Annotated in this window: 50 protein-coding genes (1 of these 50 cut by a window edge); 25 read left to right on the top strand and 25 right to left on the bottom strand. The window is 69.6% G+C overall.

Going from position 1 to position 56,914, the window contains the following annotated elements:
- The 3 genes from C9I47_RS07285 to prmB form a co-directional block, all read right to left on the bottom strand.
- Positions 1-963, bottom strand: partial view of an aspartate-semialdehyde dehydrogenase gene (locus C9I47_RS07285; RefSeq protein ID WP_111266150.1) — the 5' portion only. The gene continues 51 nt to the left of window position 1, outside the view; only the first 963 of its 1,014 coding nucleotides appear in the window; the start codon lies at positions 961-963; the stop codon falls past the left edge of the window.
- A 145-nt stretch (positions 964-1,108) separates the two neighbouring features.
- On the bottom strand, positions 1,109-2,227 hold the full coding sequence (aroC, locus tag C9I47_RS07280; RefSeq protein WP_111266149.1) for a chorismate synthase: 1,119 nt from the start codon (positions 2,225-2,227) through the stop codon (positions 1,109-1,111).
- A gap of 6 nt (positions 2,228-2,233) precedes the next feature.
- Positions 2,234-3,205: a 50S ribosomal protein L3 N(5)-glutamine methyltransferase gene (gene prmB / locus C9I47_RS07275; protein WP_111266148.1), complete on the bottom strand. Its 972-nt coding sequence runs from the start codon at positions 3,203-3,205 to the stop codon at positions 2,234-2,236.
- 93 nt (positions 3,206-3,298) lie between these two features.
- Here prmB and C9I47_RS07270 point away from each other — a divergent pair, with 93 nt between their 5' ends.
- Together C9I47_RS07270 and asd are read left to right on the top strand one after the other, a co-directional pair.
- A complete protein-coding gene (locus C9I47_RS07270) occupies positions 3,299-3,946 on the top strand; it encodes an SCO family protein (protein ID WP_111266147.1) in 648 nt (215 codons plus the stop codon).
- Complete coding sequence (gene asd, locus C9I47_RS07265; RefSeq protein WP_111266146.1) at positions 3,943-4,797, top strand: archaetidylserine decarboxylase; 855 nt, start codon at positions 3,943-3,945, stop codon at positions 4,795-4,797. The genes C9I47_RS07270 and asd overlap by 4 nt, the downstream gene beginning before the upstream one ends.
- 12 nt (positions 4,798-4,809) lie before the next feature.
- On the opposite strand, the gene C9I47_RS07260 is transcribed toward asd, so the two are convergent.
- Both C9I47_RS07260 and C9I47_RS07255 read right to left on the bottom strand, forming a co-directional pair.
- A complete protein-coding gene (locus tag C9I47_RS07260) occupies positions 4,810-5,493 on the bottom strand; it encodes a lysoplasmalogenase (protein ID WP_223250319.1) in 684 nt (227 codons plus the stop codon).
- On the bottom strand, positions 5,490-7,055 hold the full coding sequence (locus tag C9I47_RS07255; protein ID WP_111266144.1) for a transglycosylase SLT domain-containing protein: 1,566 nt from the start codon (positions 7,053-7,055) through the stop codon (positions 5,490-5,492). The genes C9I47_RS07260 and C9I47_RS07255 overlap by 4 nt, the downstream gene beginning before the upstream one ends.
- A 130-nt stretch (positions 7,056-7,185) precedes the next feature.
- On the opposite strand from C9I47_RS07255, the gene C9I47_RS07250 reads away from it, so the two are divergent.
- The 3 genes from C9I47_RS07250 to greB all read left to right on the top strand — a co-directional run bounded on the left by C9I47_RS07250 (position 7,186) and on the right by greB (position 9,871).
- Positions 7,186-8,715 (top strand): helicase HerA-like domain-containing protein, encoded by a 1,530-nt coding sequence (locus C9I47_RS07250; RefSeq protein ID WP_111268020.1) that lies wholly within the window; start codon positions 7,186-7,188, stop codon positions 8,713-8,715.
- 115 nt (positions 8,716-8,830) lie between these two features.
- Complete coding sequence (locus C9I47_RS07245) at positions 8,831-9,346, top strand: copper resistance protein NlpE (RefSeq protein ID WP_111266143.1); 516 nt, start codon at positions 8,831-8,833, stop codon at positions 9,344-9,346.
- 9 nt (positions 9,347-9,355) lie between these two features.
- Complete coding sequence (gene greB, locus C9I47_RS07240) at positions 9,356-9,871, top strand: transcription elongation factor GreB (RefSeq protein ID WP_111266142.1); 516 nt, start codon at positions 9,356-9,358, stop codon at positions 9,869-9,871.
- 33 nt (positions 9,872-9,904) lie between these two features.
- Here the strand turns inward: greB and C9I47_RS07235 are convergent, their stop codons facing one another.
- Entirely contained in the window at positions 9,905-10,450 is a 546-nt protein-coding gene (locus tag C9I47_RS07235) for a hypothetical protein (protein ID WP_141482928.1), read from the bottom strand.
- A gap of 203 nt (positions 10,451-10,653) precedes the next feature.
- On the opposite strand from C9I47_RS07235, the gene C9I47_RS07230 reads away from it, so the two are divergent.
- Complete coding sequence (locus C9I47_RS07230) at positions 10,654-11,889, top strand: MgtC/SapB family protein (RefSeq protein WP_190238627.1); 1,236 nt, start codon at positions 10,654-10,656, stop codon at positions 11,887-11,889.
- 81 nt (positions 11,890-11,970) lie between these two features.
- Here the strand turns inward: C9I47_RS07230 and rimO are convergent, their stop codons facing one another.
- Positions 11,971-13,341, bottom strand: coding sequence for a 30S ribosomal protein S12 methylthiotransferase RimO (gene rimO / locus C9I47_RS07225; protein WP_111266139.1), 1,371 nt, complete (start codon positions 13,339-13,341; stop codon positions 11,971-11,973).
- 234 nt (positions 13,342-13,575) lie between these two features.
- Here rimO and C9I47_RS07220 point away from each other — a divergent pair, with 234 nt between their 5' ends.
- Genes C9I47_RS07220 through pcp form a run of 8 tightly spaced genes read left to right on the top strand, consistent with a single transcriptional unit; the run spans position 13,576 to position 19,552 of the window.
- A complete protein-coding gene (locus C9I47_RS07220; protein ID WP_111266138.1) occupies positions 13,576-14,238 on the top strand; it encodes a dienelactone hydrolase family protein in 663 nt (220 codons plus the stop codon).
- Positions 14,235-14,657, top strand: a complete 423-nt coding sequence (locus tag C9I47_RS07215) for an HIT domain-containing protein (protein ID WP_111266137.1) — start codon at positions 14,235-14,237, stop codon at positions 14,655-14,657. The genes C9I47_RS07220 and C9I47_RS07215 overlap by 4 nt, the downstream gene beginning before the upstream one ends.
- A gap of 11 nt (positions 14,658-14,668) precedes the next feature.
- A complete protein-coding gene (gene pxpB / locus C9I47_RS07210) occupies positions 14,669-15,379 on the top strand; it encodes a 5-oxoprolinase subunit PxpB (RefSeq protein WP_111268019.1) in 711 nt (236 codons plus the stop codon).
- Positions 15,380-15,389: 10 nt separating this feature from the next.
- Positions 15,390-16,367, top strand: coding sequence for a 5-oxoprolinase subunit C family protein (locus C9I47_RS07205; protein ID WP_111266136.1), 978 nt, complete (start codon positions 15,390-15,392; stop codon positions 16,365-16,367).
- A gap of 42 nt (positions 16,368-16,409) precedes the next feature.
- Positions 16,410-17,162, top strand: a complete 753-nt coding sequence (locus C9I47_RS07200) for a 5-oxoprolinase subunit PxpA (RefSeq protein ID WP_111266135.1) — start codon at positions 16,410-16,412, stop codon at positions 17,160-17,162.
- Between the two features lie 13 nt (positions 17,163-17,175).
- Positions 17,176-17,910, top strand: a complete 735-nt coding sequence (locus C9I47_RS07195; protein WP_223250318.1) for a DUF969 domain-containing protein — start codon at positions 17,176-17,178, stop codon at positions 17,908-17,910.
- Entirely contained in the window at positions 17,897-18,865 is a 969-nt protein-coding gene (locus C9I47_RS07190) for a DUF979 domain-containing protein (RefSeq protein WP_111266134.1), read from the top strand. Before C9I47_RS07195 ends, C9I47_RS07190 begins: the two co-directional genes overlap by 14 nt.
- A gap of 27 nt (positions 18,866-18,892) precedes the next feature.
- On the top strand, positions 18,893-19,552 hold the full coding sequence (gene pcp, locus C9I47_RS07185) for a pyroglutamyl-peptidase I (protein ID WP_223250317.1): 660 nt from the start codon (positions 18,893-18,895) through the stop codon (positions 19,550-19,552).
- A gap of 87 nt (positions 19,553-19,639) precedes the next feature.
- On the opposite strand, the gene C9I47_RS07180 is transcribed toward pcp, so the two are convergent.
- From C9I47_RS07180 to apbC, 4 genes are all read right to left on the bottom strand, one after another.
- The gene (locus C9I47_RS07180; protein ID WP_111266133.1) at positions 19,640-20,158 is read right to left on the bottom strand and encodes an RDD family protein; all 519 of its coding nucleotides are present in this window, start codon (positions 20,156-20,158) and stop codon (positions 19,640-19,642) included.
- Between the two features lie 48 nt (positions 20,159-20,206).
- Positions 20,207-20,773 (bottom strand): dCTP deaminase, encoded by a 567-nt coding sequence (dcd, locus tag C9I47_RS07175; protein WP_111266132.1) that lies wholly within the window; start codon positions 20,771-20,773, stop codon positions 20,207-20,209.
- A gap of 169 nt (positions 20,774-20,942) precedes the next feature.
- Positions 20,943-22,313, bottom strand: coding sequence for a S8 family peptidase (locus C9I47_RS07170; RefSeq protein WP_111266131.1), 1,371 nt, complete (start codon positions 22,311-22,313; stop codon positions 20,943-20,945).
- A 235-nt stretch (positions 22,314-22,548) separates the two neighbouring features.
- Positions 22,549-23,400, bottom strand: a complete 852-nt coding sequence (gene apbC, locus C9I47_RS07165; RefSeq protein WP_111266130.1) for an iron-sulfur cluster carrier protein ApbC — start codon at positions 23,398-23,400, stop codon at positions 22,549-22,551.
- A 531-nt stretch (positions 23,401-23,931) separates the two neighbouring features.
- Between apbC and C9I47_RS07160 the strand changes: the two genes are divergently transcribed.
- The 5 genes from C9I47_RS07160 to rnfB all read left to right on the top strand — a co-directional run bounded on the left by C9I47_RS07160 (position 23,932) and on the right by rnfB (position 32,425).
- Positions 23,932-25,830 (top strand): alpha/beta hydrolase family protein, encoded by a 1,899-nt coding sequence (locus C9I47_RS07160; protein WP_223250316.1) that lies wholly within the window; start codon positions 23,932-23,934, stop codon positions 25,828-25,830.
- Between the two features lie 316 nt (positions 25,831-26,146).
- The gene (locus C9I47_RS07155) at positions 26,147-29,077 is read left to right on the top strand and encodes a TonB-dependent receptor plug domain-containing protein (RefSeq protein WP_111266128.1); all 2,931 of its coding nucleotides are present in this window, start codon (positions 26,147-26,149) and stop codon (positions 29,075-29,077) included.
- Positions 29,078-29,254: 177 nt separating this feature from the next.
- Entirely contained in the window at positions 29,255-29,725 is a 471-nt protein-coding gene (locus tag C9I47_RS07150) for a DUF2147 domain-containing protein (RefSeq protein WP_111266127.1), read from the top strand.
- A 150-nt stretch (positions 29,726-29,875) separates the two neighbouring features.
- Positions 29,876-31,924 carry a methionine--tRNA ligase gene (gene metG, locus C9I47_RS07145; RefSeq protein ID WP_111266126.1) on the top strand — a complete coding sequence of 683 codons (2,049 nt, stop codon included), beginning with the start codon at positions 29,876-29,878 and terminating at the stop codon, positions 31,922-31,924.
- Positions 31,925-31,969: 45 nt separating this feature from the next.
- On the top strand, positions 31,970-32,425 hold the full coding sequence (gene rnfB, locus C9I47_RS07140; protein ID WP_111266125.1) for an Rnf electron transport complex subunit RnfB: 456 nt from the start codon (positions 31,970-31,972) through the stop codon (positions 32,423-32,425).
- A 34-nt stretch (positions 32,426-32,459) separates the two neighbouring features.
- On the opposite strand, the gene C9I47_RS07135 is transcribed toward rnfB, so the two are convergent.
- A complete protein-coding gene (locus tag C9I47_RS07135) occupies positions 32,460-35,402 on the bottom strand; it encodes an EAL domain-containing protein (RefSeq protein WP_223250315.1) in 2,943 nt (980 codons plus the stop codon).
- A 269-nt stretch (positions 35,403-35,671) separates the two neighbouring features.
- Here C9I47_RS07135 and C9I47_RS07130 point away from each other — a divergent pair, with 269 nt between their 5' ends.
- The 4 genes from C9I47_RS07130 (at position 35,672) to C9I47_RS07120 (ending at position 39,897) form a co-directional block, all read left to right on the top strand.
- Positions 35,672-36,250 carry an RNA polymerase sigma factor gene (locus C9I47_RS07130; RefSeq protein WP_111266123.1) on the top strand — a complete coding sequence of 193 codons (579 nt, stop codon included), beginning with the start codon at positions 35,672-35,674 and terminating at the stop codon, positions 36,248-36,250.
- Positions 36,247-37,434, top strand: coding sequence for a hypothetical protein (locus C9I47_RS17890; RefSeq protein WP_223250314.1), 1,188 nt, complete (start codon positions 36,247-36,249; stop codon positions 37,432-37,434). The genes C9I47_RS07130 and C9I47_RS17890 overlap by 4 nt, the downstream gene beginning before the upstream one ends.
- A 10-nt stretch (positions 37,435-37,444) precedes the next feature.
- The gene (locus C9I47_RS07125; RefSeq protein ID WP_141481869.1) at positions 37,445-38,032 is read left to right on the top strand and encodes an IMPACT family protein; all 588 of its coding nucleotides are present in this window, start codon (positions 37,445-37,447) and stop codon (positions 38,030-38,032) included.
- 107 nt (positions 38,033-38,139) lie between these two features.
- Complete coding sequence (locus C9I47_RS07120) at positions 38,140-39,897, top strand: ABC transporter transmembrane domain-containing protein (RefSeq protein WP_111266121.1); 1,758 nt, start codon at positions 38,140-38,142, stop codon at positions 39,895-39,897.
- Positions 39,898-40,793: 896 nt separating this feature from the next.
- On the opposite strand, the gene C9I47_RS07115 is transcribed toward C9I47_RS07120, so the two are convergent.
- Positions 40,794-41,921 (bottom strand): fatty acid desaturase family protein, encoded by a 1,128-nt coding sequence (locus C9I47_RS07115; protein WP_111266120.1) that lies wholly within the window; start codon positions 41,919-41,921, stop codon positions 40,794-40,796.
- A 17-nt stretch (positions 41,922-41,938) separates the two neighbouring features.
- Positions 41,939-43,042, bottom strand: coding sequence for a ferredoxin reductase (locus C9I47_RS07110; protein ID WP_111266119.1), 1,104 nt, complete (start codon positions 43,040-43,042; stop codon positions 41,939-41,941).
- 198 nt (positions 43,043-43,240) lie between these two features.
- On the opposite strand from C9I47_RS07110, the gene fabR reads away from it, so the two are divergent.
- Positions 43,241-43,831, top strand: a complete 591-nt coding sequence (gene fabR / locus C9I47_RS07105; protein ID WP_223250352.1) for an HTH-type transcriptional repressor FabR — start codon at positions 43,241-43,243, stop codon at positions 43,829-43,831.
- An 816-nt stretch (positions 43,832-44,647) separates the two neighbouring features.
- Here fabR and C9I47_RS07100 read toward each other — a convergent pair.
- The 9 genes from C9I47_RS07100 to C9I47_RS07060 form a co-directional block, all read right to left on the bottom strand.
- Positions 44,648-46,309: an acyl-CoA dehydrogenase family protein gene (locus tag C9I47_RS07100; protein ID WP_111266118.1), complete on the bottom strand. Its 1,662-nt coding sequence runs from the start codon at positions 46,307-46,309 to the stop codon at positions 44,648-44,650.
- Between the two features lie 164 nt (positions 46,310-46,473).
- A complete protein-coding gene (locus tag C9I47_RS07095; protein WP_111266117.1) occupies positions 46,474-46,686 on the bottom strand; it encodes a cold-shock protein in 213 nt (70 codons plus the stop codon).
- 268 nt (positions 46,687-46,954) lie between these two features.
- Positions 46,955-47,734, bottom strand: coding sequence for an S-methyl-5'-thioinosine phosphorylase (locus tag C9I47_RS07090; protein WP_190238626.1), 780 nt, complete (start codon positions 47,732-47,734; stop codon positions 46,955-46,957).
- A 2-nt stretch (positions 47,735-47,736) separates the two neighbouring features.
- A complete protein-coding gene (locus C9I47_RS07085) occupies positions 47,737-48,288 on the bottom strand; it encodes a hypoxanthine-guanine phosphoribosyltransferase (RefSeq protein ID WP_111266116.1) in 552 nt (183 codons plus the stop codon).
- Positions 48,288-49,298 carry a beta-N-acetylhexosaminidase gene (gene nagZ, locus C9I47_RS07080; protein WP_111266115.1) on the bottom strand — a complete coding sequence of 337 codons (1,011 nt, stop codon included), beginning with the start codon at positions 49,296-49,298 and terminating at the stop codon, positions 48,288-48,290. The genes C9I47_RS07085 and nagZ overlap by 1 nt, the downstream gene beginning before the upstream one ends.
- A gap of 13 nt (positions 49,299-49,311) precedes the next feature.
- On the bottom strand, positions 49,312-49,842 hold the full coding sequence (locus C9I47_RS07075) for a CYTH domain-containing protein (RefSeq protein ID WP_111266114.1): 531 nt from the start codon (positions 49,840-49,842) through the stop codon (positions 49,312-49,314).
- 123 nt (positions 49,843-49,965) lie between these two features.
- Positions 49,966-51,339 (bottom strand): 23S rRNA (uracil(1939)-C(5))-methyltransferase RlmD, encoded by a 1,374-nt coding sequence (gene rlmD, locus C9I47_RS07070; RefSeq protein ID WP_223250313.1) that lies wholly within the window; start codon positions 51,337-51,339, stop codon positions 49,966-49,968.
- A gap of 151 nt (positions 51,340-51,490) precedes the next feature.
- Complete coding sequence (locus C9I47_RS07065; protein ID WP_111266112.1) at positions 51,491-52,132, bottom strand: DUF1318 domain-containing protein; 642 nt, start codon at positions 52,130-52,132, stop codon at positions 51,491-51,493.
- A 68-nt stretch (positions 52,133-52,200) separates the two neighbouring features.
- On the bottom strand, positions 52,201-54,252 hold the full coding sequence (locus tag C9I47_RS07060; protein ID WP_145985444.1) for a translocation/assembly module TamB domain-containing protein: 2,052 nt from the start codon (positions 54,250-54,252) through the stop codon (positions 52,201-52,203).
- Between the two features lie 125 nt (positions 54,253-54,377).
- Here C9I47_RS07060 and C9I47_RS07055 point away from each other — a divergent pair, with 125 nt between their 5' ends.
- Positions 54,378-55,178 (top strand): response regulator, encoded by an 801-nt coding sequence (locus tag C9I47_RS07055; protein ID WP_111268014.1) that lies wholly within the window; start codon positions 54,378-54,380, stop codon positions 55,176-55,178.
- On the opposite strand, the gene recO is transcribed toward C9I47_RS07055, so the two are convergent.
- Positions 55,148-55,915 carry a DNA repair protein RecO gene (gene recO, locus C9I47_RS07050; protein WP_111266110.1) on the bottom strand — a complete coding sequence of 256 codons (768 nt, stop codon included), beginning with the start codon at positions 55,913-55,915 and terminating at the stop codon, positions 55,148-55,150. The genes C9I47_RS07055 and recO overlap by 31 nt on opposite strands.
- Positions 55,916-55,926: 11 nt before the next feature.
- Complete coding sequence (gene era / locus C9I47_RS07045; protein ID WP_111266109.1) at positions 55,927-56,850, bottom strand: GTPase Era; 924 nt, start codon at positions 56,848-56,850, stop codon at positions 55,927-55,929.
- Between the last annotated feature and the right edge of the window lie 64 nt (positions 56,851-56,914).

Below are 56,914 nucleotides of genomic sequence, written 5' to 3'. Positions count from 1 at the left end.
CTTGCGGATGTTGTCGGACACGATCCACAGATTGAGCCCGCGCGGATGCGACAGATCCTCGCGGATGCGGCCGACATAGACCGCGTCGTTGCCCGAGGCGTGGGTGACCGGGGTCGGATAGCCGCCGGGCTTGCGCTCATCGACGATCTCGATGCCCGGCGAGGCGGCCAGCAGCGCGCGCGCCTCGTCCGGCGTGACCGGGGTCGCGGTCTCGATCGCGACCGCCTCGGAGTGACCGTAGAACACCGGCACCCGCACCGCGGTCGGGTTCACCATGATCGAGTCGTCGCCGAGGATCTTGCGGGTCTCCCAGACCATCTTCATCTCTTCCTTGGTGAAACCGTTGTCCTGGAAGTCGTCGATGTGCGGGATCAGGTTGAACGCGATCTGGACCGGGAAGCGCTCGGGCTCGGGATCGCGGAAGTTCAGCAGCGCGCCGGTCTGGCGACCGAGCTCCTCCATCGCCGCACGGCCACCGCCGGACACCGACTGATAGGTGGCGACGTTGATGCGCTCGATCCTGTACTTGCGGTGGATCGGCGCCAACGCGACCAGCATCTGCATGGTCGAGCAGTTCGGGTTGGCGATGATGCCGCGCGGACGGTCGGCGATCGCCTCGGGATTGACCTCCGACACCACCAGCGGCACATCGTCGTCGTAACGGAAGGCCGAGGAGTTGTCGATCACCACCGCGCCGGCGGCGGCGAACTTCGGCGCGTACTCCTTGGACACGCTGCCACCGGCGGAGAACAGCGCGATGTCGACGCCGGCTGGATCGAACGCGGCCAGGTCCTGGACGATGTATTCCTCGCCGCGGTATTCGATGGTGCCGCCGGCCGAGCGCTCGCTGGCGAGCACGTGCAGGGTGCCGATCGGGAAGCGGCGCTCGGCGAGGATCGCCAGCATGGTCTCGCCGACCGCACCGGTGGCGCCGACGACGGCTACGTTGAAGGTCTTGCTCATGATTCTGGATTCCTTGGGGTCTGGGGCGCCGCGCAGGTCTGGGTCGCGCGCCCGGATGGATCGGCGTCGGGCCCTGTTCGCTCAACGCGGCTCAGCCGGAACGGCGCTGCCCGGGCCCAGCGGGGGCGCGCCTGACGACTGGCCGCTATCGTTTTTTCGAGCCCTCGGCGGGTTCGCCGGGAATACGCGGCGGCACCTCGCCGACATCGCCGCACTGGGCGCGGTGGACCAGGGCCTGGTCCATCAGCACCAGCGCCACCATCGCCTCGCAGATCGGAGTCGCACGGATGCCCACGCAGGGGTCGTGGCGACCGGTGGTGACCACCTCGACGACATCGCCATGCACGTCCAGCCCCTCGACCGGCAGGCGCAGGCTCGAGGTCGGCTTGAACGCGACCGAGCAGCGCACCGGCTGGCCGGTGCTGATGCCGCCGAGCACGCCGCCGGCATGGTTGGACTGGAAACCGTCCGCATGCATCACGTCGCGATGCTCGCTGCCGGACTGGGCGACCGAGGCGAAGCCGTCGCCGACCTCCACGCCCTTGACCGCGTTGATGCTCATCAGCGCCGCCGCCAACGCGCCGTCGAGCTTGCCGTAGATCGGCGCGCCCCAGCCCGGCGGCACCCCTTCGGCGATCACGTCCACGCGCGCGCCGACCGAGTCGCCGGACTTGCGCAGCGCGTCCATGTAGGCCTCCAGCGCCGGCACCTGCTCGGCGTGCGGCCAGAAGAACGGGTTGTCCTCGACCACCGACAGGTCGAAGCCTTCCGGCACGATCGCGCCCAGCTGCGACAGCCAGCCCTGGATGCGCACGCCGTGGCGCTCGGCCAGCCACTTCTTGGCGATCACGCCGGCGGCCACCCGCATCGTGGTCTCGCGCGCCGAGGAGCGGCCGCCGCCGCGCGGATCGCGCACGCCGTACTTCTGCCAGTAGGCATAGTCGGCATGGCCGGGGCGGAACTGCGCGGCGATCCGGCTGTAGTCCTTGCTGCGGGCGTCGGTGTTGCGGATCAGCAGGGCCACCGGGGTGCCGGTGGTGACGCCCTCGTAGACCCCGGACAGGATCTCGACCTCGTCGCTCTCGCGTCGCGCCGAGGTGTGGCGGGTGCGCCCGGTCGCGCGCCGCTCCAGGTCCTGGCGGAAATCCTCCGGCGCGATCGCGATGCCCGGCGGCAGCCCGTCGACCACGCAGCCGATCGCCGGCCCGTGGCTCTCGCCGAAGGTGGTGACGCGTAGCAGCCGGCCGAAGCTGTTGTCGGACATCGCCGGTCAGCCGCGCGCGTCGGCGAGTTCGCGGATCCGGTCCCGGTGCTCGACCAGGTCCTGGCGCTCGACCACGAAGATGCCCATCTGCCCGACCTTGAACTCGACCCAGGCCATCGGCAGCTCCGGCAGCAGCTCGACCAGGGCGCGCTCGGCCTCGCCGACCTCGCAGATCAGCAGGCCGTGCTCGCTCAGGTGCGCGGGCGCGTCGCGCATGATCCGCAGCGCCAGGTCGAGACCGTCGTCGCCGGCGCGCAGGCCCAGCTCGGGCTCGTGCGCGTACTCCTGCGGCAGCGCATCGGTCTCGTCGTCGGTCACATAGGGCGGATTGGTGACGATCAGGTCGTAGACCTCGCCGTCGAGCGCGGAGAACAGGTCGGACTTGCGGAAGGCGACGTTGTCGGCGTGCAGCCGCGCCTTGTTCTCGGCCGCCAGCGACAGCGCATCGTCGCTGATGTCGATGCCGTGCACCTCCCAATCGGGATGGTAGTGCCCGGTCGCGATCGCGATGCAGCCCGAGCCGGTGCACAGATCGAGCGCGCGCCGGACCTCGCGGCCGCCGAGCCAGGGCTCGAAGCCGGCCTCGATCAGCTCGGCGATCGGGGAGCGCGGCACCAGCGCGCGCGGGTCGGACTTGAAGCTCAGGCCGGCGAACCAGGCCTCGCCGGTCAGGTAGGCGGCGGGAACGCGCTCGCGGATGCGGCGCCCGAACAGCGCCAGCACCTTCGCCTTCTCCGCGGTGGTGACCCGCGACTGGCCGTAGACCGGGCTGAGGTCGTGCGGCATGTGCAGCGCGTGCAGCACCAGCTGGGTCGCCTCGTCGAGTGCGTTGTCGTAGCTGTGGCCGAAGGTCAGCCCGGCCTCGGCGAACAGGCTGCCGCCATGGCGGATCAGGTCGACGATCGTCAGTTGCTCGAACGTCGCCGACTCGGGGCTGGCGCTCAGGGGACCGTCGCTGGGGGGCGGGCTCACGGGCATGTTCACGGCGGGTCGGGGGATGGCCGGCGATTATAGCCGCCGCCGGCCGCGCATGGCCGCTATCATGCCCCCGCGTTCTCAGTCGGATCGATCATGTTCAACCGCACCACTGCTTATATCCTCATCGTCGCCCTCGCCGCCGGACTGGGCCTGTGGGCGGCGACGCGCTACTTCGGACCGGCCGGCGGCGCGCCCGCGCCGGAGCTGCAGACGGTACGGCTGTTCCAGCCGGTCCGCACCCTGCCCCCGTTCGAGCTGACCCAATCCGACGGCACCCCGCTGGAGCCTTCCGAGCTGCAGGGACACTGGACCGCGGTCTTCCTCGGCTTCACCCACTGTCCCGACGTCTGCCCGACCACCCTGGCGGAACTGGCACGCGCGCAGAAGGCCTGGGAAAGCATCCCCGAACCGACCCGGCCGCGGGTGCTGTTCGTCTCGGTCGACCCCGAGCGCGATACCCCCGAGCTGATCGGCCAGTACGCCCACGCCTTCCACACCGACACCCTGGCCGCGACCGGCAGCCTGCCGGCGCTGGAGCAGCTGGCGGCGTCGCTGAGCATGGTGTTCGCCAAGGTGCCGCCGCCGGAAGGCGTGCCCGCCGACCAGTATTCGATCGACCACAGCGCGACGATCGCCGTGCTCGATCCGCAGGGCCGGATGGCCGGCTTGATCCGGCCGCCGCTGGAGCCGGCGAAGATCGCCGCCGACCTGGCGGCGCTGACCGGGGACGCGCGCCCATGAGCCTGGTCACCACGCTGACCTATGCCCTGCCGCACCGGCTGCTGTCGTCGCTGGCCCGCGGGTTGGCGTACTCGGACAACCCGCGGATCAAGCAGTGGCTGATCGACACGGTGACGCGGAAATTCGGCGTCGACCTGTCCGAGGCGGCGCAGCCGGACCCGACCGCCTACCCGACCTTCAACAGTTTCTTCACCCGCGCGCTCAGGCCAGGCGCACGCACGCCCGACCCCGACCCCGGCGCCCTGCTGATGCCGGCCGACGGCCGCATCAGCCAGTGCGGCCCGATCGACGCCGACGGCCGCATCTTCCAGGCCAAGGGGCAGTCGTTCAGCGCCGCCGAGCTGTTGGCCAGCGAGACCGATGCGGCCGCATTCCATGGCGGCCGCTTCGCCACGGTCTACCTGTCGCCGCGCGACTACCACCGCGTGCACATGCCCTGGACCGGCACCCTGCGCGAGACCGTGCACGTGCCCGGGCGTCTGTTCAGCGTCGGCCCCGACGCGGTCCGCAACGTGCCGCGCCTGTTCGCCCGCAACGAGCGTCTGGTCTGCCATTTCGACACCGATTTCGGGCCGATGGCCTCGGTGATGGTCGGCGCTCTGCTGGTCTCCGGGGTCGAAACGGTATGGAGCGGCGAGGAGATTCCGGCCTACGCCGACCGGGTGACCCGCAAGGACTATCGCGGCCAGGACATCCTGCTGGAGCGCTTCGAGGAGATGGCCCGCTTCAACTACGGCTCCACCGTGGTCGTGCTGCTGCCGCCCGGGGTCGCCGAACTGGCCCCGGACCTGGGCGCGGAAACGCCGGTACGGCTGGGCCAGCGTCTGGGCGAGCGCTTGCCGACGCCCTGACCCCGTCCGCGCTCAGCCCGCGTCGCGTTCGGACATTCCCGAACGCGCGATCAGCGCCTGCGCGAACCAGTAACTCGCCAGCACGAGCAGCACCGCGGCCGGCAGCGGCGCGACGAAGCGGTCCAGCGCCAGGCTCGCATCCGAGACCACGAAGCTGAGCCCGCCCAGCGCGGCGAAGCCGGCAGCGCCGCCCACGCGCCGCCAGGCCTGCGTGGCGCTTGCGGCCATCGCCACCAGCACCGCGATGTAGGCCAGCACCGGCGCCTGCAGCGCACCCGGCAGATGCGGCCACAGGACCGCCAGCACCGCCGCGGCGACGGCGACATAGGCCAGCCACGGCCACTGCGGACCGCGTCCGGCCACCGACTTCAGCCGCCGCCGGAACGCCGACCAGTAGGCCAGGTGGGCGAGCAGGAACGCGCCCAGGCCGATCATGAAACAGGCGTCGCCGGGAAACATCAGGGCGATGTCGCCGACGGTCGACAGCAACAGGCCGACCAGCACGCGATGGGCATAGCCGCCATCGGCGCGGTCGCGATGACGCCACAGGCCGCCGGCGATCAACAGCGTGGTCAGCGGCTTGAACAGGTAGTGCAGCGCCGTGGGGCCCTCGCCCCAGGCGCCAGCGACCGCCAGCGCGCCGCTGGCGCCGATCGCCACCCACAACCAGGCCGGCGCCCGCGCGCCGCGATTCACCCGCCGCAGCCCTCCAGGCTCAGCTTCTGGCCGGGCCGGATGGTGTAGCGCGGCGGGCGGATGCCGTTGGCCCGGGCCAGCTCACCGGTGCCGCAGGAGAACTTGCGGGCGATCGACGAAAGCGTCTCGCCGCGTTGCACCCGGTAGGTGCGCGGACGCTGCGGCGCTGCCGCCGCGACCGCGGTGTCGGCGACCCGGGTCACCGTGCCGGTGCGCACGATCGCCCGATCCGGATCGCTGAGCACCAGGGTGCGTGCCAGTTCGGCACGCGCGCCACGCACGCACCAGCGGTTGTACAGGCCGGCCACCCGGGTGGTCGCGTTGAGCACGGTGCCGGCCGGCAGCACCGTATCGGCGTCATAGCGCGGATTGAGGTTGCGCAACGCGCGCATGTAGCCGTCGCGGGTGCCGCCGCTGCCCAGGCAGATGGTCAGTTGGTAGATCGAGGTCGGTTGCGCCAGGGTCAGCGCGGCCGGCCGCGGGTCGACCTTCGGGAATTCGATGCCGTACTGCTTCGGGTGCAGGAACAGCCACGCGGCGGCGATCACCATTGGCACGTAGTCGCGGGTCTCGGCGGGAAATTCGTTGTAGACCGACTCGTCCCAGAAGTCCTGGCCCGGGTGCTCCCGGTGGATGCGGCGGGCGCGGCCTTCGCCGCCGTTGTAGGCGGCCAGCGCCAGTTCGATGTTGCGGTTGAGCTCGCCCATCCGCTCGTTGAGATAGCGCACGCTGGCCTCGGAGGCCGCATACGGGTCGTAGCGGGTGTCGAAGCCGTGGCTGTCCTTGCCCAGGCCGAAGCGCTGGCCGGTCGCGTACATGAACTGCATCGGCCCGGCGGCGCCGGCGCGCGAGCGCGCGTGCACCTTGCCGTTGGACTCCTTGGCCATGATCCCGAACAGCAGCGCCTCGGGCAGGCCGGCGCGCTCGTAGTGCGGCCACATCAGGTGGCGCATGTACTGGTAGTTCTCGTAGCTGTTCATCAGCGACGGCCGCATGTCGGTCAGCCAGCGGCGAATGCCGGCCTGCACCGCCGGGTTGTACTTGACCATCTCGTCGAAGCGGTGGCGGCGGTCGTCGAGCAGCGCGGCGGCGCGGGCCGCCTCGGGCACGTCGGCGGCCAGCGGATCGGACTCGCCCTCGCCCAGGTCGACGTGGTCGGGGTCGGCATCGGCCGGGTCCAACTGGCCGGCGAACGGGTCCTGGGCGTCGACATTGAGCTTGAGCAGGCGCTTGTAGGTGGCCAGCAGGGTGGTCGGCGAGCAGCCGCGCTGCTTCGCGCAGTCGGCCATCACGTCCTCCATGTCCTCCAGCGCCTCGTCGCCGATCCGCACGCCCTCCGGGTCGGCGTTGCCGGTCATCACCATCGCCTCGCGGTACTTGGCCTCGGCCGCCTGCATGCGCTGGTCGATCGATTCGACCGCGGCCTGGTCGCGGCGCGAAAGCGCCTCGGCCGGCGCTGGCGACAGCAGGGTGACGAGAGCGACCGACAGGGCGGCGGTGGCGGCGACGCGAGCGGACGCTCGAGCGGGGAAGTGCGTGGACGAAGAAGCGGAAGCGGGCATGAACGACGGCTGATGAAAAACGAAGGCGCAGGGTATCGTCTGCACTCTCGGTATCACAACCACCGCCGGTCACGATGCCCGCCGTCTCGGTTTGCACCTAGAATCGCCAGGAACCTGAATGGAGTCGAGCATGGACCCTATCCTCATCGGCAAGGCCATCACCGGCACGACGGACGGCGCGTCCGACGGTCCTGGCCACGTCGTCCTGCAGCCTCGGCTGGGCAACCGCCACGGTCTGGTCGCCGGCGCCACCGGCACCGGCAAGTCGGTCACCCTGATGGTGCTGGCCGAGGGCTTCTCGCGGATCGGCGTGCCGGTGTTCATGGCCGACGTGAAGGGCGACATCGCCGGCCTGGCGGTGCCCGGCGAGATGAGCGACAGGCTGCAGGAGCGGATCGACCGCATCGGCATCGACGGCTACGCCAGCGAAGGCAGCCCGACCGTGTTCTGGGACCTGTTCGGCCAGCTCGGCCACCCGGTCCGCACCACCGTCAGCGAGATGGGCCCGACCCTGCTCGCCCGCATCCTCGGCCTCAACGATACCCAGTCGGGCGTGCTCGACATCGTGTTCAGGCTCGCCGACGACCGCGGCCTGCTGCTGCTCGACCTGGAGGACCTGCGTGCCCTCCTCGGCCTGGTCGCCGCCGAGCGCAAGGACATCTCCACCGCCTACGGCCTGGTCAGCGCGCAGTCGATCGGCGCGATCCAGCGTGCGCTGCTGCGACTGGAGGGCGAAGGCGCGCAGATGTTCTTCGGCGAGCCGGCGCTGGACCTGGCCGACCTGATGCGCACCACCACCGACGGCCGCGGCGTGATCAACCTGCTCGCCGCCGACAAGCTGATCCTCAAGCCGCGGCTGTATTCGAGCTTCCTGCTGTGGCTGCTGTCGGAGCTGTTCGAGCAGTTGCCCGAGGTCGGCGACCTGGACAAACCGAAGCTGGTGTTCGTGTTCGACGAGGCCCATCTGTTGTTCGACGACGCGCCGCCGGCCCTGCGGCAACGGGTCGAGCAGGTGGTGCGGATCATCCGCTCCAAGGGCGTGGGCGTGTACTTCTGCTCGCAGTTCCCCGACGACGTCCCCGACGAGATCCTCGGTCAGCTCGGCAACCGCGTGCAGCACGCGCTGCGCGCCTATACCCCGCGCGACCAGAAGGCGGTGCGGACCGCGGCGGAGACCTTCGTCGCCAACCCGGCGCTGGACGTGGTCGAGACGATCTCCCGGCTCGGCACCGGCGAGGCGCTGGTATCGACCCTGCAGGACAAGGGCGTGCCGATGCCGGTCGAGCACACCCTGATCGCGCCGCCGCGCTGCCGGATGGGCGCGATCACCGAGGCCGAGCGGGCACGGGTCCGCGCCGGCAGTCCGGTCGGTGCCAAGTACGACACCCCGGTCGACCGCGAGTCCGCCGCCGAGATGCTCGCCGCCAAGGCCCAGGCCGCGGCCGGGCAGGCCAAGGCGCCGCCGGCGCGCCGGCGCGAGGACGACGATGCCGAGGAAGGCGGCTTCGGCCAGGCGATCAAGGACGCGGTGTTCGGCACCAAGCGCCGCCAGGGCATGGTCGAGACCATGGCCAAGCAGACCGCGCGCACCGTCGGCAGCCGGATCGGCCAGCAGATCGTGCGCGGCCTGCTCGGCGGCCTGTTCGGCGGCAAGCGCTGAGCCCGGCTTCGGGCGACGTTCAGCGCCGCGCTGCCAGCGTCCGCAACATCGGTTCCATCCGATTCCGTTTTCCAGCCCCCCACACAACGCCCACCCGACCACAAGGAGTCCACGGATGCGTCGCTTTCCCCTGATTCTCGCCGCCACCACCGCCACCCTGCTGTTGGCCGCCTGCCAGAAGCAGCCCGAGCCCGCCGCCGAAGCCGCTGCCGAACCCGCGCCGGCGGCCGAGGCCGTCGCACCGCCCGCCACCGAGACGGTCGCGCCGATCGACACCAAGGCCCTGCCCGGCGTCTTCGCCGGCACCCTGCCCTGCGCCAGCTGCCCCGGCATCGACACCCGTCTGGAACTGATGGCCGACGGCACCTTCAAGCTCGATGAGCACTATCAGGACCAGGCCGATGGCGACTTCGAGCTGGGCGGCACCTGGACCGTCGAAGGCGAGCCTGCGACCGGCGAGAGTCTGCGCCTGGACCCGAACAGCAAGCGCGACGACGATCGCCTGTACCGGCTGGTCTCGGTCGACGAACTGCGCCTGCTCGACATCGAGGGCCAGGACATCGACAGCACCCTCGACTACGGCCTGCGTCGCGAAGCCGCTGCCGATGCCGATGCGGCGGCCGCGGAGTAAGCGACCACCATGGGTCGTTGGCGTCCGCCCCCCGAACGCAGCACCGCGCTGATCACCCGCGAGGGCCACGACCGCCTCAAGGCCGAGCTGGACGTGCTGTGGCGCGTCCGCCGGCCCGAGGTGGTGCAGGCACTGGCCGCGGCGGCGGCCGAGGGCGACCGATCGGAGAACGCCGAGTACACCTACCGCAAGAAGCAGTTGGGGGAGATCGATCGCCGGGTGCGCTACCTGAGCAAGCGGCTGCCGGCGCTGAAGGTCGTCGATGCCGCTCCCAGCGACCCGCAGGTCGTGTTCTTCGGCGCGCGGGTCGAGATCGAGCACATCGACAACGGCGAATGCCGACGCTACCGGATCGTCGGTCCCGACGAGACCGACGCCGGTCGCGGCTGGATCAGCATCGACTCGCCACTGGCGCGAGCGATGCTGAAGAAGCGCCTCGACGACGAATTCGACGCCGAGCTGCCCGGCGGCCTCGCCCGCTACACCATCGTCGCCATCGAATACGGCCGCATCGACCTCGACTGACGCGCCCGCCCTCCCGCTGCCGCGGGACGCCCGTCACCCACCTGTCGAGGGATGCGACGGCGGTACGAACCGCTGCACGCTCCAGGCATAGGTCGCGCCCATCGTCGCGCCGGCGGCCAGATGGATCAGCGCCGACACCCAGTGCCGCATCTCGGCGAACCACGGGAACAACTGGGTGAAACCGTAGTAGTTGACCGCGTACAACAGCAGGCCGACCCCGGCGCCGAGCAGGGTATCGGTCAGCAACGAGCGGCCCTTGGCGAAGAACGCGAATGCCAGCGCGTAGACGAACGACAGGATGAAGTGGACGACCAGGGCCGCGGCGACCGCGCCGGACTCGAAGGTCTCCGGTGGCGGCAGCACCGCCCGGCCCATCGTGATCGCGGCGATCATCCGCATCGGCACCCAGCTGCTGACTCCCATCAACAGGGGCGTCAGGATCAGCTCCAGCACCAGGAACACGATGCCGGCGGCGACGCTGGCGCAGACCACGGCCTTCATCGAGATGTGCGCGCCCGGCACGCTGATATGGAAGTCGTGACGGTGCTTGTGGGAGTGGTCGGTCATGGTGGTAGGCATGGGCCCTCCTCGCGCAGTGCCATGCAGCCGCCCGGCGCGGGTGCCGGAACGCGTAACGCCGGCAGCTTGCGCTGAGACCATGCAAGCACGGACACCGTGACAGGACCGTCTAGGCCGCCTCCGCCCCGTTCAGCTCGAGTCGTCGTTGCCGCACCGGCCGGCACCGACGCCGTACCATGGCCGCATCACCTCCGGGAGTCGACGTGAACCCATCCCTGTCCGCGCAAGGCCTGCTGACCGCGATCTCGATCGGACTGCTGATCGGCGTGATCCGCGAACGCCACCATGCCCCCGACGACATCGCGGTGGCCGGGGTACGCACCCACACCCTGGCGGCGACCGCCGCCGCCGTCGCGATCGTCATCGGCCCGGCCGTGTTCGTGGTCCTGCTGCTGGCGATCAGCGCCTACGCGATTGCCGGCTATCTGCACACGCGCGAGACCGACCCCGGGCTGACCGGCGAAGTCGCCCTGCTGGTCACCCCGTTGCTGGCGGCGCTGGCGCAGCTGTCGCCGCCGTGGGCGGGCGGGCTGGCGGTGGTCGCGGCGCTGCTGCTGTTCGCCAAGCGGCCCCTGCAGGGTTTCGCCCGCCGCTGGCTGGCCGAGCAGGAACTCCAGGACGGGCTGATGCTGGCCGCCGCCGCGCTGGTGATCCTGCCGCTGCTGCCCGACAAGCCGATCGACCCGTGGGGCGTGCTGGTGCCGTCGGCGCTATGGCGGATCGTGGTGCTGGTGATGGGCGTGGGCATGATCGGCCACCTCGCCCTGCGCCTGGTCGGGGCGCGCTGGGGACTGCCGATCGCCGGCTTCTTCTCCGGCTTCGCCTCGTCGACCGCGGCGGTGGCCGGCTTCGGCCAGCAGGCTCGGCAGGACCCGGCGCACGTCGCGCCGGCGGCATCGGCCGCCCTGCTCGCCAACCTCGCCTCATTGCTGCTGTTCGCCGGTGTCGTCGGCACCGTCTCGCCGACCCTGTTGCGCGCCAGCCTGTGGCCGTTGCTCGGCGCGGGACTGGCGTTGCTGGTATCGGCGGCCTGGGGCCTGCTCGACCGCGACGGGGTCGAAGCGCTGCCCTCGGCACCGTCGGCGCGCGCGTTCAAGATCGGCCAGGCGTTGCTGCTGGGCCTTCTGATCAGTGCGGTGCTGCTGCTCTCGGCCTGGCTGCGCAGCCTGTTCGGCGATGCCGGCGCGCTGGTCGCGGCGATGCTGGTGGCGCTGGCCGAGCTGCACGCGGCCGCGGCCAGCGTCGCCCAGCTCGCCCAGGGCGACGGCATGACCCTCGAACACGCGCGGTTGGGCCTGGCCGGCCTGCTGCTGGCATCGGCGCTGGCCAAGGGCGTGCTCGCGGTCGCCAGCGGTCCGCGCGGCTACGCCTTGCAGGTCGCCGGCGGACTGGCGGCGATGGCCGCCGCGGCATTGCTGTTGACCTGGCTGGCGGGCTGAACGGCGGCCGCCACCGTCCCGGAAACGACGAGGCGGACCCGAACGCCCGCCTGCCGATGCCGCGACCGCGATGCCGCGGGCTCAATCGTCGAACGCGACCTCGCCGTACAGGTCGTGCTCGTCGCTGCCCATGATCTGGACGTCGACGAACTCGCCCGGCTTCAGCCCCGCCTCGAAGCCGTTCTGGACCTGCACCAGGCCGTCGATCTCCGGCGCATCGGCCATCGAGCGCGCGATCGCCAGCTCACCGTCGAGCGCATCGACCAGACAGCGCTGGGTGGTGCCGACCTTGGCTTCCAGCTTCGCGGTCGAGATATCGGCCTGCAGCTCCATGAACCGCGCCAGCCGCTCCTGCTTGACCTCCTCGGGCACCGGGTCGGGCAGGTCGTTGGCGACAGCCCCCTCGACCGGCGAGTAGGCGAACGCACCGACGCGGTCCAACTGGGCCTCCTCCAGGAAGTCCAGCAACTGCTCGAACTCGCCGTCGGTCTCGCCCGGGAAGCCGACGATGAAGGTGCTGCGGATGGTGATGTCGGGGCATATCCCGCGCCAGCGCTGGATCCGCTCCAGGGTCTTGTCGACCGCGCCGGGGCGCTTCATCAGCTTGAGGATGCGCGGGTTGGCGTGCTGGAACGGGATGTCCAGATACGGCAGCAGCTTGCCGTCGGCCATCAGCGGAATGATGTCGTCGACGTGCGGGTACGGGTACACGTAATGCAGGCGGGTCCAGATGCCCAGTTCGGACAGCCCCTCGCACAGGGCCTTCATCCGGGTCTGCCAGGCGCGGCCGCGCCACTCGCGCTCGGCATAGCGCAGGTCGACGCCGTAGGCGGAGGTGTCCTGCGAGATCACCAGCAATTCCTTCACCCCGCCCATCGCCAGCTTCTCGGCCTCGCGCAGGACCTGATCGACCGGGCGGCTGACCAGGTCGCCGCGCATCGACGGGATGATGCAGAAGCTGCAGCGGTGATTGCAGCCCTCGGAAATCTTCAGGTAGGCGTAGTGCTTCGGGGTCAGCTTGATGCCGACATCGGCGCTGTCCTCCAGCGCGCGCCGCGGCACCAGGTCGACGAACGGATCGTGCCGGGGCGGCAATGCGGTGTGCACCGCGCTCATCACGCTGGTGTAGTCCTGCGGGCCGCTGATCGACAACACGCCCGGGTGGGCTTCGCGGATCACCTCCTCGCGCTTGCCCAGGCAACCGGTGACGATGACCTTGCCGTTCTCGGCCATCGCCTCGCCGATCGCGTCCAGCGACTCGGCCACCGCCGAATCGATGAAGCCGCAGGTGTTGACCACGACCACGTCGGCGTCGTCGTAGCTGGGCACCAGATCGTAACCCTCGACCTTCAATTGGGTCAGGATGCGTTCTGAGTCAACGAGGGCCTTCGGGCAGCCGAGGCTGACGAAGCCGACCCTGGGATTGGCGGACTTGGCGATGGGCTGGGTCATGCGGGCAACCTGGAACGGGGGGCGAGCGCGGACCGGCGCGGTGTCGGGCGCGCGACGGGACGGCGGCGGGGCGCGAATTATAGCCCCGGGGCCGCTCGCATCGGTGCCGGCAACGACCGCGCCGGCACCTGCAGTCACCCAGGCGAGGCCAGCGCGAACACCCGCCAGGCCCTAGAATCGGCGGTTCAGGGCGCCCCAGCACCTCCCTGTGTCCACCTGAACGGAGATTGCCGCATGTCCCACTGGATCGACCTCGTCACTCCGCACGGCCCGATCGGTGCCTGGCGCGCCGACCCGGTCGGCACCGGCAAGGGGGCGGTGGTGGTCCTGCAGGAGATATTCGGCGTCAACGCGCACATCCGCAGCGTCGCCGAACGGCTGGCCGAGGCCGGCTTCACCGCGCTGGCGCCGGCGCTGTTCGATCCGGTCGAGCGCGGGGTCGAACTCGACTACGACGCGGCCGGCATCGAGCGCGGCCGCACCCTGGTCGCCGCGCTCGGGCTGGAGCGGGCAATGGACTGCGCCGCGGCGGCCGCCGAACTGCTTCAGGCCGAGGGCCTGCGCACCGGCGCGGTCGGCTTCTGCTACGGCGGCACCCTCGCCTTCCTGTGCAACACCCGGCTCGGCCTGCCCGCGGTCGGCTACTACGGCAGCCGCAGCGTGGCGTTCCTGGACGAGCCGCTGCGCGCGCCGATGATGTTCCACTTCGGCGAGCACGACGCCAGCATCCCGCCGGCCGCGGTCCAGGCCCATCGCGAGAAGCTGCCGCAGGCGCACATTCATGTCTACGACGCCGGCCACGGCTTCAATTGCGAGCAGCGCCACGACTACGTGCCGGAGGCCGCCGCCGCGGCCTGGCCGCGCACCCTGGAGTTTCTCGAGGACAGCCTGCGATGAGCGCGCCACCGAACGACTGGCACCTGGATCCGCAACTGGCGGAGGACACCCACCCGGTCGCCCACCTCGGGCTGAGCGAACTGCGGCTGATGGACGACGCCAACCACCCCTGGCTGATCCTGGTGCCGCGGATCGCCGACGCGGTCGAGCTGACCGACCTGCGCGCCGCCGACCGCGCCGCACTGACCCGCGAGATCGACACCGTCAGCCGGGTGCTGCAGGCGGAGTTCAAGCCCGACAAGCTCAACGTGGCCGCGCTGGGCAACATGGTGCCGCAGCTGCACGTGCACGTGATCGCGCGCTTCCGCGACGACATCGCCTGGCCGCGACCGGTCTGGGGCACCGCCGCCGCCCGTCCCTACACGCCGGAGGAACTGGTCGCCCGCGTGGACCGGCTCGGGCGCGCCCTGGACAGGTGAGCGGCGCACAGGTGCCCGCCTCCGCCCCGGCGCTGCAAGCGCTCGCCGAAGACGCCTGGCTGGTCGGATTCGGCGACTCGGTCGACACCGCCACATTGACGCGGGTGCACGCGCTGGCGGCCCGGCTCGACCGCGAGCGCCTGCCGGGAGTGACCGACCTGGTCCCGGCCTATTCGAGCCTGGGCGTGTTCTTCGACCTCGACGTGGTCGGCGCCGACGCGGTGGCGCGCTGGCTGCAGGCCGCGCTGGACCGGGACGACGACCAGCCACGGCCCCCGGCAGGACGCGTGGTCGACATCCCGGTCAGCTACGGCGGGCGTTTCGGCCCCGACCTGGACGACGCCGCGCGGGAGCTGGGCCTGGACGCGGACACCCTCGCCCACCGCCATGCCTCGGTGGTGTACACGGTCGCGATGATCGGTTTCGCGCCGGGCTTTCCCTATCTGAGCGGACTGCCCGCGACCCTGGCCCTGCCGCGACTGGCGACGCCGCGGACGCGGATTCCCGCCGGCTCGGTCGCGATCGGCGGCCACCAGACCGGCATCTATCCGCGCGACAGCCCCGGCGGCTGGCGGATACTCGGCCGCACGCCGCTGGTGCTGTTCGATCCCAGCCTGGAGGCCCCGGCCCTGCTCGCGCCCGGCGACCGCGTGCGCTTCCGCGCGATCGACGCCGATACCTTCGAACGGCTCGCCGGCCGGCGGACCGGAGCGGGCGAATGAGGCCGGGCACATGAAGTTGCAGGTCGAGCAGCCCGGCGCGCTGACCACGGTCCAGGACCGTGGCCGCACAGGTTGGCGCCATCTCGGCGTCGCCGCCGCCGGCGCACTGGATCCGGACGCGGCGCGGCTGGCCAACCGCCTGGTCGGCAACCCGGCCGATGCGGCCGTGCTCGAATACACCCTGATCGGCCCGACCCTGCGTCTGGACGCGCCGACGACAATCGCCCTGTGCGGCGCCGAGGTCGAGGCCTCGCATACCGCTGGCGACGGCACCCGCACCCCGGTCGGCAGCGGCCGGCCGGTACGACTGCCACCGGGTTCGTTGCGGATCGGCCCGCTGCGGCACGGAATCCGCGGCTGGCTGGCGATCGCCGGCGGCCTGCGCACCCCGCCGATGCTGGGCAGCCGCAGCACCGATCTGCGCGGCGGCTTCGGCGGCCATGCCGGCCGCGCCCTGGTCCGCGGCGATGTGCTGCTGGCGGCCAGCGCCGGTCTGCCGTCGCCGCAACTGCCCTGGCAGCCTTCGTGGTGGGTCGAATTCGACCCGCTGCCGGATGCGGCGATCGTCGTGCACTTCGTCCCCGCCATGGCCTTGGACGAGACCGCGCGCGCGCTCGCATCGCGGCCATGGCGGGTGGATGTCCGCAGCAACCGCCAGGGCCTGCGCCTGCAGGGCGAAGCGCTGCAGGTGCCCGCCGGCGACATCGTCTCCACCGCGGTCGCCCCCGGCACCCTCCAGTTGCCACCGGACGGTCAACCGATCGTGCTGCTGGCCGACGCCCAGACCACCGGCGGCTACCGCCGGATCGGCCATGTCATCACCGCCGATCTGCCGCTGCTGGCCCAGGCCGGCCCCGGCACCGCCCTGCAACTGGTGGCGGTGGACGCGGACACCGCCGCCTCGCTGCGAGAGGCGCGGCGGGCGCAGTGGCGGCGACTGGAGTACCTGCTCGACGAGCGGCTGCGGTCGTTGCCACCGGCCGGCTGATTGCCTAGGCTCCTTTCGCATATCCATCACGGACCGGGCCCGGTGCCGGACATCGATTTCAATTGCGACCTGGGCGAGGGTTGCGGCGACGACGCCGCGATCATCCCGCTGATCAGCAGCGCCAGCATCGCCTGTGGCGGCCACGCCGGTGACGATCACAGCATGCGCGCGACCCTGCGCCTGTGCCGGGATCACGGCGTCGCCGCCGGCGCCCACCCCGGACTGGTCGACCGCGAGCATTTCGGCCGTCGCGAACAACCCGTGACATCCGGTCACGTCATGCTGCTGGTCACCGCGCAGCTGCGGCGATTGGCGCGCATCGCCGCCGAGGAGGACGTGCGCCTGGCCCACGTCAAACCGCATGGGGCGCTGTACAACATGGCCGCGCGCGATGCCGCCGTCGCCGAGGCGATCGCCGAGGCGGTGGTGCAGTTCGATCCGGACCTGATCCTGTACGGGCTGTCCGGTTCGGCGCTGACCGCGGCCGGCGAAGCCAACGGGCTGCGGGTCGCGCACGAAGTGTTCGCCGAGCGCGGCTACGGCGACGACGGCCGCCTGCTGCCGCGCGGTACCCCGGGCGCGGTGCTGGAGGACATCGACGCCGCCATCGCCCAGACCCGCGAACTGGTACTGCGTTCGCGCGCACCGGTGGCCGGCGGCGGCCATGTCGCGGTCCACGCCGACAGCCTGTGCCTGCACGGCGACCGGCCCGACGCGGCGGCCTTCGCGCGACGGCTGCGCGAGACACTGGAGGCCGACGGCATCGGCATCCGCGCGCCGGGCGCATCGGGATGAGCGGCCCGCGCCCATGAGTGCCGCGCTCGTCAGCGACGCCGTCATCAACTACTGGCCGCTGCTTGGAGTGGCCTGCGTCGTCGTCGGCTTCGTGCTGCGCTTCAACCCGGTGATCGTGGTGGTGGGCGCCGGTCTGGTCAGCGGACTCGCCGCGGGCAAATCGATTCCCGAACTGCTGGCCCTGCTCGGCAACAGCTTCGTCTCCAACCGCGCCCTGCTGCTGTACGCGCTGACCCTGCCGACGATCGGGCTGCTGGAACGCGCCGGCCTGCGCGAACATGCCCACACCTGGATCGGCGGCCTGCGGCGGCTGAACCTGGTCCGCCTGCTGATCGGCTACCTGGGCCTGCGCCAGGTCCTGAGCATGCTCGGGCTGACCAATGTCGGCGGCCATGCCCAGACCGTGCGGCCGCTGCTGGCGCCGATGAGCGAGGCCGCCGCCGAGAAGGACCTGGGCCCGCTGCCCAGGGACGAGCGCCAGCGGTTGTTCGCGATCGACGCGGCGACCGACAACGTCGGTCTGTTCTTCGGCGAGGACGTGTTCGTCGCGATCGGCGCGGTGCTGTTGATCCAGGGCTTCTACGCCGAGCACGGCATCGTGCTGGAACCGTTGCAGATCGCGCTGTGGGCCCTGCCGACCGCGATCGCCGCGTTCGCGATCCACGCGCTGCGGGTACGGATGTTCGAGCGCGCGATGCGACGCCGGCTGGCCGCGGCCGGCCGGGAGGTCCCGAATGCTCAGCCTTGACCTGTTCTACTGGCTGCTGGGCGGCCTGCTGCTGTATGCCGGCGGCTGCAATCTGCGCGACCGTCGCTACGCCCACGCCGCGTTCTGGTCGCTGGTGGCGGCGCTGTTCGGCACCGGCAACATCGTGCTGGCCGCGACCGAAGCCGGCGACCCGCTGCCATCGCAGCTGGCCGGCACGGCGGTGATCGCGCTGGCGCTGCTGGCGCCGCGGATGCGCCGCGAGCACCTGGCCGAGGCACCGGAAGCGCAGCGCCGGGCCTCGGCCCAGCGTCTGGGCCACCGGTTGTTCGGGCCGGCCCTGCTGATTCCGCTGATCACCGTGCTGGTGGTGCTGTTCGGCGACAAGCTGGGCTGGGGCGAATTCCGCCTGTTCGGCGCCGGCAGCATCACCCTGATCGGGCTGTCGCTGGCCAGCGTGGTCTCGGCCCTGGTCGCGATCCGGGTCACCGGCGAACGCCCGCGGATGGCCGCGGTCGAGGGCCGGCGCCTGCTCGACACGATGGGCTGGGCGGCGCTGCTGCCGCTGGTGCTGGCGACCCTGGGCGGCGTGTTCGGCGCCAGCGGCGTCGGCGAAGCGGTCGCCAGCCTGGTGTCCTCGGTGATCCCGACCGACAGCCGGCTGGCCTGCATCGTCGCCTACGGGCTGGGCATGGTCGTGTTCACGGTGATCATGGGCAACGCCTTCGCCGCGTTTCCGGTGATGACCGCCGGCATCGGCCTGCCGCTGCTGATCCAGCAGCATGGCGCCAATCCGGCGATCCTCGGCGCGCTGGGCATGCTGACCGGCTACTGCGGCACCCTGCTGACGCCGATGGCGGCCAACTTCAACCTGGTGCCGGCCGCGCTGCTGGAGCTGGACGACCCCAACGCGGTGATCCGCGCGCAGGTACCGACCGCATTGCCGCTGATGCTGGCCAACCTCGCGCTGATGTACTGGCTGGTGTTCGCGTTCTGACCTCAAGCCTTCCGACGGAGCCCGCCGATGTCCCGCCGATCCCTGCCCACGGTACTGCTGACCGGTTTCGAGCCGTTCGGCGAGGATGCCGGCAATCCCAGCTGGGAGGCGGTGCGCATGCTCGACGGCGCCCGCATCGCCGGGCACCGGGTGGTCGCGCGTTGCCTGGCGGTCGAGTTCGACCGTTCGCTGAAGCAGCTGCGCGCCGCGATCCGCGAAACCCGGCCGACGCTGGTGATCTGCGTGGGCCTGGCCGGCGGCCGGGCGCAGCTTTCGCTGGAACGGATCGGGATCAATGTCGACGACGCCCGCATCGCCGACAACGCCGGCGCGCAACCGGTCGACACGCCGATCGTCGCCGACGGTCCGGCGGCCTACTTCGCCCGCCTGCCGCTGAAGGCGATGATGCTGGCGCTGCGCGAGGCCGGGATTCCGGCCGAGGTCTCGCAGACCGCCGGCACCTATGTCTGCAACCACGTGCTGTACGGCCTGATGCACGCGCTGAGGGCGAAGCCGCGGGTCCGCGGCGGCTTCATCCACGTGCCCTACTCGCCCGAACAGGCCGCGCGCCATCCCGGTGCGGCAAGCCTGCCGGTCGGCACCGTCGCCGACGGACTGCGGATCGCGGTGCGCACCGCGCTCACCACCGATGAGGACATCCGCGTCGCCGCCGGCGCCACCCACTGAGTCCCGTATCCGGCATCGCCGCCCGCAAACGAAGAACCCCTCGCCGGAGCGGGGGGTTCTCGTTGCTGCCGGGGCCCTGCGGCCGGTTCAGCGCGCCTTGATCACCCGGGTGCCGGCGATCAGGTCGTGTCCGCAGCGGCGGTCGCCGCGGAAGATCAGCAGCACGTTGACCAGGCCGATCAGGCCACCGAGGTACGGGATCGAGGTCGCCACCTGCACCGGCAGGTAGCGCTTGCCCAACAGCTGGCCGATGCCGGGCTGGCTGCCGTCGAGATTGGCGATGCGCACGCCGACCAGGCGCTTGCCCCAGGTCTGCGCGCTCGCGTTCAGCGGCACGAACTGGATCGCGACGAACACCACGAAACCGATCACCACCCACATCAGCTGCGACACCACCGACACCTGCTCGCCGCGCGCGGCCGCTTCCATCGCCAAGCTGAAGTAGCCTCCGAAGTACATCAACGGCCCCATCACCGCGATCATGATCAGACCGTCGATGATCGCCGCGCCGAGCCGCTCCCCGCGGCCGGCCAGGTCGTCGCCGTCGACCACGTCCTCGACGACGGTCTGCGGGCTCTGGTACGGATTGTTGTTGTCCTGTTGCATACCCCCTCCTTGCATGTTGCCTGTTGTGTTGAAGATCGATCCGCCGGCTCAGGTCCTGGGCAGGGTCACCCCGGTCTGGCCCTGATATTTGCCGCCACGGTCCCGGTAGCTGGTCTCGCAGACCTCGTCGGACTGGAAGAACAGCATCTGCGCGACCCCCTCGTTGGCGTAGATCCGCGCCGGCAGCGGCGTGGTGTTGCTGAACTCCAGGGTCACGTGCCCTTCCCACTCCGGCTCCAGCGGGGTCACGTTGACGATGATGCCGCAACGCGCGTAGGTGCTCTTGCCCAGGCAGACCACCAGCGTGTCGCGCGGGATCCGGAAATACTCGACGGTGCGCGCCAGCGCGAAGGAGTTGGGCGGAATGATGCACACGTCGGACTCGACGTCGACGAAGCTGCCGGAGTCGAAATGCTTGGGGTCGACGATCGTCGAGTTGATGTTGGTGAAGACCTTGAACTCCCGCGAGCAGCGCACGTCGTAGCCGTAGCTGGAGGTACCGTAGCTGACGATCCGCTCGCCGCCGGCATGCTTGACCTGGCCGGGCTCGAACGGCTCGATCATGCCCTGTTGCTCGGACATGCGGCGGATCCAGCGGTCGGACTTGATGCTCATTCGGGACGTGTCACCTGTCTTGGGGAACGCCGATTCTAGCCGCAGGCCGTCCGCGATGCGCGGCCCCGCCCGCTCCCGCCGCCGCATGCAGAAGGGCCCGGTCGCCCGGGCCCCTCTGGTCATACGATTGCCGGATCGATCAGAACCGGGTCGATCAGAGCCGGATCGATCAGAAGCCGCTGGCGTCCAGGCGGCCGCCGGTCAGCACCTTGCCCTGCAGCGACGGGGTCGCGACCGTGGCGTTCAGGATCGCCGCCTTGATCTGCGCCGCGGTGGCGGTCGGATGCGAGGACGCGTAAAGCGCCGCGGCGCCGGTCACGTGCGGAGTCGCCATCGAGGTGCCGCTGTAGCTGGCATAGCCCGACACCACGTTGCCCTTCGAGCGGACCGGCACGGTCGAATAGATCGCCGAGCCAGGGGCCCCCAGGTCGACCGTGGTCGCGCCCCACTGCGAGAAGCTCGACAGCGCTCCGGAACTGGTGATCGAGGCGACCGCGATGATGTTGGCGTTCGAATAGTTCGACGGGTAACTCGCCCGCGCATCGTTGTCGTAGGCATCGTTGCCCGCCGCGGCGATGAACAGGATGTCGGCATCGCCGGCGCGCCCGATCGCGTCCTGCAGCGCCTGCGAGAAACCGCCGCCGCCCCAGGAGTTGTTGGTCGCCACGATGTTCATGTTGTGGCGGACCTTCAGGTCGGTCATGTAGTCGACCGCCTCGATCGCGTCGGCGGTGCTGCCGCCACGGCGGCCGAGGAAGCGGCCGCTGATCAGCTTCACGCCCGACCAGCACACGCCGGCCACGCCCTTGCCGTTGCCACCGACGCCGGCAATGGTGCCGGACACGTGGGTGCCGTGGTCGTCGTTGGAGCCGCCGGAGTTGACGTCGTTGCCGCCGCCCTCGAAGTCCCAGCCATGGACGTCGTCGACATAGCCGTTGCCGTCGTTGTCGATGCCGTCGACCGGATCGTAGGGATTGGTCCAGACGTTGGCGGCGAGGTCTTCGTGGTTGTAGTAGATGCCCTCGTCGATCACGCCGACATAGACGTTGCTGCAGTCGGTATGGCCGGCGGCCCAGGCCTCGGCGGCCTGCGAACCGTAGGCGTTCGAGGGGCTGGTGGTGTTGCCGTACATGCCCCACAGCGAGCCGTTGGTGTAGTAGGTGTCGTTGGAGGTCGCGAAGTGCTGGTAGGTCCAGTTCGGCTCGGCGTACTCGACCGCCGGGTCGTTCTGCAGGGCCTTGATCGCGACGCCCAGCGCCATGCCGGCCGGCAGTCGCATCAGCTCCACGTCGCCGCCGTTGCGGCCGCGATGGACGGTCCTGGCCTGCTGCGCACGCAGTCCGCCGCGGACCGCACCACGCTGGTCGGCGTCGACGCCGTCGCGGAACTTGACGATCAACTCCCCGGCCCGGTGCGCCTTGCCCGCGCCCAGATCCCTCAGCACCAGGTCCGGACGCCCACCGGCGACCGCGACCGACGAAACGCCAAGGACGGCCACTACCGCACCCGCCAGGATGGAACTGCGAACTGCTCGGTTCATGCACTAACCCCCAGAAAATGGTCTTGCACGACGCCCCGAAACGGGCGACCGGCCGACGCTAGCAGAACCTGTCAGATCGCGCAGCCCGGGAAAAACCCTCAGCCCGACTCACCCCGCCTTTGCCGAGCCTGTCTTTTTTCTTTTCGGATCAAGGCTGTTTTTCGATGCTGCGGGCGCAACAACCCGGCGCCGGCCCCCTGCGCGAGTCCATTCAAGATTCATTCATATTTGTGACTCAGTCCCGCAATGACGCCGAGATCGGCATCGGCGCACGCGGCCGCCCGTCCAGCGCCTGCGCCATCGCCCTGGCCGCCTGCCGGTAGGCCTGGGCCGCCGGCGAATCCGGAGCCGCGGCGGTGATCGGGCTGCCGGCGTCGCCCTGTTCGCGGATGCCGACATCCAGCGGCAGACTGCCCAGCAACGGCACCCCGTAGCGCTCGGCCATCTGTGCGCCGCCGCCGCTGCCGAAGATGTGCTCGCTGTGGCCGCAGTTCGAGCACACGTGCACGGCCATGTTCTCGATCAGGCCCAGTACCGGCACCTCGACTTTCTCGAACATCTTCAATGCCTTGCGCGCGTCGAGGGTGGCGATCTCCTGCGGCGTGGTGACGATCACCGCGCCGGCCACCGGGATCTTCTGGGCCAGGGTCAGCTGGATATCGCCAGTTCCGGGCGGCAGGTCGACGATCAGGTAGTCCAGGCCCTCCTCGCCGCCCCAGCGGGTCTGCTCCAGCAGCTGGGTCAACGCCGAGGTCGCCATCGGCCCGCGCCAGATCATCGGCGTGTCCTGGTCGACCAGCAGGCCGATCGACATCGCCTCGACCCCGTAGGCCCGCATCGGCTCGATGGTCTTGCCGTCGGGGCTGTCCGGGCGCCCCGACAAACCGAGCATCGCCGGCACGCTGGGCCCGTAGATGTCGGCATCCAGCACGCCGACCCGGACGCCCTCGGCCGCCAGCGCCAGGGCCAGATTGACCGCGGTGGTCGACTTGCCGACCCCGCCCTTGCCCGAGCCGATCGCGATGATGTTGCGGATGCCCGGGATGGGCGACAGATTCGGTTGGACCTTGTGGGCGGAGACGGTCATAGACGGGGGCAGCCATGCGGGGAACGGAACCCGATATTTTAGCGCGCCGCCCCCGTCCCCACCGACGGCACCGGACGGGCCACCCGCCCGGCAGTGGCGTAGACCTCGTCTGTGTCCTTGGGCTACCGTTGACTGTGAAGGCCGTCGCATCGTGCATGCACGTCGATGGCCCGGGGGACAAGTCAGGGGGACTGTCAACATTCGACTGCAGGGGGCCTGTTTCCGTCAGGCCGGGCGTAGGGTGTTTGCCAGCTTCATACGTTGTCTTTCTTCACTCCCACGAAAGTGTCGAGGCCACCGTCCGGTATGCGCGCTGTTGATCACCTCGTGATCTAGAAGCCGCAGTTTCGGGGGAACACGGGACCTAAGTCTGCGAGCCGAGGAACGATGAGAAATAGAAAAATGACCATTAAAAGCAATGGGTTGCGCGCAATTGGCGCCACTCTTCTCCTGGCCTGTGCCGCTGTATCGGCACGCGAGCCGATTCCGGCGGAGTCATTCGCACGGATCCCGGCCATCCAGTCGGTTTCGATGAGCACCGACGGCAAGAACCTGGTGGCGCTGGTCGAGGCCCCGGGCTCCGACCACCAGGAAACCGCACTGGCCGCCTGGAACCTGGACACCCCCGACCAGGGGCCGGTGATCACGCCATCCGGCGACCGGATGAAATTCATCTTCGCCAGCGCAATGAAGGCTGACCGGGTCCTGGCGTTCGCCCGCCAGGAGTGGTCCGGCGCCCTGGGCGGATGCGGCGAGGGCCGCACCACCGGCTCCACCCGCACCTTCGTCAGCAAGCTCTACCTGACCGACACCAAGCTCGAGCAGTTCGACGAGGCGTTCGCCAACAAGCGCGGCAACATCGGGATCAGCAAGGAAACCCAGCGCTGTTTCGAGCTGGCCGGGTCCGCGCGACTGGTCAACTCTCTGCCATTGGACCCGGAGAACGTGATCATCTCCCAGACCAACATGGCGGATTACAGCTCCAGCTACCTCCTCTACAACCTGCGCAGCGGTGATACCAAGTTGCTGTTCAAGGGCGGCGGTCGCTCCTCGCCAGGCCTGTTCGATCCGCGTACCGGCGACCTGCTGACCCGTACCGAGCTCGAGGCGACCTCCGGCACCGAGTTCGAGCAACGCATCCTGATCAAGAACCCCGAGACCGGCGAGTTCGAGACCCATGAGAACCTGACCACCAAGCTCAGCGAGCGGTACTCGCTGGACATCGTCGGGCGCGACGAGGAGACCGGCAAGTTCTACGTGCTGACCGACCTTTTCTCCGATCAGGTGCAGGCGTGGATGTACGACCCCAAGCGCCGGGAGTTCGACAAGGAAGCCCTGATCGCGCATCCGACTTTGTCGATCAGCAACATCATCCTCGGCAGCCAGCCCAGCAACTTCAACAAGGTGCTGGGCTTCACGGTCTCCGGTCTGGTGCAGGAAACCACCTACGTCGACCCCACGATGAAGTCGATCCAGGACGGGTTGAAGAAGGCCTTCCCCGACCAGTCCATCTCCATCATCAGCTACAACGACGACCTTTCCCGGGTGCTGTTCGAGACCGAAAGCGCCCAGGTTCCGCCCAGCTACCACCTGCTGCTGGACCGCAAGCAGGTCAAGCTGTTGGGCAGGTCGCGTCCGTGGGTCGACAGCGCCTCGATCGGTGAGCAGCGCTGGGTGAGCTTCACCGCGCGCGACGGCATGACGATCCCGGCGATCCTCGACCTGCCGGCCGGCTGGACCAAGGCCGACGGCCCGCTGCCGACGATCATCCACCCGCATGGCGGTCCGTGGGCGCGCGACTTCGGTGGCTGGGACGGTTCCGGCTGGGTGCCGTTCCTGACCTCGCGCGGCTACGCGGTGCTGCGCCCGCAGTACCGTGGCTCGTCCGGGCTGGGCCGCAAACTGTGGCTGGCCGGCGACGGCCAGTGGGGCCAGGCGATGCAGGACGACAAGGACGACGCCGCTGCCTGGCTGGTCGGCCAGGGCATCGCCGACAAGGACCGCATCGCGATCTTCGGCTACTCCTACGGCGGTTTCGCCGCCGCCGCCGCCGTGGTCCGCCCCAACAGCCCCTACCAGTGCGCGATCTCCGGCGCCCCGGTCACCGACCTGGCCCGCATCGGCATGTCGTGGTCGGACAATCGACTGCAGCGCATCCTGCAGGGCAACACCGTCAAGGGCATGGACCCGATGCGCAACACCGACAAGGCCAACATCCCGGTCCTGCTGTACGTCGGCGACCGCGACGTGAGGACGCCGTCGTTCCATGCCGAGGAGTTCTACAAGGCCGTGCGCGGCAAGGTAGACGCCGAGTTCGAGCTGATTCCCGACATGCCTCACAGCATGCCCTGGTATCCGCGTCACCAGACCCAGACCCTGGGGCTGATCGAGAACTTCCTCGCCAACCAGTGCGGCCCGGACGGGCTCTAGTTCGGTGCCGGAGGCAGTGTGCAGCACACCTGGCTCTCGCAAACGAGGATCGAACAACGGTTGAACGAATCCGTGGCGGCGGGCACCGGAGCCCCCCGTCGCCACGTTTCAAGCGAATGGTCGGGGGCGGCCTCAGGAGGGGAGCCGCCAGGGCCCCGACCCCCGGTGCACGGATCAAGCGGCCTATCGCACCCCGCCGCGACCGGTCAAGCACTGATTTGCGTAAATTGTGACTCCGTGTTTACACTCGCTTAACGTAAGCACAACGAATGGCTTACGTTTTGGGGTTATCAATCTCTTAGGGGAAATCAGAACAATGCAAGTGGATCGAAAGAAGCGCCAGCCGCTCAACAGGCTGCCCCTCTTCGTTGCAATGCTTGGCTGCCTGTATGGAGCTTCCGCCATTGCCCAGGAGGCTCCGGAAGCCGACACCCAGACCAGCGAGCAGCAGAGCCAGGAAGCTGAGAGCGCACCTACCGAGCTCGACAAGATCACCGTCACCGGTTCGTTGCTGCGTCGCGTTGAATACGACTCCATCTCTCCGGTGCAGGTGGTTACCGCCGACACCAGTGTCGCGGTCGGCCAGGTCGATGCCGGTGAGTTCCTGCAGAAAGCCAGCGTCGCCGCCGGCTCGACCCAGATCAACAACCAGTTCGGCGGCTTCGTCGTCGAGGGAGGCCTGGGCGTGCAGACGGTCGGTCTGCGCGGCCTCGGCGCCAACCGCACCCTGGTGCTGCTGGACGGCCGCCGCCCGGGCCCGTCGGGCACCCGCGGCCAGGTCGGCGCGTTCGACCTGAGCATGCTGCCCACCAGCGTGATCCAGCGCGTCGAGATCCTCAAGGACGGCGCCTCCTCGATCTACGGCTCCGACGCCGTCGCCGGCGTGGCCAACTACATCACCCGCCGCAGCGTCGACCGCCCGGAGATCACCATCAACGGCCGCATTCCGTTCGACGGTGGCGGCGAGAACTACAGCATCTCCGGTGCCACCGGCTGGAACTTCGACAACAGCAGCTTCGTGCTTGGCGCCGAGTGGCAGAAGTACGAGCCGCTCAAGGTCGGCGACCGCGACTTCTTCCGTTGCCCGCGCGACCTGTTCCGCGACGAGAACGGCAACATCATCGATCGCGAGGACCGCTCGATCCTGGCCGGCACCGGCCTGGCCGGCTGCAACAATCTGTATGCCAACACCGTCATCGACGCCCTGTTCGGCGACCGCTACATCCCGTCGCCGGACGGCTCGACCGTTGGCATGATCCCGGGCTACCGCCCGCGCGCCAACGGCCGCTACGACGATCCGAATGGTGAGGCGTTCTACGAGGACGTGCTGAACTACGACTTCTACGGCAACCAGTACATCCTCAACGAATCCGAGCGCTACAAGCTCTACGGTAGTGCCCACTTCGCGTTCCAGAACTTCGACTGGAACACCCAGGTCCTCGTCGCCCACCGCGAGACCAGCAGCGAGCGCTTCCGCCAGTTCTTCCCGCTGATCGGCGGCTCCACCGCCCTGCTGCCGGGCTACGGCTACGCCAACGATCCGACCTACGCGGCCCCGGTCGACTCGGGCCTCGCCCAGCCGATCATGCCGTTCCGCTCCGACAGCAGCGAGAAGATCGACTACTACTACGTCAACAGCGGCGTCAGCGGCATCTTCGCCTCCACCGACACCTGGGCGTGGAAGGCCGACCTGTCGTACACCCGCTCCGACGGCGACTACACCAACCTGGGCATCGTCGCTTCGCGCTCGGGCGACGTGCGCTTCGACGACAACGCGCCCGTGCTGGACTACTTCAGCCCCGGCTTCCTGAGCGGCGAGCGGATGGACGAGCTGCAGGCGCAGATCGGCCAGAACCACACCGGTCGCACCGTGTACGACCAGACCGTGTTCACCGGTATCGTCAATGGTGAGCTGTTCGAGCTGCCGGCCGGCCCGCTGTCCAGCGCGTTCGGTATCGAGTACCGCGACTTCAGCATCGACGACCAGCCCAGCGCACTGTCCAAGAACGGCGACCTGTGGGGTGCCTCCTCGGCACAGACCACCAAGGGCGACGACAACGTCACCGAGCTGTTCATGGAGTTCGAGGCACCGCTGCTGAAGGGCCTGCCGGGTATCGAGTCGCTGACCGTCAACGCCTCCGCGCGCTGGTTCGACTACGACTCGGTCGACGACTCCGACTATGTCTGGAAGACCGGCCTGGGCTGGCAGATGACCCCGTCGTTCCGGGTCCGCGCCACCCGCGGCACCTCTTACCGCGCACCGGGTCTGTACGAGCTGTACCTGGGCAACCAGACCGCGTTCCTGAGCCAGCTGTCGATCGACCCCTGCATCGACTGGCAGAACAGCACCAACTCCAACGTGCGCGCCAACTGCGCCGCGGACGGCATCCCGGGCGACTATGCCGGCGGCGCCTCCTCGGCTCTGATCGTCACCGGCGGTGGCGCCGGCGTGCTGAAGCCCGAGACCTCGGAAGCCTCGACCATCGGCGTCGTGTTCACCCCCGAGTTCGCCGACTTCAGCGTGGCGCTGGACTACTTCTCCATCGAGGTCAACGACCAGATCGACCGGCTGGGCGCCGGCGCGATCCTGGGCGGCTGCTACGGCGCACCGGTCTACCCGAATGCGTTCTGCAACCTGTTCGACCGCAACAGCGGCACCGACCCGACCGCACCGAACGCCATCACCGAGGTGCGCGACTCCTACCTCAACGTGAACAAGCAGCGTACCCGTGGCTATGACCTGCTGGTCCGCTACGAGAACGACCTGCCGATCGGCCAGTTGGAAATCGAGGGTCAGTTCACCTACGTGATGGAAGACTTCCAGCTGCTGTTCGATTCAGAGCAGGCCAGCGGCTTCGACCTCGACGACTTCAACGGCGACATCACCCGCCCGAAGATCTCCGGCAACGTGCGTACCGCGTTCAAGCGCAACGACTGGACCTACACCTGGTTCGTCGACTACGTGCACGGCACCAACGCGCTGGAACTGTCGCCGAGCACCACCTACTTCGGTTACCCGACCGCGGTGCGTGATGTCGTCGCCGAGCGTACCGTCTACCACGGCTTCTCGGTCCGTTACGAGCAGCCCGACTGGTCGCTGCTGGTCGGTGTCAGCAACCTCTTCGACGAGGATCCGCCGGAGATCTCCAGCGGCGTGCGCAACACCTACGGCAACGTGCCGGCGTTCGCCACCCAGTACGACTGGTACGGTCGTACCGGTTTCGTCCGCTTCCAGTACAAGTTCTGACCGGACGCTTCCAAGCGGTAAACGACAAAGGCGGCAGCGATGCCGCCTTTGTCTTGTCCGCGTCCCGGCCCCGGCGCTGCTGCAACGCAGCTTCCATACGTAGGCGGATGCGGTATAACAGGCAGCACGCCGGCGCCACCCGCGTCGTTGCCCTTGCGCCATTTCCTGGAGGGGAAAATGCCGATCCGACCCACACGCATCAAATTGCTCGCACTGCTCCTCGCCGCGCCCCTGGCTGCGGCCTCGTTCGCCAGCCTCGCCCAGACCGCGCCGTCGTCGCCGGTCGGCAACTGGACCACGATCGACGACAAGACCGGCAGGCCCAAGTCGGTGGTCGAGATCTACGAGGCGGCCGATGGCACCCTGGCCGGCCGGGTAAGCGAGATCCTGCAGTCCGATCGCGGCCCCAATCCGGTCTGCGACAAGTGCTCGGGCGAGCGCAAGGACAAGCCGGTCAAGGGCATGGTGATCCTGTGGGGCCTGCGCCGGGACGGCGAAATCTGGGAGGACGGCCAGATCCTCGACCCCGCCAGCGGCAAGATCTATTCGGCCAAGCTGACCCCGGCCGACGACGGCAGCAAGCTGGAGGTGCGCGGCTTCCTCGGTTTTTCCCTGCTCGGCCGCACCCAGACCTGGATCCGCGAGTAGGTCAAGCAGGTCCAACGACCGCGTTCGATTTCCCGCAAGGCCCGGTTCGCCGGGCCTTGCGCGTTCCAGCGGCACCAGGCGCCACGACCCGGACGGGCCGAGCCGGCGATGCCGTGCGATAATTTGCGCCCTTTCGCCAGCCCCCCGGTCATGTCACGCGAGTTCGTCGTCACCTGCGCCCTGCCCTACGCCAACGGCCACCTGCACCTCGGCCACCTGGTCGGCTACATCCAGGGCGACATCTTCTCGCGCGCCCAGCGCATGGCCGGGCACGCCGCGCACTTCGTATGCGCCGACGACACCCACGGCACGCCGATCATGCTGGCCGCCGAGAAGGCGGGGATGACCCCGGAGACCTACATCGCCGGAATCCAGGCCAGCCACGAGCGCGACTTCGCCGCGTTCGGGGTCGCCTTCGACCACTACGACTCGACCAACTCGTCGCGCAACCGCGAGCTGGTCCACGCGATCTACCGCAAGCTCGATGTCGCCGGCCACATCGGCCGACGCTCGGTCGCGCAACTGTACGACCCCGAGAAGGGCATGTTCCTGCCCGACCGCTACGTCAAGGGCATCTGTCCGAACTGCGGCACCGCGGACCAGTACGGCGACAACTGCGAAAACTGCGGCGCGACCTACGCGCCGACCGACCTCAAGGAGCCGCGCTCGGTGCTCAGCGGCGCGACCCCGGAGCTGCGCGAGTCCGAGCACTTCTTCTTCGAGGTCGGCCGGTTCGAGGCCTTCCTGCGCGAATGGATGGCCGGCGACGTCGCCCTGCCCGGGGTCAAGGCCAAGCTGCAGGAGTGGCTGGACGCCGACGGCGGCCTGCGCGCCTGGGACATCTCCCGCGATGCGCCCTACTTCGGCTTCGAGATCCCCGACCATCCCGGCAAGTACCTGTACGTGTGGCTGGACGCGCCGATCGGCTACCTGTCCAGCTTCCAGGCGCTGTGCGAACAGCGCGGTCTGGACTTCGACGGCTACCTGTCGCCCGACAGCAAGGCCGAGCTGCATCACTTCATCGGCAAGGACATCGTCAATTTCCACGGCCTGTTCTGGCCGGCGGTGCTGCACGGCGCCGGCCTGCGCCCGCCGACCCGGCTGCACGTCAACGGCTACCTGACCGTGGACGGCGCCAAGATGTCCAAGTCGCGCGGCACCTTCGTGATGGCGCGCACCTACCTCGACGTCGGTCTCGATCCGGAAGCGCTGCGCTACTACTACGCGGCCAAGACCAGCGGCGGCGTCGACGACATCGACCTGAACCTGTCCGACTTCGTGGCCCGGGTGAACTCCGACCTGGTCGGCAAGTTCGCCAACCTCGCCAGCCGCTGCGCCGGCTTCATCGGCAAGCGCTTCGACGGCCGCCTCGCCGCGGCCCTGCCCGAGCCGGCGATGTACGCGCGCTTCGTCGAGCAGTTGCGCCCGATCGCCGGGGCCTATGTCCGCAACGAGGCCGCCACCGCGCTGCGCCTGACCATGGCCCTGGCCGACGAGGCCAACAAGTACGTCGACGAGCACAAGCCGTGGGTGCTGGCCAAGCAGGACGGTATGGAGGCCGAACTGCACGCGGTCTGCACCCAGGCGCTGAACCTGTTCCGCGTGCTCAACACCGCGCTCAAGCCGGTGCTGCCGCGGGTCAGCGCCGAAGCCGAGGCCTTCCTCGCCGCGCCCGCCACCGGCTGGGACGACGTGCGCGACCCGCTGCTGGGGCACACCATCGCCGCCTACACGCCCCTGTTCACCCGCATCGACCCGAAACTGATCGAGAAAATGACCGACGCCAGCAAGGACACCCTCGCCGCCAAGCCCGCGCCCGAAACCGCTCCCGCCAAGCCCGCGGCGCAGCCCGCCGCCGAAGCGCCGGCGACGATCAAGATCGACGACTTCGCCAAGCTCGACCTGCGCATCGGCAAGGTGCTGGTCTGCGAGTTCGTCGAGGGTTCGGACAAGCTGCTGCGCTTCGAACTCGACGCCGGCGAACTGGGCAAGCGCCAGATCTTCTCCGGCATCCGCGCCTCCTACGGCGAGCCGGACACGCTGGTCGGCCGCCACGTGGTGTTCATCGCCAACCTCGCGCCGCGCAAGATGCGCTTCGGCCTCAGCGAAGGCATGATCCTGTCGGCCGGCTTCGACGGCGGCGACCTCGCCCTGCTCGATGTCGACAGCGGCGCGCAGCCCGGCATGCCGGTGCGCTGAAACCCGCTGGAACGGATCGAGCGAACGACACCGGGTCGCGATGCCATGCCGACGCCTCCCGCCCACCCGCGCGCCCCGCTTCCCGCGCTGATCGACCGCCTCGACCGGATCCTGCCGCAGACCCAGTGCCGGCAATGCGGCTTCGACGGCTGCCGTCCCTATGCCGAGGCCATGGCGCGCGGCGAGGCCGATATCGACCGCTGCCCGCCGGGCGGCGATGCCGGCGCGCGCGCGCTGGCGCACGTGCTCGGAGTGCCGGCGCGCGGCTACGACCGCAGTCGCGGCGAGCACCACCGCCCCGCCCCGGTCGCGCTGATCGTTGAAGCCGACTGCATCGGCTGCACCAAGTGCATCCAGGCCTGTCCGGTTGACGCCATCGTCGGCGCCAGCAAGCTGATGCACACGGTGATCGAGCCGTTGTGCACCGGCTGCGAACTGTGCATTCCGGCCTGCCCGGTCGACTGCATCGAGATGGTCGAACCGATCTGCCAACGTCCATGAGCGCACTCGCGCACCGGCCGCGATCGCTCCCCGCTCAGCCCAGCGACGCCTCGTAGACCGGGGTCTCGGCCGGACGCCCGTACAGATAACCCTGGCCGCGCGTGCAGCCCAGCCCGCTGAGGGTCTGGCTCTGCGCCAGGGTCTCGATGCCTTCGCCGATGGTGTAGATGCCCAGGGTTCCGGCCAGGGCCTGGATCGCGCGGACCACCGCGACCGCCTCGTGACCGCCTCCCGAATCCAGGCCTGACACGAAGCTGCGATCGATCTTCAGGCATTCGACCGGGAACCGGTGCAGGTACGACAGCGCCGAGTAGCCGGTGCCGAAATCGTCGAGCTGGGCCAGCACGCCGTGATCGCGCAGCGTGCGCAGCATGCGGATCGCGCGCGAAGCGTCGTCGAGCAGGGCCACCTCGGTGATCTCGATGCGCAACCGCGACGGGTCGGCGCCGGCGGCGTCGGCCAGCCGCAACAGACGGTCGGCGAAGTCGGTCGCGCGGAAGTGGCGCGGCGATACGTTGATCGACACGTAGCTGTCGCCGGGCTCGGCGGCCAGATGCTGCAGCACCCGCCGGTACATCACCCAGTCGACCTCCTCGATCAGGCCGCTGTCCTCGCCCAGTCCGATGAACTCACCCGGCAACAGCAGGCCGCGGCGCTCGTGGCGCCAGCGCAGCAGCGCCTCGTGGCCGACCACCGCGCCATCGTGCAGTTGCACGATCGGCTGATAGAAGGCGATGAAGCCATCGCCGTTGATCGCCCGGCGCAGGTCGGCCTCCAGGTCGAGGATGCGTACCGCCTGGTCGCGCATCGCCTGATCGAAGACCGCCCAGCGATCGCGACCGGACGCCTTGGCGCGATACATCGCCGCATCGGCGTCGCGCAGCAGGTCGGCGCCGTTGCGGTAGCGCGGATTCCAGAACGCGATGCCGATGCTGGCCGACGGGAACACCTCGCGCCCGGCGACCCAGCACGGCTGGCTGAGCAAGGTCAGGATGCGCTGGGCCAGGGTCTCGACCACCGCCAGGTTGTCGACCCCGGAATCGGGGCGGTCGTCCAGGTTGTCGACCACGATCGCGAACTCGTCGCCGCCCAGCCGCGCGACCATGTCGTCCTCGCGGACCGCGGCGACGATGCGGCGGCCCGCCTCGACCAGCAGGTGATCGCCGGCGGTGTGGCCAGCGCTGTCGTTGACCAGCTTGAAGCGGTCCAGGTCCAGGAACAGCACCGCGAACGACGCTGACGATGCCGACTGCCGCGCCCGGCTGATCGCCATGCCCAGGCGCTCGAGCAACTGGCTGCGGTTGGGCAGCCCGGTCAGGGCGTCGTGGCGAGCCTGGTAGGTCAACCGCTGCTCGGCGCGCAGGCGCTCGCCGATCTGCTCCAGCAGGTCGGCATTGGCCTGGGCCAGCTCCTGGGTGCGCGCCTGCACCCGCTGCTCGAGATCGGCGTGGGCGGCGACCAGGCGGTCCTGCGCGCGCTTGCGCGCCAGACCGTTGCTGATGTGGTGGGCGACGAAGGTCAGCAGCTCCTGGTCGCGGCGGGTGAAGTTGATCGCCGGCGAGTAGCTCTGCACCGCGATGACGCCGACCACGGCCCCCTCGTGCAGCAGCGGCACGCCGAGCCAGCAGTGCGGGATCGCGCCGTGCAGCTTGACCTCGCCGGAGGCATGCAGCTGTTGCAGGCGGGGGCTGTCGGCCAGCATCGCGGTGCCGGCCCGGATCACGAACTCGGTCAGGCCGGCGCCGAGCTTTCGGGTCGGCCGGGCCGGGTCGCGCTCGTCCACCGAGTACGGAAATTCCAACGTGCCGCCATCGTCGCGGACGATCGCGATATAGAAATTGCGCGCATACAGCAGCTCGCCGACGACGTCGTGGATCTGCGCGTAGAACCGCTCCAGAGAGCCTGAGGTGATCGACAGCTCGGCGATCCGGAACAACGCCCGTTGCAGCCGCTCGGCGCGCTGGCGCTCGACGATCTCCGCCTGCAGGTCGCGGTTGGTCAACTGCAGCGCATAGGTGCGCTCCTCGACCCGGCGTTCCAGCTCATCGCGGGCCTGGCGACGGTCGAGCGCGGTCAGGATGTGCTGGGCGACATAGCTCAGCAGGGCGCGCTGCTCGTCGCCGTAGACATTGGCCTGCTCGTAGGACTGCACCACCAGCGCGCCGCAGACATGGTCGTCGCGCCGCATCGGCACGCCCAGCCAGTCCTCGCTGTCGGGGCCGTGGGCGATATCGCGGGCGACGCCCAGACGATGGCGGATCTCGGCCGAGGGTCCGAACAGCGGCTCGCCCTGCTTGAGCAGCGCGATCGTCATGCTGTTGGGAAGTTCGCGCTCGTGGATCTCCAGCTCCGGGTCGGCCTGGTAGGGATCGCGCATGTCGGCGAAATACAGGAAGCGGACCGTCCCGCGCACCGCGTCGTAGAGGACGATGTACAGATTCTCGGCATACATCAGCCCGGCCACGACCTGATGGATGCGTTCGAGCATCTCGGTCACGTCCATGTCCGAGCCGGACAGGTCGGCGATCTCGTACAGCGCCTGCTGCAGGCGCTCGGAATCCTCCAGCGACTTCACCCGCGCCTGCGCCCGCTCGGCGACCAGGTAGGCATCGGCCAGCGCACGGGCCATGTCCAGCCATTCGTTGCGCTCGACCTGCGGCATCGGCTCGGAAAGGATCGCCGCGAGCGCAACCCGGGCACCATCGGCGGCGGTCCAGACGATGGCGACCTGGCGCGGGCCCTCGTTGCCGGGCTGGTTGGCCAGCAGGCGTTCGGCGACAGTGCCCGCCGGCGACTCCGGCCCATCGCCAACGGCCGCCACGACACCGTTGCGGGTCTGCCAGCGCAGCGCCACGTCGGCGCCGTGCCCCAGCGAGCGTCGCAGCACCCGCAGCAGGGCGTCGGCGGCCGGCAAGGGCGAGGCCCGGACTGTCCCCTCGGCGGCATCGCCCATCGATTGCACGGATTGCAGCCCCATTCAGTACGCCCGCCAGTACGCCCGTTCAGCCGTCGCCCGGGCCCGGGATGGAAGGGCCCCATATTGAAATCACGTGATCCGCGCCCGAATGCCGGACAGCCCGATCGCCTGGACAACCCCGAACCGGGCCTCCAGGCGTTGGAATACCCATGAGTCTCGCGATCCCCGGTCACGGAGACGCCTGGTTCCCGCCTCCAGCGCCTCCTGCGACCGCTACACAATGCACCAGACGCTTCCCGTCGGCAACGGCAGAACGTAACCTGCGCCGGATGGATTCGGGGATCGACACCACCGCCTTGCAGACCGCAGAGCCGGACGACGCCGCCTTGATGCTGGCCTGGGCCGGCGGCGACGTGGCTGCGTTCGAGCAGTTGTACGCGCGCCACCGTGCGCCGCTGTACCGGTTCCTGATGCGCCAGCTGCGCAACGCCGCGCTGGCCGACGAGCTGTTCCAGGACGTCTGGCAGCGGGTGATCGGCGCGCGCGCCGGCTGGAAGCCCGAGGCCGCGTTCAGCACCTGGCTGTACCGGATCGCCCACAATCGTCTCAACGATCACTGGCGCAGCCTCAAGCACCGTCCGCCGGCGCCGGAGGACGGCGACGAGCGCGCCGCCCGGATACCCGACCCCGATACGCCCGAACGCACGTTGACCGAGTTCGAGCAGCGCCGTCGGCTGCAACGTGCGATCGAGGAGCTGCCGGACGAACAGCGCCTGGTGGTGAGCCTGCGCCTGGAACAGGAACTGAGCCTGGAGGAAATCGGCGAGATCACCGGCGTTGGCCGGGAAACCGTCAAATCGCGACTCCGGTACGCGATGGACAAGCTGCGTGCGAGATTGAACGAATGACGCGCCACGACCACCCACCGCTGACGCCCGAAGAGCGCGCCCTGGCCGACCGGCTGGCGCGGCTGGGCCCGCATGGCGGCCCGCCGCCGGCGCTGGATGCGAAGATCCTGGCCGCCGCGCGCGAGGCGGTCGCCGCCCCTGCGCGCCGCAACCGGCGGCGCTGGCTGGGCCTGTCCGGCGGTGCCGGCGGCCTGGTCACCGGACTGGGGCTGGCGGCGTCGCTGACCCTGGTGCTGGGCGTGGTCTGGCAGTTGCGGCCGCACGACCAGACCCTGTCGCAGATGCGCGAGGGTCCGGCCACCGAAGTCGAGCAGGTGATCCTGGTCGGCGAACTGCCCTCCAGCGAACCGCGCACCCGCATCGTCGAACCGCCCGCCGAGTCCTCGGCCGCCGCCCCCGCCGCCGCCGCGGACCTGGCATCGGCGGCGCCCAAGGGCGAGGCCGGCGCGGAACCGGAACCGGCGGGCCGCAGCGAACGGACGGAGTCGCCGCCACCGCCACCGCCCGCCGCAGACGCCGAACACGAGCTGCGCGAGCAGGTACCCGCGGCCGCCACGCAGAAGTCGCTCCCGCTCGATGACGAGGCGCTCGAGGCCCGCGGGGATGCCGCGCCGGCGGCGTTCCCCGCCTCCGCGCCGGTCGCCCCCCCTCCTCCCGCCGCCGCTCCGGCCGCGGAGGCGACCGTCGAACCGTCGGCTTCGCGCCGCGCGACATACACCCGCGCCGCACGCGCCCAGCCCGAGCGGGCGGAGAAGGCAGCCGCAGGCGCGGCCGACAGCGCCCGGGTGCAAGGCATCTTGAGCGCGCCTCCCGCGGAGGCGTACTCGGCGCCGGTTGCCACCGATATCGCCGACGCGGTGGAGGCTGGCGATGTGAAAGCGACCGGAGCGGCGCAAGCGACGGCCGTCGAACACGATGCCGCCGCGCTCGACCGGATCGAGGTCACCGGCAACCGGATCCGCGGCGCCGGGGGCGGCGTGGGGGCGATTCCCCTGCACGAGGACCGCTCGCTGGCGCCGGCAGACTGGCTGGAACGCATCCGCGCGCGCCGCGCCGCCGGAGACAGCGACACCGCCCGCGAGAGCCTGGAACTGTTCCGCAAGACGCACCCGCACGTACGCCTGCCCGACGATCTGCTCGAACTGCTGGAAACGGCGGACACGGACGCGGCCGGCACACCGTGAACGCCGCATCGTGAACGCCGATACCCTCGCCGCCCGCGCCAGCCACTCGATCGAGGTCAAGCACAGCCGGTTTCTCGCCCACGCCGCCCCGGTCGAGTCGGCCGAGCAGGCGCTGGCCTTCTTCGACGAAGTCGGCGACCCGGCCGCGACCCACAACTGCTGGGCCTACCGCATCGGCGGGCTGTACCGGTTCAACGACGACGGCGAACCGGCCAGCACCGCCGGCCGGCCGATCCTGGCCGCGATCGAGGGCCAGGGCTTCGACCGGGTCGCGGTCGTGGTCACGCGCTGGTTCGGCGGCATCAAGCTCGGTGCCGGCGGACTGGTCCGCGCCTACGGCGGCTGCGCGGCCGAGTGCCTGCGCACCGCCGCGCGGCAACCGCTGGTGGCGATGACAGAAGCCGAGATCGCCTACCCGTTCGAGGTCACCGGGACCGTCCACGCGACCCTGGCGCAGTTCGCGGCCGCCAAGCTCGACGAGCAGTTCGATGCCGAAGGCACGCGAATGCGGCTGGAATTGCCGGCCGACGAGCTCGCGACCTTGAAAGTGCGCCTGCGCGACGCCACCCGTGACCGGGTCCGCTTCAAAATCCGCTGATCCCAAGCTCCGCCAACCCCAGGCTCGGCCAATCCCGGATCGCGTCGGTGTCTGGCCGCCTCGCTTGCGTCCACACCCGCGACGCGAACCTCCCGCATACTTCGATCATGACCGACACCCGCTCCATCAAGGCCCCGGTCGGGCAACTGCGCACCCTCTGGCCATTCGTCCGCAGGCACCGCGGGTTGTTCTTCGCCTGGTTGCTGGCGCTGGCGTTCTCGTCGACGGCAACGCTCAGCCTGCCACCGGCATTCCGCATGGTCATCGACCACGGCTTCCAGTCCGGCGGCGACGGCATCGACCGCGCGTTCGCGCTGCTGTTCGTGGTCGCCGTGGTGCTGGCCTTCGCCACCGCCGCGCGCTTCTTCTTCGTCTCGCTGCTGGGCGAGCGCGTGGTCGCCGACCTGCGGCAACAGCTGTACGCCCACCTGATCGGGCTCGACGCCGGCTTCCACGACGCCAACCGCAGTGGCGAGCTGGTCTCGCGGCTGACCGCCGACGCCGAGCTGCTGCGCAGCGTGGTCGCCTCCAGCATGTCGGTGGCGCTGCGCAGCGCGGTCACCTTCGCCGGCAGCATCGCGATGCTGTTCGTGACCAGTCCGCGACTGGCCGCCTACGCTCTGGTCGGCATCCCGCTGGCGGTGCTGCCCATCGTGTTCGGCGCGCGCCGGCTGCAGAAGATCTCGCGTTCGGCCCAGGACCGCATCGCCGATGCCAACGCGCTGGCGACCGAGACCCTGGGCGCGGTGCGCACGGTCCAGGCGCATGCGCGCGAACCCTACGAGCGTGGCCGTTTCGGTGAGGCGGTGACGACCGCGGTGGCCACCGCGCGCCGGCGCATCCAGGCCCAGGCCTGGGTCACCGCGATCGCGATCAGCCTGGTGTTCGGCGCGATCACCCTGGTGCTGTGGTCGGGCGCGCACGACGTCGCCGGCGGCCGCATGAGCGCCGGCACGCTCGGACAGTTCGTGTTGTACGCATTGATCGGCGGCGGTTCGATCGGCGCCCTGGCCGAGGTCTGGAACGAGCTGCAGCGCGCGGCCGGCGGCATGGGCCGGATCGGCGAACTGCTGCTGGCCGAGCCGGCGGTGGCCGCACCCGCGCATCCGCAACCGATGTCGGAGCCGGTACGCGGTGCGATCGCCTTCGATGGCGTCACCTTCCACTACCCCGCCCGCCCCGATCTGCCGGCGCTGGATGCGTTCGAGCTGAAGGTGGCGCCGGGCGAGACCGTGGCCCTGGTCGGTCCCTCGGGGGCCGGCAAGAGCACGGTGTTCTCGCTGCTGCTGCGGTTCCACGATCCGGACACCGGGGTCGTGCGCGTCGACGGCGCCGACATCACCGGTCTCGACCTTGCCCGGTTGCGCGAGGCGGTCGCACTGGTGCCGCAGCAGCCGACGATCTTCGCCACCAGCGCGCGCGAGAACATCCGCTATGGTCGCCTGGATGCCGGCGACGCCGAGATCGAGGCGGCACTGGTCGCGGCCAATGCCGCCGACTTCGTGCAGGCGCTGCCGCAGGGGCTGGACACCGAGCTGGGCGAGCGTGGCGCGCGCCTGTCGGGCGGCCAGCAGCAGCGCATCGTGATCGCGCGGGCCCTGCTCAAGGACGCTCCGATCCTGTTGCTCGACGAGGCCACCAGCGCACTCGACGCGCAGAGCGAGCGGGCCGTGCAGCAGGCGCTGGAAACGCTGATGGAAGGCCGCACCACGCTGGTGATCGCGCACCGGCTGGCGACCGTGCTCAAGGCCGACCGTATCGTGGTGATGGACCGCGGCAGGATCGTCGCCGAGGGGACCCACGAGCAACTGCTCGCCGAAGGCGGCCTGTACTCGGAACTGGCCAAGCTGCAGTTCCTCGACTGAACCCTGGATCGGAACACCGATCGCGGGCCCGTACGAACCGGCCTCCCGCGAAAGCCCATCGCGGCTCACGCCGCTCCTACGAAATGCGATCTGGCACGGATCCAGCCCCCTGAGTCAGGGGGCGATTCGCGCCGCAGGCGCGAATGGGGGTGTGGAAGCGCAACGGCGGGGCCCAAGGTTTGCGAAGCAAACTTTGGGAGATATCCGGGCGCAGCCGGATATCGTCCCCCCCTGAGTCAGGGGGCGATTCGCGCCGCAGGCGCGAATGGGGGTGTGGAAGCGCAACGGCGGGGCCCAAGGTTTGCGCAGCAAACTTTGGGAGATATCCGGGCGCAGCCGGATATCGTCCCCCCCTGAGTCAGGGGGCGATTCGCGCCGCAGGCGCGAATGGGGGTGTGGAAGCGCAACGGCGGGGCCCAAGGTTTGCGCAGCAAACTTTGGGAGATATCCGGGCGCAGCCGGATATCGTCCCCCCCTGAGTCAGGGGGCGATTCGCGCCGCAGGCGCGAATGGGGGTGTGGAAGCGCAACGGCGGGGCCCAGGGTTTGCGAAGCAAACTTTGGGAGATATCCGGGCGCAGCCGGATATCGTCCCCCCCTGAGTCAGGGGCGATTCGCATCGCAGATGCGAATGGGGTGTGGAAGCGCAACGGGGGGCCCGAGGTCTGCGCAGCAAGACTTTGGGGATTCCCGGGCGCAAGCCCGGGGATCGCGGCTTACGCCGCTCCTACGGGACAGGGACGGGCCCGCCTCACTGAGTCAGGGGCGGCCCCATCCTGTAGGAGCCGCGTGGGCCGCGATTGAACATCCCGGTGAACGCCTGACGCCGCGCCCACACGCGTCCGCGCAAACGCCTGCCGTTGCCTCAACGCCGCGCGCCCGGCACGGCCAGCGGATTCAGGCGCCGGCCGCCAACGCCGCGCCGCGGCGCGGGCGGCTCGGGAAGGCGTGGCGCAGGATCCGCCAGGTGACCTGGCCGAACTGCTTCGGCAGCGAACCGGTGTTGTAGTGCTGACCGTAGCGCGCGCATATCTCGCGCACCTCGACCGCCATCCCGGCGTAGCGGTTGGCCGGGATGTCCGGGTAGAAGTGGTGTTCGATCTGGTGGCTGAGGTTGCCCGACAGCACGTCGATCACCGCGCCGCCGGAGATGTTCGACGAGCCGCGCAGCTGGCGCAGATACCAGTGCCCGCGCGATTCGTTCTTGATCACTTCGCGCGGGAAGGTCTCCGCATCGGCGGTGAAGTGACCGCAGAAGATGATCACGTAGGTCCAGACGTTGCGGATCAGGTTCGCGACCACGTTGCCCAGCAGCACCGGCAGGAAGAACGGTCCGGCCAGGGCCGGGAACACCACGTAGTCCTTCAGTGCCTGGCGAGCGATCTTGCGGCCGACCGGGCGGAACTTGCGCCACAGCTGCGAGCCGCTCATCTTGCCCTGCACCCAGCGGCCGAGTTTGAGGTCCTGGATCGCCACGCCCCATTCGAACAACAGCGCGAACACCGGCGCGATGATCGGCTGCAGCAGGAAGAACGGCTGCCACTTCTGCTCCGGGAAGATCCGCAGCAGGCCGTAGCCGATGTCGTCGTCCAGCCCGCGCACGTTGGTGTAGGTGTGATGGCGGAAATTGTGGGTCTTGCGCCAGGCCTCGGCGGTGCCGACGATGTCCCATTCGTAGGTCTTGCCGTTGAGCTGCGGGTCGCCCATCCAGTCGTACTGGCCGTGGATGACGTTGTGGCCCAGCTCCATGTTCTCCAGGATCTTCGACAACGCCAGCAACAGCACGCCGGCGATCCAGGCGGGCAACAGCACGCTGTGGACGAAAGCGCCGAGGAACAGCAGGCCGCGACCAGCGACCTCGGTATAACGCACCGCCTTGACGATGTTGCGGATGTAGCGCGCGTCGCGCGCGCCGAGGCTGGCGACGGTGCGGGCACGCAGCGCGTCGAGCTCGGCGCCGAAGGCGTCCATCTCGGCGATGCTCAGCGGGCGACTTTTGAAAGGTTTGCGGGCGGTCTTGCTCATTCGGGATTCGGCCTTCTTCACAGGTCGAGGGTCAGATCGGTGGCGGCGCTGTGGATGCAAAGCTTCAGCGCCTGGTTGTGCTCGTGATCGAGGTCGCCACTGGGCAGGTGGCGCACGCTGCCGGCGGACTTGCCGCAGGCGCAGGTGTTGCAGATGCCCATCCGGCAGCCCGACGGCGGGCGCACGCCCTGCGCCTCCAGCGCCGACAGCAGCGGCTGTCCGCGCGGCACCGTCAGCACCCGGCCGCTGCGGGCCAGGGTCACGTCGACCTCGCCCTCGTCGACCACCGGCGCTTCCGGCGCGGTGAACGCCTCGGCCTGGAAACCGCGCACGCGTCCGGCCAACAGGGCGCGCGCGGTCTCGACGAAGCCACCGGGACCGCAGGCCATCACCTGGCGCGCATCGAGATCGGGAATCAGCGTCGACAGGCGATCGTCGATGCGACCTTCGTGCTCATCGTCGGCAGCGGCCGCCTCGCGGGTCAGCAGCAGGTGCAGATCGAAGTTCGCATGCACGGCCGCCAGCCGCCGCAGTTCGTCGACGAAACACAGCTCGTCGCGACGGCGAGCCCAGTAGCACAGGGTCAACGGCGTCGGCATGCCCTGCTCCGCCAGTGCGCGCAGCATCGCCATCAACGGTGTGATGCCGCTGCCGGCGGCGAGGAACAGCCACGCTCCGGAAACGGTCCGCGGCAGCACCATCCCGCCAAACGCCTGGCCAAGCTCGACGATGTCGCCGACCTCCAGACCGTCGAACAGGCGCGGGCTGACCTTGCCGCCGGGCATCGCCTTGACCGTGACCGCGATCAGGCCGTCGCCGCGCGGCGGCTCGGACAGGCTGTAGCTGCGGGTGACGCGGGCACCGTCGACCTCGACCCCGAGGTTGAGGTGCTGGCCGGGGCGGAACCCGGCCCAGTGCCGGTTCGGACGCAGCAGCAGGGTCACCGCGTCGACGGACTCGCGGCGGCGCTCGACCAATTGCGCCAACGGGCGCTCCCAGGTCCACAGCGGATGCAGCCTTGAGGACCAGAAATCAAAGACTTGCGGCGCAACGAAGGGCGACAACAAGCGTTTGAGACGGGGTCTGGGTCGACGTCGCGACGGGCGGACACGTGCATTCATGGCGGTGACTATACCAGCGTATGGACGCACGTATATACAACCGTATATTAATTACAGAACGATGATCACCTTCCCCGCAGGCCGTTCAGACTCGTCATACTCCCTACCGTGACCATCGCTCCCGCCAACAACGCCGCCGACGCCAACCTCTCCGCCAGTGCCGCGCCGGAGGATCACGGCCCGGGCCGCAAGCCGTCGATCTCGCGCGAGGACATCCTGGCCGCGGCGCTGAAGCTGATCGGCCCCCACCGCAGCGTCTCGACCCTGAGCCTGCGCGAGGTCGCCCGCGAGGCCGGCATCGCCCCCAACAGTTTCTACCGCCAGTTCCGCGACATGGACGAGCTGGCGGTGGCGCTGATCGATCTGGCCGGACGTTCGTTGCGGCACATCATCGGCGAGGCGCGCCAGCGCGTCGCCGGGGGCAAGCGCAGCGTGATCCGCAGTTCGGTCGAGGCGTTCATGGAGCAGTTGCGTGCCGACGACAAGCTGCTGCACGTGCTGCTGCGCGAAGGCACGGTCGGCTCGGACGCGTTCAAACAGGCGGTCGACCGCGAGCTGCAGTTCTTCGAGGAGGAACTGCGACTGGACCTGATCCGCCTGGCCCGGCTCGACCACGCGACCCTGCACGAGCCGGCGCTGGCGGCCAAGGCGATCACCCGCCTGGTGTTCGCGGTCGGCGCGACCGCGATGGACCTGCCGCCGGAAAAGGATCCGGAGCTGGTCGAAGAGCTGTCGACGATGGTGCGGATGATCGTGACCGGCGCGCGGGCACTGCCGCCGGAGCGCTGAACACCGGCGCCGGCAGCGGCGCGGTTCATGGGCAAACCCATCGCGGCTCACGCCGCTCCTACGAAATGCGATACAGCATGGCCCCGGCCCCCTGAGTCAGGGGGCGATTCGCATCGCAGATGCGAATGGGGGTGTGGAAGCGCAACGGCGGGGCCCAAGGTTTGCGAAGCAAATTTTGGGAGATATCCGGGCGCAGCCGGATATCGTTCCCCCCTGAGTCAGGGGGCGATTCGCATCGCAGATGCGAATGGGGGTGTGGAGGCGCAACGGTGGGGCCCAAGGTTTGCGCAGCAAACTTTGGGAGATATCCGGGCGCAGCCGGATATCGTTCCCCCCTGAGTCAGGGGGCGATTCGTGCCGCAGGCACGAATGGGGGTGTGGAAGCGCAACGGCGGGGCCCAAGGTTTGCGAAGCAAACTTTGGGAGATATCCAGGCGCAGCCGGATATCGTTCCCCCCTGAATCAGGGGGCGATTCGTGCCGCAGGCACGCATGGGGGTGTGGAAGCGCATCGGTGGGGCCCAAGGTTTGCGCAGCAAACTTTGGGAGATATCCGGGCGCAGCCGGATATCGTTCCCCCCTGAGTCAGGGGGCGATTCGTGCCGTAGGCACGCATGGGGGTATGGAAGCGCAACGGCGGGGCCCACGATTTGCATAGCAAACCTTGGGAGATATCCGGGCGCAGCCGGATATCGTCTCCCCCCGTAGGAGCGGCGTAAGCCGCGATAGGGCCTTCCCACTAAAGCCCTCGCGGCTCACGCCGCTCCTACAAGAGCTCGTGAGTCGTTTGGGTATCCAACCTCGATCACAACGGTGGCTACGGCAGCGTGCGGGCGATCGCCGTCTCGAAATCGATGTCGCCCGGCAGCGTGCCGAAGGCGAGGCCATGCCCGCCTTGCAGACGGCTGCGCACGAAGGCCTCCGCCAGCGGGCTGTCCGCCCGCAGCAACGCCGCGGCCTGCAGCCCCAGCGCCAACCGCTCCACCAGCAACCGCGCGCCGCCCTCCTCGATCCGCGACATCGCATCCGCCAGCCCGGCGATGAAGGTCTCCGGGATGCCGTCGGCCTCCGACAGCTCCTGCTGCAATGCCGCCACGCACTCCGGCTCGCGCGCGAGCGCGCGCAGCACGTCCAGGCACTGGATGTTGCCGCTGCCCTCCCAGATCGAGTTGAGCGGCGCCTGCCGGTACAGCCTCGGCAGCATCGACTCCTCGACATAGCCGGCGCCGCCAAGGCATTCCTGCGCCTCGTTGACGAAGGCCGGCGCGCGCTTGCATATCCAGTACTTGCCGATCGCGGTCGCCACCCGCGCGAACGCCGCCTCGCCGGCATCGCGGTCGGCGGCGTCGACCGCGCGCGCGACCCGCATCGACAGCACCAGCGCGGCCTCGGATTCGATCGCCAGATCGGCGAGCACATTGCGCATCAGGGCGTGCTCGACCAGGCGTTTGCCGAAGGTGCTGCGATGCCGCGCATGGTGGATGGCCTGCGCCAGCGCCATCCGCATCTCGGCGCTGGAACCGAGCATGCAGTCCAGCCGGGTCAGCATCACCATCTGGATGATCGTCGGCACCCCGCGCCCTTCCTCGCCGACGCGATGCGCCCAGGCCCCGTCGAACTCGACCTCGGAGGACGCGTTCGACCAGTCGCCGAGCTTGTCCTTCAGGCGCATGATCCGAAACGCGTTGCGGCTGCCATCCGGGCGCCAGCGCGGCATCAGGAAACAACTCAAGCCGCCCGGCGCCTGCGCCAGCACCAGGAACCCGTCGGACATCGGCGCGGAGAAGAACCACTTGTGCCCGACCAGGCTGTACTCGTCGCCCGACTGCCGATCGGCGGACAGTGGCGTGGCGGCGGTCGTGTTGCTGCGCACGTCGCTGCCGCCCTGCTTCTCGGTCATGCCCATGCCCAGGGTGACGCCGCGCTTGTCGGCGATCGGCACGTTGCGCGGGTCGTAGTGCGGCGCGGCGGCCTTGTCCGCCCACTCGGCCAGCGCCGGCGCCTGCCGCAGCACCGGCACCGCGGCATGGGTCATCGTCAACGGGCAACTGCTGCCAGGCTCGACCTGGTGATGCAGGTAGCTCAGCGCCGCGCGCGCGACATGGCTGCCCTCGCGGCCTTCCCGCCACGACAGTCCGGCGACGCCATGCTCGATCGCACTGCGCATGACCTGGTGGTAGTTCGGATGGAACTCGACCACATCGATGCGATGGCCGAAACGATCGTGGCTGCGCAGTCGCGGACGGTCGCGATGGGCGTCGAAGCCCAGCGCATACAGCGCGTCGCCGGCCAGCGCGCCATACGCCGAGACCTGCGCGGTCCATGCCTGCCCTCCCTCGCGCGCCAGCGACTCGCGCAACACGACATCGTCGTTCCACAGATCGCGCGGCGCGAACTCGGGGGGCTGGTTCTGTACGAGATGATTCTCGACCCGGTGGCTCCCAAGCCCACCTGCGGCAGACGGCACGAACGCGGACATCCTCGACTCCTTTCAGCGGTGTGCTTCGATTCTAGGCGCTTCGCGAACCGGCATATCGTTCGCGCTTGCGATGCCCTCATCGCCGCGGATCATCGCTCCGCAAAAGCCCCGCCATAAAAAAGCCCCGCCGAAGCGGGGCCGGGAAATCTTGAATCCTGTAAGGGTCACGCCTCGGCTGCGATCGTCACTTCGGAGGCCTGGGCGCCCTTCGGACCCTGGGTCAGCTGATAGCTGACGCGCTGCCCTTCCTGCAGACTGCGGAAGCCCTTGGCATTGATCGCCGAGAAATGGACGAAAACGTCCGCACTGCCATCCTCGGGTGAAATGAAGCCAAATCCCTTGGCGTCGTTGAACCACTTGACGGTACCGTACTGCATGTCCTTGATGACCTCATGCTGGATGCGATGGGTGCGCCCGCGCGAACCGCGCGCGACACAGACCCGAGTATGCAAACTGAACGAGCGCTTGACAACTGCAAGATCGCCTGTGTACGTCCTTCACATTTTCTACACAGCTCGCGCGTGTCGAACGGCGCACGAACGCTGACGTTCATCCATTCGCGCATGCATCGCATCGCTGCATCGACGGACGCTGATCGTGCCGATCCCGGCCGCCGACGAAGTCGCAAGAAAACCGAACTGCCGCTCAGTGCTCCAGCAATGCCGCCAGCAGCGCCGGCAGACCCGCCGATGCGACCGCGACGTTGTCCAGCACGTCCTGCAGGGTGATCACCTCGTCGGGATCGGGGCCCGCGCCGGCCGCCCAGTTGGCGACGATCGCCAGACACGCGTAGTCCAACCCCAGCTCGCGGGCCAGTCCCGCCTCGGGCATTCCGGTCATGCCGACCAGGTCGCAACCGTCGCGACGCATCCGCACGATCTCCGCGCGCGTCTCCAGGCGCGGCCCCTGGGTGGCGCCGTAGCAGCCGCCATCGACCAGGGCGACGCCGGCATCGCGCGCGGCTTCGATCACCGCCGTGCGCAGCGTGCGGGTATAGGGCTCGCCGAAATCCACGTGCAGCACCTCGCCGCCGGAACTCGCCCAGGGCTCGCCTTCGCACAGGGTCGACACCCGTCCCCAGGTGTAGTCGATCAACTGGTCCGGACAGGCCAGCACGCGCGGACCGAAACGCTCGCCGATGCCGCCGACGGTATTCAGCGCGAGCACGCGCCGGGCGCCCAGCGTCTGCAGCGCGGCCAGGTTGGCGCGGTAGTTGATCAGGTGCGGCGGCACCGAATGACCTTCGCCATGCCGGGCCAGAAAGGCGACCCGACGGCCGTGCAGGGCGCCGACCCGCACCGGTCCGGACGGGCGCCCGTAACCGGTTTCAAGCTCATGGCTCTCGACATCCTGCAGGGCCGCCAACCGGTACACCCCGGTGCCGCCGATCACGGCCAGATCGATTGCGCTGTCGGTCGTGCCCACGTTCAGTCCTTCAGTGCGTAGATGGCCGGCAGGTTGCGGCCCTGTTCGTGGAAGTCCATGCCGTAACCGAACACGTAGCGGTCCGGCACCTCGACACCGACGTAGTCGGCGCGGATGCCGGGCACGCAGCGGTCGTGGCGCTTGACCGCGAGCACCGCCACGTGCACGTCGCCGGCGCCCTCGCTGCGGCACCACTGGATGATCTCGGCCAGGGTGTGCCCCTCGTCCAGAATGTCGTCGACCAGCAGCACCCGGCGTCCGGCCAGCGATGTCGCCGGGCGATGCTTCCAGACCAGGTCGGAACCGCGGGTCTCGCCGCGGTAACGGGTCGCGTGCAGATAGTCGAACGTCAGGTCGAGACCGCGCGCGCCCAGCTCCATCGCCAGCCGCGCGGCGAATGGCAGGCCGCCGTGCATGATGGTCAGGAATACCGGCGCCTCGTCGTAGTCGGCACGGATCGCATCGGCCATGCGCACCACCGATGCCTCCAGTTCGTCCTGGCCGACGACGACGTCGGCATTGTCCAGGGCCCAGGCCAGATCGCGTCCACTCATCAACTGATGTCCTCCAGCCGGCTGCGGCTGTCACTGTATCGGGTGTCGGCCAGCAGCGCGTCCCAACCGGGCGCGTCGCGCCCGGCCAGCGCCGCCAGCCTGGAGATATCGAAACGGCGGTCGCGGACCGCGGCGAGCGCATCCTCGACCAGTTCCGGATGGCAGACCAGGACCGCGTCGCAACCGGCGTCCAGATGCGCATCGACGCGGGTGCCGACACCGCCGGCGGCGTCGGCCGCCTTCATGCCGATGTCGTCGCTGAACACCACGCCTTCGAAGCCCAGCCCACCGGTCGCGGTGTCGCCGCGCAGGACGCTCTGGATCCAGTGCCGCGAGTAGCCGGCCGGCTCGGCATCGACCTGCGGATAGCGCACGTGCGCCATCATCACCGCCTCGGCGCCGGCGGCGATGCCGGCAGCGAACGGGACCAGGTCCAGGGCGTGGATCTGCGCCAGCGTGCGCGGATCGCTGGCCGCCTCGAAGTGGGTGTCCTCGGCCACCGAACCGTGGCCGGGGAAGTGCTTCAGCGTCGCCGCCATCCCCGCCTCGTGCATGCCCCGCACATAGGCGCGGGCGAAATCGGAGACGATGACCGGGTCGGCCGAGAACGCGCGGTTGCCGATCGCGCGATTGCCCCGCCCCAGATCGACCACCGGCGCGAAGCTGATGTCGACACCGCTGGCGCGGACCTCGCTGGCCATCAGCCAGGCGTGCTCGCGGGCCAGCGCCAACGCGGCATCGCGGTCCTCGCCATGCAGACGGCCGAACACCTCCAGCGGCGGCAGGGCCGCATAGCCGTCGCGAAAGCGCTGCACGCGTCCGCCTTCCTGATCGACGCAGATCAGCTGCGGGCGCGGCGCGCCCTCGCGAATCGCCGCCGCCAGTTCGGTCACCTGCGCCTGCGAGGCGAAATTGCGCGCAAACAGCACCACGCCGGCGCAGGCATCGTGCTGCAGCCATTCGCGCTCGTGCGCTTGCAGTTCCAGTCCGGCGACACCGATCAGCAGCATTCGACAACCTCCATCAGTCCAGCGTTCCGGCGCGCTCGGCCTCGCTCCATTGCGAGTACGGCCGCGTCGCCAACGCCAGATTGTAGTAACGCACCGCGTCGGTCACCTCGCGTCCCAGCCAGTCGGGGCGCTCGAAAACCTCTCCGGCATCGTCGAGTTCGATCTCGGCCACCACCAGGCCGGCGTTTTCGCCGAGAAACTCGTCGACCTCCCAGGTATGCGCGCCGACGGCGACCAGGTGGCGGCGCTTCTCGATGCGCCCGCCGACGCACAGGGTCAGCAACTGGTGCGCATCGGCGACAGGGATCGGATAGTCGAACTCCTGGCGGGTATGCCCGAGTTCGCGCGACTTCAGGTTGAGGTAGGCGGCGTCGCCGGCGATGCGCACGCGCACCGATGCCTTCATCGCCGCCCGGGTGCCGTCGCCGGCGTCCATCGCCGCCAGGTCGTTGAGATAGCCCTGGGCCATCGGCACGATCGTGTGCGCGGCATCGCGCCAGCCATCGGCGGTGACCAGGAACTTGCGTTCGATTTCTAGGGGCATGGAGGGGTGTCCGTTGGGTCGCGCGTGGGCGCGGACCGGGATGTGGATGCGGAACGCGCGGGGCAAGGATGGCGAGGATACGCAATCGCGAAGTCGAGCCTCATCGCCGCCCGCGCCCCGCCCTCATGGCTCGAACAGCGCGATCGACTCCACATGGGCGGTGTGCGGGAACATGTCCATCACGCCCGCCGCCTTCAGCTTCCAGCCCTTCTCGTTGACCAGATACCCGGCGTCGCGCGCCAGCGAGGCCGGATGGCAGCTGACGTAGACGATGCGGCTGAACTGTTTCAGCGGCAATACCGACAACACGAAGTCCGCGCCCGAGCGCGGCGGATCGAGCAGCAGCTTGTCGAAGCCCTCGCGCATCCACGGTTCGGCGGACAGGTCCTTGGCCAGGTCGGCGGCGAAGAAGCGCGCGTTGTCCAGGCCATTGTGTTCGGCATTCTCGCGGGCGCGCCGGACCAGGCCGGCCTCGCCCTCGACGCCGACCACCTCGCGCACCTGGCGGGCCAGCGGCAGGGTGAAATTGCCCAGGCCGGCGAACAGGTCGAGCACGCGCTCGCCCGGCTGCGGATCGAGCAGGTCGAAGGCGTGGCGGATCATCTTGCGGTTGAGCCCGGCGTTGACCTGGATGAAGTCCAGCGGCCGGAACTTCAGTTCGATGTCCCAGTCCTGCAACCGGAACGACAGCGGCTGCGGCTCGGAGGACCCACCCTCCAAAGACGCGCCCTCCAGCGCCAGCGGATGCACGCTGTCGACGCCGCCGGGTTGCAGGAAGATGATGAAGTCGTGCGCTTTCGCGAACGCGGCCAGTGCCGCCCGGTCGCCCTCCGACAACGGCGCCAGGTGGCGGAAGGTCAGCGCGACCCGGCTCTTGCCGGTCCCATCCAGGCCGGCCTCGCCGTCGCCGGCGATGAACTCGATCTGCGGAATTTCACGGCGCGCCTCCAGCCCGTCGACCAGGGCGGACAGCGCTTCCAGCTTGGTCCCGATCTCGGGAATCACGGTGTGGCATTCGCGCAGGTCGGCGACGAAGCGCGGATCGGTCTCGCGGAAACCGACCAGGGTCTTGTCCTTCTTCTCGACCCGGCGCACCGACAGCCGGCCCTTGCGGCGGTAGCCCCAGGCGGCGTCGGTCAGCGGCTCCAGCCAGCGCTCCGGGGTCACGTGGCCGATCCGCTCCAGGTTCTCGCGCAGCACCCGCGCCTTGGCCAGGATCTGGCGGTCCTCGGCGTAGTGCTGCAACGCGCAGCCGCCGCAGGTGCCGAAATGCGGACAGCGCGGCTGCACCCGCTCGGGCGCGGCCTGGAGGACTTCCAGGGTCTGCGCCTCGTCGAAGTGGCGGTGGCGGCGGACCCGGCTGGCGACCACCCGTTCGCCCGGCAGGGCGCCGGCCACGAACACGGCCTTGCCGTCCTCGCCGCGGGCCACGCCGCGTCCGTCGTGGGTCAGGTCGGTGATTTCTGCTTCGAAGGGAGTTCGGTCGAGTCGGGCCACGGGCTGGCGGTCAGGCTGGCGGGCCGCGCATTGTCGCAGATACGCGCGCGGCGGACCTGTCCGCAGCGGGCGCGACCGGGGACGGCAGCGGCGGAAACGGCAACGGCCCGCCAAAAGCGGGCCGTCTCGTGGGGCGGGGGCTGGTCGGGGCCTACTTCTGCCGCCAGCTGCCGCCACTCTGGTACCACCAGCCCTTGCGGGCGCTGGCGATCCATTGGCGCGCGAACACATCGCGGATCTGCGACTCCCACTCCGGATGGCCGTTGGCCACCGCGACCTCGCGGTAGACCGCCTTGCGATCGCGGTTGTCGTCGGCGACCGCCTGATTGATCGCGACCCGATCCTTCAGCGGCAGCTTGGAGGCGTCGCGCACGACGATGGTGCCGTCGGCGGCGAAGCCCAGCGCGCCGGCATCGAAGCCCGCCCGCAGCTGCGAATCGAAACGCGACGCCATCCGCGCCTGGATCGCCTGGATCGCCGGCGTCTTGATGGTGATGTCCGGCTGGCCCTGGGCCTGCGCGCTGCCCACGCCCGCCAGCGCCCACCAGTCGACCCGATCGACCCGCGCGAGCATCGACGCGACCGATACCGGCATCGAAGCGCCCGGCAATGCCGCGCTCTGCCCGCCCTGCGCATCCGGCGCCGGCTCCGGCATCGCGGCATCGTCGCCGATGACCTTCTCGACGAACTCCTCGGCCGCCTCGCGCGCCTCGGCGGCGGGGAAATAGACATTGATGGTGACGCAGGCCGTCAACATCACGGCCGCTACCGGAAGACCCAACCAACGACGCATGCTCACTCTCCTGACAGTTGCGTTACCTGACCCGTTCCCCGGCCGGCGGACCGCGCCCGCGATCCCGGTCATTCCACCACCGGCGCGACATCGCCGCTGCCGATGGCGCCCAGGCGTTCGACCAGCGTCGGCCAGTGTACACGCCGGTTGTATCCGACCACGCTCAGGCGCGGAATGCCCGAGCCCTGGACGACAATAAAGCCGCGCCCGGCTGAACCCAGCCCGTCCATCTCGCAGACTTCGTCGGCCAGTCTGCAGGCGATGCCGATGCGCGCGTAGCCGAAATCGTCGAACAGGCCGATCAACTGGCCCTGCAGACTGGTCACGAACGACGCGTCGCCGACGCTGGACAGATCCTGCACCGCACGTTGACTGATCCGCTGGCGCACGCCCCGAGTCTTCTCGGTATGCAGTTCGGCGTCGAACGCGACCGGCGCCCAGTCGACCAGGCGCAGGCCGTCGATGCGGCCGTGCAATCGCCCGGTGATGCTGCCGAAACCGAACACCCCGGTCAGCGCTTCCAGGTCGAGGCCATCCATCGCGATGTCGGCGGTCAGGGTCGGCGCGACGCCGAATGGACGCTCCATCGACAGCTCGGAGACCGCGACCCGGCCCTCGAACAATTGCATGTCGAGGCCGCCCTCGAAGTCGAGGCGATCGTCGGCATAACGCGCCATCGGAATGCGTCCGCTCAGCGCGCCGGTGAACGCCGGCCACTCCAGTGCGGCGCTGAGTTGGCCGATGTCCAGGCTGTCCAGGCCCAGTCCGAAGCGCACGTCCAGGCCCTGTCCCGCCGTCGGCGGACGGATCTGCAAGTGATCGAAGCGAACCTCGCCGCCGAGCATCGGCATCGAGGTGGCCGGCATCCGCAGCGCGCCCTCGCTGCTGAGGAACGGCAGTCGCGCGGCGCCGAAGTGCAGTCCGTACAGTTCGCCGCCGTTCCAACGTAGCTCGCTGCCCACCTCTGCGGCGGCGGAATAGCGGATATCGCCACGCAGGCCGGCGAAGGCGAAGCGCCCCTTCGGATCGTCGATCGCGGCACCCTCGCCATCGTTGCCGGCCAGCGCGACCGACGCCTCGGCGAGCGCGCCGTCGTCGATCGTCACCTCACCCTCGGCGCGCCCTGCCAGCTGCAACTCCGCCAATCCGGCCATGCCGAGCCAACCGCTCAGATAAGCCTCGCCGAACCGGCGCAGATCGTCGCTGCGGAAACGAGCATGCAGACCGCGCAGACTGGCGTCACCGGCCACATCGGCCGAACCCTGCGCCTGTACGACGCCGCCGTCGTCCCAGCGCCAGTGCGGCAGCCGCCAGCCGCCGTCCGCGTCCTGCTCGGCAACCAGTTCCAGCGCGGCGCGGCGGCGCCCCAGCGCGATGTAGGTGGTGCCGAACAACAGCTCGCCACCGTCCAGATGGCCGCCGGCCTCGATGCGCGGCGCGGCACCGAAGCGGGCGTCGAGATCGACCCGGGCGCGGACGCCTTCGGCAGCGATACTGCCATCGGCGGTATCCAGCGACAGCGCCGCCAGCTGCAGCGGTCCCGACACCCGCAACGGCCGATCGGCCGGCGCATCGATCCTGAGTCCGGCATCGATCACGCCCCCACCCAGGCGCCCGTCCGGCCAGGCCCGGGACACCAGCGCCTGCACCCATGCCACCGGCACCCGCCGCAGATCGATGTCGGTGATGTCCGGACTCGCCGCATTTCTGCGCAACGTCAGCCGGGCATCCGCCTGTGCCAGCTCTGCATCGGTACTCACCGTATCCAGGGCCAGCGACAAGTGCGCCGACGCATGCCCGCGACTGTCGACGCGGCCCTCGCAGCGCCAGCCGTCGTTGTCGTCGCGCCGCAGCGCGCAGCGCCAACTCACCGCCTCGAACCGGTATCCCAGTTCCGGCGCGAAGACGCGACGGGCCCGCACTTCCAGTTCGCCCGCGTCTGCCCGCGGCGGCCAGTCGACGCGCACCCGCACGCCTTCCAGCGTCGCCACCGCGGTATCGATCCGTTCCGCCTTGAGGACCAGCGCACGCGCCACCCCCTCACCCGGCATGCACAAAGCGAGCAGTACCGTTGCGCTCAGAAAGCGGGCTAACATCGTCGGCGACATGGCCGGCAGCATACCGGGGCTGCGCCTGGTTCCGGTGAACGCCACACGGGTCGAGCAGGCGCACCGATGAATCACGCACCGGTCGATTCATGTGTGCCGGCCTCGCAGGCTTCCCTTCCCGCACACGGACGTTGCTGATGATCAAGAACACGGATTCCGCGCCGCCGCGCATCCTTCTGGTCGAAGACGACGCGACCAGCCTCGCCTTCTTCAAGGCCGCCCTCAAGCCGCTCAATGCCGTCGTCGAGACCGCCGATTGCAGCGGCACCGCGCTATCGCTCGCGCAGGACCGTCGCCACTCGCTGTGGCTGTTCGACTCCCGCCTTCCCGACGGTACCGGTATCGGCCTGCTGAGCCGACTGCGTGCGCAGGGACTGCGCACCCGGGCGATCGCGCACACCGCATCGACCTCGACCGCGGAACAGGCGCAATTGCTGGCGGCCGGATTCGAGCAGGTGCTGGTCAAGCCGCTTTCCGCGGCCGAGCTGCGGACGCAGATACTGACCGCGTTGCGGGCATGCGATCCGCAACCGGGCGATCAACCGGTCCACGAGCGCGTCAACGACGCCCTGCCGGTCTGGGACGACCGCGCCGCGGACCGCGCCCTCAACGGCAACCACGAACACGTGGTCACGCTGCGGCGGATGTTTCTGGGCGACCTGGAGCGGGTACGCGACCTGATCGTTTCCGGCTGGAACACGCAGGCTGAGGACGCCCACGGCGAACTGCACCGGCTGCGCGCCGCCTGCGGTTTCGTCGGCGCCACCCGCCTGGCCGATGCGGTGGAAGCGCTGCAGCACATGCCCGACCTGCCGCAGAGCCTGGAGCGCTTCACCCGTGCCGCGAACGAAACCCTGGCCTCGCAGGCGCCTTCCGGGCCGGAGCAGTCCGGCCGCGGGCACGGCAACTACGAGCGGTCCCGCTCCGGCATCGCCTGAGCGTCGGGCGGCGCCCGCACCACACCGGCCAGGGCCGCGAGCATCTCCCAGGACTTCAGCCCGCGTGGACCGAGATGGTGGGCCAGCACCTCGCGGATCGGCCGTCGCAGCGAAGCCAGATCGGCGCCTTCCGGCAAGCGGTCCTCGCCCAGCGCGATCAGCGCGCGACCGGTCGCGGCGCCGGCCCGGTCGGCCTGTCCGCGATCCAGCAGCAGTCGGCGCGGCCCGTGTTCGGGGTCGAGCCGATAGCGCGCGGCGGGATCGATCGGCTCGCCGTCGCCATCGAAACGCAGGTCGAAACCGACGCCGAGCGCCTCCAGCAGATCGCGCTCGAAGCGGCGCAGCGTCCAGCCGAGCGGATCGCCGTCGCGCAGGCGCTCGCGCGCGAGCGCATAGGCCGCGAACAGCTCCGGCTGCGGCACCTGCCGCGGCGACAACCGCAGGGTCAGCTCGTTGAGGTAGAACGCCGACATCGCCGCCTCGCCCGACAGCCGCGGCGCGACGTCGACCGCCTCGGCACCGGTCAGGCGCGCCAGCTCGCCGCGCCAGACCGCATCGAAACGTATCGACTGCAACGGCTGCAGCGCCGCACGCAGGGGATGGCGTCGCGCCCCGTGCACACCACGCGCAAGCAGTCCGACCCGGCCATGTCCGGCGCTGAGCACCTCGACCAGCAGGCTGGTCTCGCGCCAGGGCCGCGCATGCAGGACGAACGCGGGCTCTGCGGTCAGGCGCATGGCGACATCGCTCAGTCGTGGTAGCCGAACGCCCGCAGCGCCGCCTCGTCGTCGGACCAGCCCTGGCGCACCCGCACCCAGGTTTCCAGGAACACCCGGGCACCGAACAGGCGTTCCATGTGCTGCCGGGCCTTGGCGCCGATTTCGCGCAGCCGCTCGCCGCCCTTGCCGATCACGATCGCCTTCTGGCCATCGCGCTCGACCCAGATCACCGCACCGATCCGCAGCAGCGGCCCCGACTTGGCAGACTCCTCGACCTCGAAGCGCTCGATCTCGACCGTGGTCGCATACGGCAACTCCTTGCCGAGCTGGCGCATCAACTGCTCACGCACCATCTCGCCGGCCAGGAAGCGCTGGCTCTTGTCGGTGATCTCGTCCTCGCCGTAGATCGCCGGCTGCTCCGGCATCAACGCCAGCAGGGTGTCGACCAGCGCCTCCAGCCCGTTGCGCTTGAGCGCCGAGATCGGGTGCACGCCGGCGAAGTCCCGGCCCTCGCTGATCTGGGCCAGATACGGCAGCAAGGCGCTCTTGTCCTTGAGCCGATCGACCTGGTTGACCACCAGCACGACCGGCAGCCCGGCCGAGCGCAGGGCCTCGTAGGCGAAGCCGTCGGCCTCGTCCCACTGCCCGGCGCGAACCACCAGCATCGCCGCGTCGACCCCTTCCAGAGCGCCGCGCGCGGCCCGGTTCATCCAGCGGTGCATCGCCGACGCGGTGGCCTTGCCCTGGTCGCGATGCAGGCCCGGCGTGTCGACCAGCACCAGTTGCCCGGCCGGAAAGGTCGCGATGCCGAGCAGGCGATGGCGGGTGGTCTGCGGCCGATTGGAGACGATGCTGACCTTGGCCCCGACCAGGGCATTGGTCAGGGTCGACTTGCCGACGTTCGGGCGGCCGATCACGGCGACGTGCCCGGCACGGAAATTGGAAGTGCTCATGCAGGGATTGTACTTGGCGGAGGGGCCCCAGGGCTTGCGCCGCTGCTACGAGCGTGTCCGGCGC

Source organism: Marilutibacter maris, assembly GCF_003233695.1.
In the GTDB taxonomy this organism is placed as follows: Bacteria; Pseudomonadota; Gammaproteobacteria; order Xanthomonadales; family Xanthomonadaceae; genus Marilutibacter; species Marilutibacter maris.
The sequence above is the reverse complement of the archived record's forward strand: the minus strand, read 5'-3'. Positions and strand labels throughout refer to the sequence as shown.

What these genes read in the sequence shown, in the direction of transcription:
- pcp (WP_223250317.1), top strand. Translation starts at nt 18,893, where the DNA reads ATGTCCCGCCGATCCCTGCCCACGGTACTGCTGACCGGTTTCGAGCCG.
- C9I47_RS07235 (WP_141482928.1), bottom strand. Translation starts at nt 10,450, where the DNA reads ATGCCTACCACCATGACCGACCACTCCCACAAGCACCGTCACGACTTC.
- greB (WP_111266142.1), top strand. Translation starts at nt 9,356, where the DNA reads ATGGGTCGTTGGCGTCCGCCCCCCGAACGCAGCACCGCGCTGATCACC.
- C9I47_RS07075 (WP_111266114.1), bottom strand. Translation starts at nt 49,842, where the DNA reads ATGCCCCTAGAAATCGAACGCAAGTTCCTGGTCACCGCCGATGGCTGG.
- C9I47_RS07065 (WP_111266112.1), bottom strand. Translation starts at nt 52,132, where the DNA reads ATGCGTCGTTGGTTGGGTCTTCCGGTAGCGGCCGTGATGTTGACGGCC.
- C9I47_RS07120 (WP_111266121.1), top strand. Translation starts at nt 38,140, where the DNA reads ATGACCGACACCCGCTCCATCAAGGCCCCGGTCGGGCAACTGCGCACC.
- C9I47_RS07055 (WP_111268014.1), top strand. Translation starts at nt 54,378, where the DNA reads ATGATCAAGAACACGGATTCCGCGCCGCCGCGCATCCTTCTGGTCGAA.
- C9I47_RS07060 (WP_145985444.1), bottom strand. Translation starts at nt 54,252, where the DNA reads ATGCTGCCGGCCATGTCGCCGACGATGTTAGCCCGCTTTCTGAGCGCA.
- C9I47_RS07255 (WP_111266144.1), bottom strand. Translation starts at nt 7,055, where the DNA reads ATGCCCGCTTCCGCTTCTTCGTCCACGCACTTCCCCGCTCGAGCGTCC.
- metG (WP_111266126.1), top strand. Translation starts at nt 29,876, where the DNA reads ATGTCACGCGAGTTCGTCGTCACCTGCGCCCTGCCCTACGCCAACGGC.
- C9I47_RS07215 (WP_111266137.1), top strand. Translation starts at nt 14,235, where the DNA reads ATGAGCGCGCCACCGAACGACTGGCACCTGGATCCGCAACTGGCGGAG.
- prmB (WP_111266148.1), bottom strand. Translation starts at nt 3,205, where the DNA reads ATGCCCGTGAGCCCGCCCCCCAGCGACGGTCCCCTGAGCGCCAGCCCC.
- C9I47_RS07100 (WP_111266118.1), bottom strand. Translation starts at nt 46,309, where the DNA reads ATGTCCGCGTTCGTGCCGTCTGCCGCAGGTGGGCTTGGGAGCCACCGG.
- C9I47_RS07245 (WP_111266143.1), top strand. Translation starts at nt 8,831, where the DNA reads ATGCGTCGCTTTCCCCTGATTCTCGCCGCCACCACCGCCACCCTGCTG.
- C9I47_RS07180 (WP_111266133.1), bottom strand. Translation starts at nt 20,158, where the DNA reads ATGCAACAGGACAACAACAATCCGTACCAGAGCCCGCAGACCGTCGTC.
- rimO (WP_111266139.1), bottom strand. Translation starts at nt 13,341, where the DNA reads ATGACCCAGCCCATCGCCAAGTCCGCCAATCCCAGGGTCGGCTTCGTC.
- asd (WP_111266146.1), top strand. Translation starts at nt 3,943, where the DNA reads ATGAGCCTGGTCACCACGCTGACCTATGCCCTGCCGCACCGGCTGCTG.
- C9I47_RS07135 (WP_223250315.1), bottom strand. Translation starts at nt 35,402, where the DNA reads ATGGGGCTGCAATCCGTGCAATCGATGGGCGATGCCGCCGAGGGGACA.
- C9I47_RS07150 (WP_111266127.1), top strand. Translation starts at nt 29,255, where the DNA reads ATGCCGATCCGACCCACACGCATCAAATTGCTCGCACTGCTCCTCGCC.
- apbC (WP_111266130.1), bottom strand. Translation starts at nt 23,400, where the DNA reads ATGACCGTCTCCGCCCACAAGGTCCAACCGAATCTGTCGCCCATCCCG.
- recO (WP_111266110.1), bottom strand. Translation starts at nt 55,915, where the DNA reads ATGCGCCTGACCGCAGAGCCCGCGTTCGTCCTGCATGCGCGGCCCTGG.
- C9I47_RS07095 (WP_111266117.1), bottom strand. Translation starts at nt 46,686, where the DNA reads ATGCAGTACGGTACCGTCAAGTGGTTCAACGACGCCAAGGGATTTGGC.
- C9I47_RS07190 (WP_111266134.1), top strand. Translation starts at nt 17,897, where the DNA reads ATGCTCAGCCTTGACCTGTTCTACTGGCTGCTGGGCGGCCTGCTGCTG.
- C9I47_RS07085 (WP_111266116.1), bottom strand. Translation starts at nt 48,288, where the DNA reads ATGAGTGGACGCGATCTGGCCTGGGCCCTGGACAATGCCGACGTCGTC.
- C9I47_RS07270 (WP_111266147.1), top strand. Translation starts at nt 3,299, where the DNA reads ATGTTCAACCGCACCACTGCTTATATCCTCATCGTCGCCCTCGCCGCC.
- C9I47_RS07220 (WP_111266138.1), top strand. Translation starts at nt 13,576, where the DNA reads ATGTCCCACTGGATCGACCTCGTCACTCCGCACGGCCCGATCGGTGCC.
- C9I47_RS07155 (WP_111266128.1), top strand. Translation starts at nt 26,147, where the DNA reads ATGCAAGTGGATCGAAAGAAGCGCCAGCCGCTCAACAGGCTGCCCCTC.
- nagZ (WP_111266115.1), bottom strand. Translation starts at nt 49,298, where the DNA reads ATGCTGCTGATCGGTGTCGCCGGACTGGAACTGCAAGCGCACGAGCGC.
- era (WP_111266109.1), bottom strand. Translation starts at nt 56,850, where the DNA reads ATGAGCACTTCCAATTTCCGTGCCGGGCACGTCGCCGTGATCGGCCGC.
- C9I47_RS07250 (WP_111268020.1), top strand. Translation starts at nt 7,186, where the DNA reads ATGGACCCTATCCTCATCGGCAAGGCCATCACCGGCACGACGGACGGC.
- aroC (WP_111266149.1), bottom strand. Translation starts at nt 2,227, where the DNA reads ATGTCCGACAACAGCTTCGGCCGGCTGCTACGCGTCACCACCTTCGGC.
- C9I47_RS07195 (WP_223250318.1), top strand. Translation starts at nt 17,176, where the DNA reads ATGAGTGCCGCGCTCGTCAGCGACGCCGTCATCAACTACTGGCCGCTG.
- C9I47_RS07115 (WP_111266120.1), bottom strand. Translation starts at nt 41,921, where the DNA reads ATGAGCAAGACCGCCCGCAAACCTTTCAAAAGTCGCCCGCTGAGCATC.
- C9I47_RS07130 (WP_111266123.1), top strand. Translation starts at nt 35,672, where the DNA reads ATGGATTCGGGGATCGACACCACCGCCTTGCAGACCGCAGAGCCGGAC.
- C9I47_RS17890 (WP_223250314.1), top strand. Translation starts at nt 36,247, where the DNA reads ATGACGCGCCACGACCACCCACCGCTGACGCCCGAAGAGCGCGCCCTG.
- C9I47_RS07160 (WP_223250316.1), top strand. Translation starts at nt 23,932, where the DNA reads ATGAGCACCGACGGCAAGAACCTGGTGGCGCTGGTCGAGGCCCCGGGC.
- C9I47_RS07170 (WP_111266131.1), bottom strand. Translation starts at nt 22,313, where the DNA reads ATGAACCGAGCAGTTCGCAGTTCCATCCTGGCGGGTGCGGTAGTGGCC.
- dcd (WP_111266132.1), bottom strand. Translation starts at nt 20,773, where the DNA reads ATGAGCATCAAGTCCGACCGCTGGATCCGCCGCATGTCCGAGCAACAG.
- rnfB (WP_111266125.1), top strand. Translation starts at nt 31,970, where the DNA reads ATGCCGACGCCTCCCGCCCACCCGCGCGCCCCGCTTCCCGCGCTGATC.
- C9I47_RS07205 (WP_111266136.1), top strand. Translation starts at nt 15,390, where the DNA reads ATGAAGTTGCAGGTCGAGCAGCCCGGCGCGCTGACCACGGTCCAGGAC.
- C9I47_RS07110 (WP_111266119.1), bottom strand. Translation starts at nt 43,042, where the DNA reads ATGAATGCACGTGTCCGCCCGTCGCGACGTCGACCCAGACCCCGTCTC.